56 protein-coding genes (2 of these 56 cut by a window edge) are annotated in these 57671 nt (G+C 36.2%); 50 read left to right on the top strand and 6 right to left on the bottom strand.

Going from position 1 to position 57671, the window contains the following annotated elements:
• The 24 genes from AC4BB7_RS11315 to AC4BB7_RS11200 all read left to right on the top strand — a co-directional run.
• Window positions 1-145, top strand: the 3' end of a protein-coding gene (locus AC4BB7_RS11315; RefSeq protein ID WP_490483083.1) for a lysylphosphatidylglycerol synthase transmembrane domain-containing protein. Its footprint begins 902 nt before the window's first position; only the last 145 of its 1047 coding nucleotides appear in the window; its start codon lies beyond the left edge, outside the window; its stop codon occupies window positions 143-145.
• A 77-nt stretch (window positions 146-222) separates the two neighbouring features.
• Window positions 223-384: a hypothetical protein gene (locus AC4BB7_RS11310; RefSeq protein WP_490483082.1), complete on the top strand. Its 162-nt coding sequence runs from the start codon at window positions 223-225 to the stop codon at window positions 382-384.
• Window positions 385-943: 559 nt separating this feature from the next.
• On the top strand, window positions 944-2386 hold the full coding sequence (locus tag AC4BB7_RS11305; protein ID WP_086313603.1) for an amino acid permease: 1443 nt from the start codon (window positions 944-946) through the stop codon (window positions 2384-2386).
• Window positions 2387-2777: 391 nt separating this feature from the next.
• Complete coding sequence (locus tag AC4BB7_RS11300) at window positions 2778-4292, top strand: hypothetical protein (RefSeq protein ID WP_490483081.1); 1515 nt, start codon at window positions 2778-2780, stop codon at window positions 4290-4292.
• A 288-nt stretch (window positions 4293-4580) separates the two neighbouring features.
• Window positions 4581-5306: a YcjF family protein gene (locus AC4BB7_RS11295; RefSeq protein WP_490483080.1), complete on the top strand. Its 726-nt coding sequence runs from the start codon at window positions 4581-4583 to the stop codon at window positions 5304-5306.
• A 133-nt stretch (window positions 5307-5439) separates the two neighbouring features.
• Window positions 5440-5859 (top strand): VOC family protein, encoded by a 420-nt coding sequence (locus AC4BB7_RS11290; protein ID WP_490483079.1) that lies wholly within the window; start codon window positions 5440-5442, stop codon window positions 5857-5859.
• A gap of 229 nt (window positions 5860-6088) precedes the next feature.
• Window positions 6089-6229 carry a hypothetical protein gene (locus tag AC4BB7_RS11285; RefSeq protein WP_490483078.1) on the top strand — a complete coding sequence of 47 codons (141 nt, stop codon included), beginning with the start codon at window positions 6089-6091 and terminating at the stop codon, window positions 6227-6229.
• A gap of 528 nt (window positions 6230-6757) precedes the next feature.
• Window positions 6758-7054, top strand: coding sequence for a hypothetical protein (locus AC4BB7_RS11280; protein ID WP_490483077.1), 297 nt, complete (start codon window positions 6758-6760; stop codon window positions 7052-7054).
• A gap of 212 nt (window positions 7055-7266) precedes the next feature.
• Window positions 7267-7866: a hypothetical protein gene (locus AC4BB7_RS11275; RefSeq protein ID WP_086313597.1), complete on the top strand. Its 600-nt coding sequence runs from the start codon at window positions 7267-7269 to the stop codon at window positions 7864-7866.
• Between the two features lie 540 nt (window positions 7867-8406).
• Entirely contained in the window at window positions 8407-8952 is a 546-nt protein-coding gene (locus tag AC4BB7_RS11270) for a hypothetical protein (RefSeq protein ID WP_490485143.1), read from the top strand.
• Window positions 8953-8968: 16 nt separating this feature from the next.
• Entirely contained in the window at window positions 8969-10270 is a 1302-nt protein-coding gene (locus AC4BB7_RS11265) for a hypothetical protein (RefSeq protein WP_490483076.1), read from the top strand.
• Window positions 10271-10284: 14 nt separating this feature from the next.
• Window positions 10285-10536: a hypothetical protein gene (locus AC4BB7_RS11260; protein WP_490483075.1), complete on the top strand. Its 252-nt coding sequence runs from the start codon at window positions 10285-10287 to the stop codon at window positions 10534-10536.
• An 86-nt stretch (window positions 10537-10622) separates the two neighbouring features.
• On the top strand, window positions 10623-10880 hold the full coding sequence (locus tag AC4BB7_RS11255) for a hypothetical protein (RefSeq protein WP_490483074.1): 258 nt from the start codon (window positions 10623-10625) through the stop codon (window positions 10878-10880).
• 420 nt (window positions 10881-11300) lie between these two features.
• On the top strand, window positions 11301-14069 hold the full coding sequence (locus tag AC4BB7_RS11250) for a helicase C-terminal domain-containing protein (RefSeq protein WP_490483073.1): 2769 nt from the start codon (window positions 11301-11303) through the stop codon (window positions 14067-14069).
• Between the two features lie 76 nt (window positions 14070-14145).
• Window positions 14146-14652, top strand: a complete 507-nt coding sequence (locus tag AC4BB7_RS11245; protein WP_490483072.1) for a cell wall elongation regulator TseB-like domain-containing protein — start codon at window positions 14146-14148, stop codon at window positions 14650-14652.
• 120 nt (window positions 14653-14772) lie between these two features.
• Complete coding sequence (locus AC4BB7_RS11240) at window positions 14773-15963, top strand: pyridoxal phosphate-dependent aminotransferase (protein WP_086313591.1); 1191 nt, start codon at window positions 14773-14775, stop codon at window positions 15961-15963.
• 49 nt (window positions 15964-16012) lie between these two features.
• Window positions 16013-17311, top strand: a complete 1299-nt coding sequence (gene asnS / locus AC4BB7_RS11235) for an asparagine--tRNA ligase (protein WP_034682849.1) — start codon at window positions 16013-16015, stop codon at window positions 17309-17311.
• Window positions 17312-17493: 182 nt separating this feature from the next.
• On the top strand, window positions 17494-18393 hold the full coding sequence (locus tag AC4BB7_RS11230) for a hypothetical protein (RefSeq protein WP_490483071.1): 900 nt from the start codon (window positions 17494-17496) through the stop codon (window positions 18391-18393).
• A 245-nt stretch (window positions 18394-18638) separates the two neighbouring features.
• Complete coding sequence (murC, locus tag AC4BB7_RS11225; RefSeq protein WP_490483070.1) at window positions 18639-19976, top strand: UDP-N-acetylmuramate--L-alanine ligase; 1338 nt, start codon at window positions 18639-18641, stop codon at window positions 19974-19976.
• A gap of 124 nt (window positions 19977-20100) precedes the next feature.
• Window positions 20101-20583, top strand: a complete 483-nt coding sequence (locus AC4BB7_RS11220; protein WP_086313588.1) for a MaoC family dehydratase — start codon at window positions 20101-20103, stop codon at window positions 20581-20583.
• Entirely contained in the window at window positions 20576-21259 is a 684-nt protein-coding gene (locus AC4BB7_RS11215; protein WP_490483069.1) for a Bax inhibitor-1/YccA family protein, read from the top strand. Before AC4BB7_RS11220 ends, AC4BB7_RS11215 begins: the two co-directional genes overlap by 8 nt.
• Before the next feature lie 238 nt (window positions 21260-21497).
• Complete coding sequence (argJ, locus tag AC4BB7_RS11210) at window positions 21498-22655, top strand: bifunctional glutamate N-acetyltransferase/amino-acid acetyltransferase ArgJ (RefSeq protein ID WP_490483068.1); 1158 nt, start codon at window positions 21498-21500, stop codon at window positions 22653-22655.
• A 144-nt stretch (window positions 22656-22799) separates the two neighbouring features.
• Entirely contained in the window at window positions 22800-25151 is a 2352-nt protein-coding gene (locus tag AC4BB7_RS11205; RefSeq protein WP_490483067.1) for an ATP-dependent DNA helicase, read from the top strand.
• A 174-nt stretch (window positions 25152-25325) separates the two neighbouring features.
• The gene (locus tag AC4BB7_RS11200) at window positions 25326-26291 is read left to right on the top strand and encodes an asparaginase (protein ID WP_490483066.1); all 966 of its coding nucleotides are present in this window, start codon (window positions 25326-25328) and stop codon (window positions 26289-26291) included.
• A gap of 62 nt (window positions 26292-26353) precedes the next feature.
• On the opposite strand, the gene AC4BB7_RS11195 is transcribed toward AC4BB7_RS11200, so the two are convergent.
• Window positions 26354-26848 (bottom strand): YajQ family cyclic di-GMP-binding protein, encoded by a 495-nt coding sequence (locus tag AC4BB7_RS11195; protein ID WP_086313583.1) that lies wholly within the window; start codon window positions 26846-26848, stop codon window positions 26354-26356.
• 274 nt (window positions 26849-27122) lie between these two features.
• Here AC4BB7_RS11195 and AC4BB7_RS11190 point away from each other — a divergent pair, with 274 nt between their 5' ends.
• From AC4BB7_RS11190 to scrK, 11 genes are all read left to right on the top strand, one after another.
• The gene (locus AC4BB7_RS11190; RefSeq protein ID WP_490483065.1) at window positions 27123-28052 is read left to right on the top strand and encodes a YitT family protein; all 930 of its coding nucleotides are present in this window, start codon (window positions 27123-27125) and stop codon (window positions 28050-28052) included.
• 226 nt (window positions 28053-28278) lie between these two features.
• The gene (locus AC4BB7_RS11185) at window positions 28279-29892 is read left to right on the top strand and encodes an alpha-glucoside-specific PTS transporter subunit IIBC (protein ID WP_490483064.1); all 1614 of its coding nucleotides are present in this window, start codon (window positions 28279-28281) and stop codon (window positions 29890-29892) included.
• Window positions 29893-29912: 20 nt separating this feature from the next.
• Window positions 29913-31244, top strand: a complete 1332-nt coding sequence (locus tag AC4BB7_RS11180; protein ID WP_490483063.1) for a 6-phospho-alpha-glucosidase — start codon at window positions 29913-29915, stop codon at window positions 31242-31244.
• Between the two features lie 102 nt (window positions 31245-31346).
• Window positions 31347-32120, top strand: coding sequence for a MurR/RpiR family transcriptional regulator (locus AC4BB7_RS11175; protein ID WP_490483062.1), 774 nt, complete (start codon window positions 31347-31349; stop codon window positions 32118-32120).
• Window positions 32120-32569, top strand: a complete 450-nt coding sequence (locus tag AC4BB7_RS11170; protein ID WP_490483061.1) for a hypothetical protein — start codon at window positions 32120-32122, stop codon at window positions 32567-32569. The genes AC4BB7_RS11175 and AC4BB7_RS11170 overlap by 1 nt, the downstream gene beginning before the upstream one ends.
• Window positions 32570-32783: 214 nt before the next feature.
• Window positions 32784-33650 carry a class II fructose-bisphosphate aldolase gene (locus AC4BB7_RS11165; protein WP_010764576.1) on the top strand — a complete coding sequence of 289 codons (867 nt, stop codon included), beginning with the start codon at window positions 32784-32786 and terminating at the stop codon, window positions 33648-33650.
• A 246-nt stretch (window positions 33651-33896) separates the two neighbouring features.
• Complete coding sequence (gene murA / locus AC4BB7_RS11160) at window positions 33897-35177, top strand: UDP-N-acetylglucosamine 1-carboxyvinyltransferase (RefSeq protein ID WP_086313577.1); 1281 nt, start codon at window positions 33897-33899, stop codon at window positions 35175-35177.
• Window positions 35174-36466, top strand: coding sequence for a transcription termination factor Rho (rho, locus tag AC4BB7_RS11155; RefSeq protein ID WP_490483060.1), 1293 nt, complete (start codon window positions 35174-35176; stop codon window positions 36464-36466). The genes murA and rho overlap by 4 nt, the downstream gene beginning before the upstream one ends.
• Before the next feature lie 98 nt (window positions 36467-36564).
• On the top strand, window positions 36565-36834 hold the full coding sequence (locus AC4BB7_RS11150; RefSeq protein WP_025870994.1) for a type B 50S ribosomal protein L31: 270 nt from the start codon (window positions 36565-36567) through the stop codon (window positions 36832-36834).
• Between the two features lie 250 nt (window positions 36835-37084).
• On the top strand, window positions 37085-38125 hold the full coding sequence (locus AC4BB7_RS11145; protein ID WP_490485142.1) for an aldose epimerase family protein: 1041 nt from the start codon (window positions 37085-37087) through the stop codon (window positions 38123-38125).
• Between the two features lie 53 nt (window positions 38126-38178).
• Entirely contained in the window at window positions 38179-39054 is an 876-nt protein-coding gene (gene scrK / locus AC4BB7_RS11140; RefSeq protein WP_490483059.1) for a fructokinase ScrK, read from the top strand.
• 173 nt (window positions 39055-39227) lie between these two features.
• Here the strand turns inward: scrK and AC4BB7_RS11135 are convergent, their stop codons facing one another.
• Window positions 39228-39671: a VOC family protein gene (locus AC4BB7_RS11135; protein WP_490483058.1), complete on the bottom strand. Its 444-nt coding sequence runs from the start codon at window positions 39669-39671 to the stop codon at window positions 39228-39230.
• Window positions 39672-39755: 84 nt separating this feature from the next.
• Here AC4BB7_RS11135 and AC4BB7_RS11130 point away from each other — a divergent pair, with 84 nt between their 5' ends.
• The 3 genes from AC4BB7_RS11130 to AC4BB7_RS11120 all read left to right on the top strand — a co-directional run bounded on the left by AC4BB7_RS11130 (window position 39756) and on the right by AC4BB7_RS11120 (window position 41757).
• On the top strand, window positions 39756-40697 hold the full coding sequence (locus AC4BB7_RS11130; RefSeq protein ID WP_490483057.1) for a helix-turn-helix transcriptional regulator: 942 nt from the start codon (window positions 39756-39758) through the stop codon (window positions 40695-40697).
• Between the two features lie 111 nt (window positions 40698-40808).
• Window positions 40809-41411, top strand: coding sequence for an alpha/beta hydrolase (locus AC4BB7_RS11125; protein WP_490483056.1), 603 nt, complete (start codon window positions 40809-40811; stop codon window positions 41409-41411).
• A gap of 94 nt (window positions 41412-41505) precedes the next feature.
• Window positions 41506-41757: a CsbD family protein gene (locus AC4BB7_RS11120; RefSeq protein ID WP_490483055.1), complete on the top strand. Its 252-nt coding sequence runs from the start codon at window positions 41506-41508 to the stop codon at window positions 41755-41757.
• 44 nt (window positions 41758-41801) lie between these two features.
• Here the strand turns inward: AC4BB7_RS11120 and spxB are convergent, their stop codons facing one another.
• A complete protein-coding gene (spxB, locus tag AC4BB7_RS11115; protein WP_490483054.1) occupies window positions 41802-43529 on the bottom strand; it encodes a pyruvate oxidase in 1728 nt (575 codons plus the stop codon).
• Between the two features lie 159 nt (window positions 43530-43688).
• Here spxB and AC4BB7_RS11110 point away from each other — a divergent pair, with 159 nt between their 5' ends.
• Window positions 43689-44507 (top strand): ZIP family metal transporter, encoded by an 819-nt coding sequence (locus AC4BB7_RS11110; RefSeq protein ID WP_086314313.1) that lies wholly within the window; start codon window positions 43689-43691, stop codon window positions 44505-44507.
• Window positions 44508-44554: 47 nt separating this feature from the next.
• On the opposite strand, the gene AC4BB7_RS11105 is transcribed toward AC4BB7_RS11110, so the two are convergent.
• A complete protein-coding gene (locus AC4BB7_RS11105) occupies window positions 44555-45013 on the bottom strand; it encodes an S-ribosylhomocysteine lyase (RefSeq protein ID WP_010771832.1) in 459 nt (152 codons plus the stop codon).
• A gap of 92 nt (window positions 45014-45105) precedes the next feature.
• Window positions 45106-46752 carry an alpha-keto acid decarboxylase family protein gene (locus AC4BB7_RS11100; RefSeq protein WP_086313556.1) on the bottom strand — a complete coding sequence of 549 codons (1647 nt, stop codon included), beginning with the start codon at window positions 46750-46752 and terminating at the stop codon, window positions 45106-45108.
• A gap of 247 nt (window positions 46753-46999) precedes the next feature.
• On the opposite strand from AC4BB7_RS11100, the gene AC4BB7_RS11095 reads away from it, so the two are divergent.
• From AC4BB7_RS11095 to AC4BB7_RS11065, 7 genes are all read left to right on the top strand, one after another.
• Window positions 47000-48055, top strand: coding sequence for an aspartate-semialdehyde dehydrogenase (locus tag AC4BB7_RS11095; protein WP_490483053.1), 1056 nt, complete (start codon window positions 47000-47002; stop codon window positions 48053-48055).
• A gap of 133 nt (window positions 48056-48188) precedes the next feature.
• Window positions 48189-49061: a 4-hydroxy-tetrahydrodipicolinate synthase gene (gene dapA / locus AC4BB7_RS11090; protein WP_490483052.1), complete on the top strand. Its 873-nt coding sequence runs from the start codon at window positions 48189-48191 to the stop codon at window positions 49059-49061.
• A gap of 31 nt (window positions 49062-49092) precedes the next feature.
• Window positions 49093-50781: a ribonuclease J gene (locus AC4BB7_RS11085; RefSeq protein WP_086313553.1), complete on the top strand. Its 1689-nt coding sequence runs from the start codon at window positions 49093-49095 to the stop codon at window positions 50779-50781.
• A 360-nt stretch (window positions 50782-51141) separates the two neighbouring features.
• Complete coding sequence (locus AC4BB7_RS11080; RefSeq protein WP_086313552.1) at window positions 51142-52323, top strand: AI-2E family transporter; 1182 nt, start codon at window positions 51142-51144, stop codon at window positions 52321-52323.
• Window positions 52324-52518: 195 nt separating this feature from the next.
• Window positions 52519-53082: an alkaline shock response membrane anchor protein AmaP gene (gene amaP / locus AC4BB7_RS11075; RefSeq protein WP_490483051.1), complete on the top strand. Its 564-nt coding sequence runs from the start codon at window positions 52519-52521 to the stop codon at window positions 53080-53082.
• A gap of 12 nt (window positions 53083-53094) precedes the next feature.
• Window positions 53095-53328 (top strand): DUF2273 domain-containing protein, encoded by a 234-nt coding sequence (locus tag AC4BB7_RS11070; protein WP_086313550.1) that lies wholly within the window; start codon window positions 53095-53097, stop codon window positions 53326-53328.
• A gap of 25 nt (window positions 53329-53353) precedes the next feature.
• Entirely contained in the window at window positions 53354-53776 is a 423-nt protein-coding gene (locus AC4BB7_RS11065; protein ID WP_086313549.1) for an Asp23/Gls24 family envelope stress response protein, read from the top strand.
• 112 nt (window positions 53777-53888) lie between these two features.
• On the opposite strand, the gene AC4BB7_RS11060 is transcribed toward AC4BB7_RS11065, so the two are convergent.
• Window positions 53889-54350 (bottom strand): methylated-DNA--[protein]-cysteine S-methyltransferase, encoded by a 462-nt coding sequence (locus tag AC4BB7_RS11060; protein ID WP_490483050.1) that lies wholly within the window; start codon window positions 54348-54350, stop codon window positions 53889-53891.
• Between the two features lie 92 nt (window positions 54351-54442).
• Here AC4BB7_RS11060 and AC4BB7_RS11055 point away from each other — a divergent pair, with 92 nt between their 5' ends.
• The 4 genes in view from AC4BB7_RS11055 to AC4BB7_RS11040 are tightly spaced (at most 34 nt apart) and all read left to right on the top strand, a layout consistent with a single transcriptional unit that may run on beyond the window.
• Window positions 54443-55822, top strand: coding sequence for a bifunctional metallophosphatase/5'-nucleotidase (locus AC4BB7_RS11055; RefSeq protein WP_490483049.1), 1380 nt, complete (start codon window positions 54443-54445; stop codon window positions 55820-55822).
• 34 nt (window positions 55823-55856) lie between these two features.
• Window positions 55857-56516 (top strand): YutD family protein, encoded by a 660-nt coding sequence (locus tag AC4BB7_RS11050; protein WP_490483048.1) that lies wholly within the window; start codon window positions 55857-55859, stop codon window positions 56514-56516.
• A 6-nt stretch (window positions 56517-56522) separates the two neighbouring features.
• Entirely contained in the window at window positions 56523-57293 is a 771-nt protein-coding gene (locus AC4BB7_RS11045; RefSeq protein WP_490483047.1) for a TIGR01457 family HAD-type hydrolase, read from the top strand.
• A 1-nt stretch (window position 57294) separates the two neighbouring features.
• Window positions 57295-57671, top strand: the 5' portion of a protein-coding gene (locus tag AC4BB7_RS11040; RefSeq protein ID WP_490483046.1) for a TIGR01906 family membrane protein. Its footprint extends 280 nt past the window's final position; 377 of the gene's 657 nt are visible here — the first part of the coding sequence; its start codon is at window positions 57295-57297; its stop codon lies off the right edge, out of view.

Raw genomic sequence — 57671 nt, 5'->3', positions numbered from 1 at the left:
ATCATCTTTATTGTTGTACCGCTTTGGCAGCTTTGTTTTACCATTTTTGATTGGGTTTGTTTATGTTTTGATTCAAAAAAGACGAGAGATAAAATTAGAACTCCATGCGGTTAGAGAAGAGAAAAAAGAAGTAACGGATGAATAAAAGGAAGAAGCATTCACTTTTTCTATAATGAAGCAGATTCGAACGAAACAGATAAAGTTTCGTTCGGATTTTTTTATTTGAATAATGGAAAGTATCTAAAAGTTGAATTATCTGAAGATATTAGATCTACTTTGACTAAACAATTAGTGGATGCAGGCGTTGGGATCAAAGAGTTAAAAGTTCACGTGGATTCACTAGAAGAAAACTTCTTACGTTGGACAAAAGATGGAGGATTATAGTATTAGTGTATTGATAAAGAATGAATGGGAAAAGCTAATCAAGAAGAAATCCTCTTGGATCATGTGGCTTATATTAGTTGTCATGACCGCAATTACATTTATTGGTAAGATTAACTGCTGAGTCCCAAAGTGGTGAAGTTATGATGAAAGCAAATGATTTATTTGCAAGTTTGACTGAAATGACTTCATTGCTAAATTTATTTGTTGTGGGACAATCAAATTTTTGTTGATTCATCCAATTATCTAGTAATGCAGTTCTTATTTAAGAAGCGGGATGTTTCGTTGAGCTAGATTTCATTGGCAGATTTTAAGATAAAATGAGAGAAAGATAAAAAGGATAAAAAAAGAGATAAAGGCTGAAACTTTGTAAAATCAAAGTTTCGGTCTTTATTTCTATATGAGAAAACATTGTTTATTAGAGAAAATGTATGTTTTCTTTTTTTATCTAATAAATTGCTGATAAAATCAATATTTATGCATGTGAAAGCTTGTTTAAACGCTTAAAAATGATTATGATTAAAAAGATATTTTATACTTAATTATGATTAGGAGTGTTTTGATGGAACAAAAGCAATTGCGATGGTTTACCGTTGGTCTGATCGCTTTCAACATGGTTTGGGGCTTAGGTAATGTCGTGAATAACTATGCACAACAAGGAATTTCTGTTGTGACATCATGGATTTTAATTTTGGTCTTATATTTTATTCCCTATGCGTTGATTGTGGGACAACTTGGCTCAACTTTCAAAGATAGTAGCGGTGGAGTTAGTTCGTGGGTTCAAAATACAAGTACAAAACGTTTAGCTTATTATGCGGCTTGGACGTATTGGGTTGTACATATCCCTTATTTAGCTCAAAAACCCCAATTAGTGTTGATCGCTTTTGGTTGGGCGATTCAGGGAAATGGTGATATTGTTAATAATTTTTCAGTCGTTGGGATTACATTAATTTCTTTAGCTATTTTCTTAATATTTTTACTATTATCGACAAAAGGTCTAATGACTTTAAAAGTCATTGGTGGAATGGCTGGAACAGCAATTTTTGTAATGTCTATGCTATTTATCCTATTAGCAGTTGGTGCACCAATGATGAATTCAACTGTTGAATTTGCTACACCTCATATGGATAAAATCAGTACGTATATTCCTAAATTCGATTTTAGTTATTTTACGACGGTCTCCATGCTCGTGTTTGCAGTTGGTGGAGCGGAGAAAATTTCACCTTATGTAAACTCAATGAGAAATCCAGCTAAAGAATTTCCAAAGGGAATGATTTTCTTAGCAGCAATGGTTGGGGTATCAGCTGTTTTAGGTTCATTTGCGATGGGTATGTTGTTTGCAAGTAACAATATTCCAGAAGATTTAATGGCAAATGGTGCTTATACGGCCTTCCAACTGTTAGGTGAGTATTATGGTGTCGGTAACTTACTGATGATCATCTATGCGATCACAAACGGTATCGGACAAATTTCAGCATTGGCCTTCTCGATCGATGCGCCACTACAAATTCTTTTAGCTGATGCAGATCCAGATTACGTACCGGCAGCGTTACGTAAGAGAAGTAAAAAGGGAACATTAATTAATGGCTATTTGTTAACAGGTGTTTTAGTCAGTATTATTATTGTCTTACCGATGTTTGGTATCGACAATATCAAAGAGTTAGTGAAATGGTTGACTAACTTAAATTCTGTTGTAATGCCAATGCGTTATCTATGGGTATTCTTTGCCTATATGATGTTGAATAAGGCGTATAAAAATTATACGTCTGAATACAAATTTATTAAAAATCCTAAAATCGCTTTTGCCTTCGGGTTATGGTGTTTCTTGTTTACAGCCTTTGCTTGTATTTTAGGTATGGTACCAAAAGTTGATTTTGCAGCAGATCCAAAAGCGTGGTTCTTCCAATTAGCTTCTAATATCATTACACCAGTTGTATTGATTTTATTAGGGATGATTCTACCAGCTTTGGCTCGTCGTGATAAAAAGAAAGCACAAATCAATTAGTAGAAAGAGAGAAAGAGACTCAGTGAGAGTATCTTTCTCTCTTTTTATTTGTATCTAAAAAGGATGTGATGAAGTTAAAAGTCATATGGTGATTTGCAGCATAGAGAAAAATAAAAATTTATATGAGAAACAATCGAACAGCCATATATTTTTACAGCTACATTATTACCACTGTTAAAATTAATGCGTACCTCTGAAGAGTTTGTTTTAATACTGGTTTTAACCATTGTTTTTCTTATTAAATAGTGATTTTCCTTCTAGTTTTTCTTTTAATTTCATATATTTGTAAAAAAATGAGAACAATTTTTCCTTTTTATCGGTATAATAGAAGGGAAGTCTGTTCTTTTTTCTAAAAAAATGATACGATTTATACAGGAAAAAAATTGAGGAAGTGAGAACGATTAGTAAGCGACAACGTCAATCAGAAAAAGAAGAAAGATCAACCTACCTTTGTAAAGAAGTTGATCCCGATTATCTTGGCCGTGAGATATATGCCGATAATGTAGATACCCCTTATTCATTTTATTTAGTTCGAAAGTTGAATCTAGCAAAAGATTATCAAAATTTAGCTGAAGGCGAAGCTTTTTTTGATGCAATCTGCGATAGTTGGGATGAAACAGAAGCGTTTGAAGAGTTAGTAGTCAAAAAAATCTATATGTATGTTGAGACTGAGATCATGTATTATACATTACTGATGGGAAGTTTTGAGCCAACTAGAAGAGAACTTCGGATGAATATAAGACAATGGTTTGAAGAAATCACTCTTGAGAAGAAGGATCGGTCTCTAGTATATAAAGGAAACACAGCATTAGACTCTGGAGAGATGCAGGGAATGATGAAGCAAATGCTTGAAACTTCAAACGAGATTTTCCGTCTACGCAAAATGATCACGGATTTGACAGATACGATCAATCAAGGGAAAATCGAGATGCATACAGCTAAACATGATCCAATCATCTCTAGAAGTATTCAAACGATTCATCTGAAAAGAGCGCAGCCTTTGGTGATTGAAGATGACAAGGCTGAAAAAATAGAAAACTCTGCTGCGAATGAGTCCGTAGATGTAGAAGTCGAACTTGTGGATGATACTGCTAAAGAAGTGGAAATTGCAGAACCAGTTGAGCAAGCCGAAGCTATCGAGGAAGTAGTAGGAGAAGAAGCAGAAAAAAAGTTGGAGAACGAATTGGTGGAAAAACCAATTCAAGAAGATTCCCAAATAGAAGAAAAACATACAGCTTCGTTAACCCAAGAACCAGAAAATAAGGAACAACCAAAGACGCAACACACGTCAATCAAATTGAAACGCAAACAAATGGAAAACGAAAAAGCTCAAGAAATAGTTGAACTTGATACAAAAGAAACTATGGTAAAATCAAAACCATTAGATCTTGGTTTGTTAGTGTTTAAGAAAAGAAATACAAAGAAAGCGACACCAAGTAACTGGCCGCGCTTTTCTAAGCTAATGAAAGCTAGTAAAACGATTGCAGCTCCAGCGAAAATTCCTAATTTCTCTAAGAGTGAGATGGAAAATTTGGAAGATGAAATTTACTTATGCTTCATGAATAAGCGAATGCGCTTAGGAACAAAGAAAAATGCAACTCAAAAAAAGAGCATTTTACGATCAGATTTGCTGGCCCAAATTAATCAAGCAGAGTACTTAAACTACTCTTGGGGGCAAGTGTTAAGACAACGAAAAGAAGATGTTCTGATTTGTGGTCGACTGAGCTGTGGCGGTTTAGTGTCTTCTTTAGATGGTTTTTTACAAGAAATGCGGGAAATTGCATATAGCCGTTCTTTATTCGGTAAAAAAGTCCGCTGTTCAGTGGATTTATTGCGTCGCTTGGAAGGATACATTTTAATGGATCAATATATGCAACATCTAAGCTTGATGCCAGTTGACAAATAATTTGTAAGATAGAAAATAGTGATATTTTTAGAATGAGGTTGGACAGAAATTACTTTTAGTCCTACCGTTTATTCGAACTGCTTGAGGTAGGGATGTGACTCTTAGAGTGATGTCCTTGCCTCATTTTTTTTATAGATATCAATATAAGTCGTATGTAAAAGGCTAAGTCAAAAGTGTTGTTGATTGGTGAAATACGATCTCTACTGTATGATTAGAATGAGGTGTTAAGAGAATCATTGGCAGTAGTTATGTAGCTTATATTGTTTAAATATAATGGAGGGAATAGAGATGAAGAAAATTTTTAAGAAAAAGTCTACAGAGAGCAAAAATTCACGTTTAAAAAAATCATTAGGGCATGAAAAGCAACAAGAGAAAAAAATTGCTCATTTGGAAAATAAAGCAGATGAGAAAGAGTTTGATTCTTTTTTCTCTGAGGTGATAAAAAAATTTCCTGAAAAAACATCATCAATTATCATCGCAAGTTATGGAAAATCAAAAGAGCAAGCTGAGAAAATTTTAACTAAAAGTAAAAGTCAATTTGATAGTATCTTCGATGAGTTTTTAAAAGGAGTGGACGCGGAAACCCGTAAAAAGTGTCATACAACGATTCATGCTGCTTCCTTAACAGCGGCGATTATAGGGTGCTCACCGATTCCTTTTTCCGATGCATTATTACTAGTTCCAGTTCAATTAACAATGATGGCTCGTCTACATAAAATATTTGGGCAATCATGGTCTGAGAGCATGGGGAAAAGCTTGGGTAAGGAAATTGTCGTTGTTGGTTTGGGTAAAAGTGCCGTTGGTAATATAATAAAATTTATTCCTGCAGTAGGAACTGTAGCGGGGGCTGCAATTAATGCGACTGTTGCAAGTACAATTACAGAAACACTAGGATGGGTGACTGTCAAAATGTTAAATGACGGCGAAGATATTTTTGAGCAAACGATGACATTTAAAGGTCAATTTCAAACATTGTTAAAAGCTGTACAAAATTCTAGTAAAAAAACAAAATAATACTTACTAGAAAATTAAGAATGGATGTAATGATAAAGCTAAACATCATCATAAGAAGCGGTCGTGGGTCTTAACCTCAAAAGAGAAAGAATGATGAATCAGAATTTCTAGATTTAAAAAGGAGCTTTTATTTATGAAACAATCGATCGTACACATTGCATTAGTTATCGAAGATTATGACCAAGCAATAGCGTTTTACACTCAAAAACTTCATTTCACTTTAATAGAAGACACATATCAGCCAGAACAAGACAAGAGATGGGTAGTAGTCTCTCCTCCCAATTCAAAAGGAACGACAATTTTATTAGCAAAAGCGTCGAAACCAATTCAGCGTGATTTTATTGGAAATCAAGCAGGCGGACGAGTATTTTTATTTTTAGGTACCGACGATTTTTATAGAGATTACAAGGACATGGTCGCAAATGGAATCGAATTTGTTAGAAAACCTAAAGAAGCTGACTATGGAATTGTGGCTGTTTTTAAAGATCTATATGGTAATTTATGGGATTTAGTACAGTTTAATGACCAACATCCAATGAGTGGGCGAATATAGAAGTTGAACTTATTTCCGAAGGTGTTACTTCTGTTTCCATCGCCTATTTGGATTCCTTGTGGCTAGGACATCACTCGGCAAGTGATGTCCTAGCCACTTTAATATTTTCCATTTTCATTCCCATGTTAATGGGAAAATTAGTGGGACAAAAACAAGTCGATCACGTCAAAAGGTAAGGTGATGTTAGTTTTTGTTCAATGTTTCACATAGTTTGAGAGGAACTTGTTAGTTGAACGTACTAGAGAAGGTCATAAAAGGGCAAGGAAAAAACGGCGTTATCGGTGATCGTCTTAAAGTATCGGAGAAAAAGATTCAACAAGCTGTTAGTTTAACAGGATACAAAATAATATTTGGGGTAAGAAATTCATGAAATGACTGGTATTTCTTCTTCAACACTCTATAGGTATCAGGAAAAAAATATAATGATCAGAGAGCGATTCTAATCGCATTTTACTAATTAATGTAGATAGTTATAGATTAAATGTTATAATAAATGATTGATCGAAAAGATGCTCTGATTTATTTAGCCTGAAATTAATAGTATAGAAATCCCAACTTAAATGGCAAAAAGGCTCGTTAACAGATACGGGCAACTAAAAGGTAAAAAAATATCGATGATTCCAGAAAGAATCAGGAAGGAGAGTAAATGAAAAAAATTTTTATTGTAAGCCAAGTTTTACTAGCGATTAATTTATTTATACTCATTATTCCAACGTCTATTTTGTTAGTTATTTTTTCTCTATTTCCCAATTTAAAGTCATTTGAAAATGGACTAGGGGCGTATCCGTTGCTTTTTATAGTATGTGGCATTACAGGATTGATAGTAACAATTCCTTTTTCATTCATTATGATTATATTATACATGTGGTATAAGTATAGAGTGAAAGCGTAGGTTAATTTGAAGAAAGTCTTGAAAAGGATCAATGAAATAATAGCTATCTTTTTAACAATAGCTGGTTACATTATTTACTTATTTTTGTATATAAATAATGAAGATGGAGGAATGATGGGGCTATTTCCGTGGCTCATTTTTGTAGCTGTCGGATATAAAAAGATGGTAAAAAAAGCACTTCTATCTACAGCAAATAAAAAAATTGATACGCTTCGCTTGGACTATGAAAATACAATAATTGATGAAGAAACTTACAGAGACTTGACGCAAAAAGTACGCTCACTTATTTATAAGGTATCTTAATTATAATTTTAATAAACTCTCAAAAAGGATAAAAATAAGGATTGATGAACTATATGGAAGAGTTTTTCACAGCAATTGCAGATTTTTTCAGTTCTATAGCATTTGCTCTGTCTAATAATAAGAAAAGATAATTATTCCAACAAGAAATAAATTCTGGAGAAAAAATCACGAAATAAGATAAAATAGAATGTCTATTAAAATATGGAGGATATATGAGAAAAGTAATTATGCTATGTTTTTGTGTCACGCTGTTAATGCTTACGTCTTGTTCTAATGTAGAAAATGAAACCAGAGAATCAGAAGCAAGAGAATTATTGGAAGATGGATTAACCTTTATGAGTGGAATACAAGAGGTTGGACGTGAGATTAAATATACTGTAAAAAAGAGAAGACATAAAATAAATGAGACAGCAGTCATTTATGAAAATACAAAACCTGTAATTGAAATTTCTGTGAAAAAAGCAAAAGGACAATTGTATCCCAATTCAGTAAATAAATATGATTCTATTGAGGTAGAGATGAATTATAAAAATATTGATTATCCTAAAGCATTTGAAATAAGTTTCTCTGGTGTGGAGCTATTTACAATGAAAGGACAAGCAATTAAACACGGGGCAAATGGAATGGAGTCTACTGAAGCAACTTTAGGAACTCAAGGTCATGCTACAGCGGCTCTTACTATTGGTGAACTTATTGAAATAGGAGATAGTGTGATTATACGGTATGATTATGATATAGAGGTTAATGGAGGTGGAGCAGGCCCGTTTGACTATATTGAATTTGAAGTACCTATTGAAGTTGTAAAGAAATAGAAACTAAAAATTTAAGCAAGAAGAAAATAGTGCCATTAAAATTTATAGATTGTTCTGGCTATAGCTTCAATATAACAGTATGTTTAAATAATAATTTTCCCAAAAAGAATGTAGAAAATGTGTCAAAACCATAAAATGGGTGAATATCTTTATAAAAATGGTGATGTATATAAAGATGTTTCTTCTTAGGATGAAGAGTACGCGGTTTGTGGCTTTGTTTCAGTCTTCTTACCAGAATTTACAGAAAAAATATTTTGTAAACCCTTTCTTTATACAGATGATAACTGAATCTGATAAAAGGATATAGTGCCGATAGTTGGAGATTTCATTAAATTATCATAGAACCAAATACATAAGGTACAGAAGAAAACCAATTTAGAATCATAGTATAGAAGAAAGTAAGATACATAGATAGCCATGAAAATAGTAGTAAAAAAAATATTGCTATATGTCTTCTATATTGTTACTCTTGAATAACGGAGTATTGAATTAGGTGGTGAAGCGGTGAAAAAGAAGTGGATTTTAGCAATATTATTAGGAATGATCGTAATTATTATTTTATTAGGAGGGAAAAAATATATGGATAAAAAAGCAGTAGAAAAAAGTTATCAAGATGGGATTGAACTTATCCAAAACTATGTAACAGATTATTTGGTTAAAAATTATGAAGGCATTGAAAAAATCGAGTGGCAAGGGATTGGTGTAGAATGGCGAAGTTCTCCTGTTTTTGGCGCTTCTATTTTGGGGAACTATGTAAATAGCAATGTTCACGTATATATTTCAAAAGATAGTTATTTTACAATGGAGTTTCGCCTATCTGATGAAACAGAATATGATGATGACTTAAAAAAATATGTTTTATATGAATACGATGGAATCTCTGTGTTGAATCCCAGTAATATTGATATTTCAGTTGCAACTGGAATACACAATGCTATTTATGCATATAGTGATGACCCTGATGTAAAAAATTTAAAGGTAAACGAAAAAGAAAAGCGAGCATTTGAAAGAATCAAAAAAGCTTCTCCAGGTAGCACCAATGCGGAGATTATTTATAATTTAGAAATTCATAAGTTGACTTATTAAGGACGGTGGAAAACAGATGAGTAACGAAATCACAACAGAGGTCTTGGCTAAAGCAATTGATACCACAAAAGAAACTGTTCAGACTGACACAAATAAAGTTAAATTGAATATTCAAGGAAAAAATGTAGACTACCAAATCCTAAACAAAGCAGCCAGCGATGAAGACAGCCAACTAAATGCAATGGCTATCGCCCCTATCGTCAATGGGAAACCTGACTATAACAATGTAGCTGTTGTGTACGCTGGAACCAATATGCATAATGATACTGGAGCCAACGGTTTTGGTACTGCAGGTGGTGCTTTGACAGGCGGCCTTTCAGGGGAATATGAAGGTGCACAAGCTTTTTTAAACGAAACACAAGATAAAATAGCCAAACAGAACGGGTCGATTACTGACGTTGCTGGTTTTAGTCAATCTGGTGGTTACATGATGAAAATGGCCGCAGAATATGGTAAAGAAATGGGCTTTCAAACAACAAGTTTTGATGACTGGGGACGAGATCAGTTTGGAACGCTCACAGATGATCAACTGAAATGGTTGAAAAGTAATCCCGAAATGTTGAAACGATATCAAAACGATTCTTGGGCGAATTTTTCTGGTCGTGATCATACGTATGGAACTGTGTCACGTATTGAAGGAATAGGATTCAATGAACATAATACCCTTGCTAAATACTTTGACGGGGATACGCTAAATTTAGATCGTTTAGCCAAGGATGGTATCTTTGCCCATGGTATGACAAAAGCGCAAGTAGAGCTGGCTGCCAAAAATTGGGCCAAAAAAAATGGTGATGGCAAATTTTGGACAGGTGACGATGAGGAAGCGAAAGCGCGTGTAAAAGAGTATTTAAAATTATATGGATCTTATCGGATAGCAGATCTTTCTGAACTCAAAAAATTGAGAAAAAAACTAAAATCTAGTGGCGGTGGCTTATCGAAGAATGAAGAAATCTATTTGGATAACAGTGAAGCTTTATTAGTTGTAACGACTGCCTCTCAGACGATGAAAGACGGACTAATTGATGTGATCACAATCTATCAAGATGCGATTACAGAAGCTAAAGAAGTTTGGGTAGAAGGGCTTCAGCATGCTCGTTCAATCGGAACAGAGTTAAATGAATCTGAAATTATTGATGCCTTGGCTTCAGTCGGAGCAACAGAAGCCAGTATTGTAACCGAACCTATAATTTTTTATAAAGAACAGATCACTAAAGCCATACAATTGGGTGAGAGTTTTGACAGTCTCGTTTCAGAAATTAAATCAGGGATTGATAAACTTGTTCAAAGTGATAAAAATTTAGCTAGTCAACTTTTCTAGAATGAGGTGTTCATATGGATCAACAAGAAGTATTAAAAACAGATTATCTAAAAAAAAAACGTCAGTTGGAAGAGAATGAAGAGGATATTCTTTTTCAAAGAGATCAAGGAATACGTGATGTAGAAGAAGTTGCAGATATGACACATTATTATTTAAAAGACTACGTTTTAGATCAAGGTTTTATTATACAAGCTGTACATAAGTTAGATAGGCTGAAAGAAGAAGTCTATGAAGCAGCACAACATGACCGAAAGAAAATTGAGTGATAAATAGAGGAGTTAGATGAGACTTATTATCATGCTGTTCGTACATTATATGATCAGGAATTAGAGAAGAAAGAGAGTGATTTTTAATGTTAGATGATGTAACCAAAGACCTTAAAAAGAAGGCGCAGAAAGACTCAATCGCGTCAGCAATTGGTCATTCCATGAAACAGAAAAAACAAACAAATCAACAAAAAGCGAAACAAAATGGAGAAGTGAAGCTATCTTCAGTTAAAACAAATATGGCAAGTGTTTCCGAAAGCATGGGGAATTCGATCAAAGGACAATTCGGGAAAAAAGTAAAAGAGTCTTTCAAAAAACAATGTGAAAATTTAGATAAATTTTAATAACACACTTTTCCGATAAAACTACTTAATAAAACGAAGCAAACAGAAACCTTGATTTATTAGGGTTTCTATTTTGATTTAGAAGCTTTTTTTGAATTATATGTATCTCTAGAATAGATGCTGGAAAAGGAACTGTTAGAAGTTGTTTCTTAGGACAAAAACAAAATCAAGAAAATAGTACAACTTAAATGGAGATAGAAATAACTTTAAAGTGTTATATGATAGTCGACTCAAAGAGGAGTCTTTGTCTAATATGTTTTTATGGAGTAGAAAAGATAGTCAATTCTCTAAAAGAAACAGAACCAAAGCATGCAAAAAAACAACTAAAAAGTCCTTATTCTACAACCTTTTAAACTAACACTAAAAAAAACTTCCGTTTTGTAGTATAATTTTCAAGGATAGAGGAAAGGCGGGAAGCCCATGAGGAAAAAACAGACATATGCAGTAGTTGATCTAGAAACAACTGGGACCGATCCAATGGTTGACCGGATTATTCAATTCGGCTGTGTATTGATCCAAGATGGAGAAATCATTTCCCGTTTTGCGACAGACATCAATCCAAATCAGGCCATTTCTAAACAGATTCAACAACTTACTGGCATCAGCAATGCCCGTGTTCAAAAAGCACCTTATTTTGAAGATGTCGCATTAACGATTTACAACTTGCTGGCTGATACTGTATTTGTTGCTCATAATATCTATTTTGATTATTCTTTTTTAACACAGGAATTGATCCGTTGTGGTACGCCAAAACTAAAAATTCCCGGAATAGATACAGTTGAGCTGGCTCAGATTTTTTTACCGACAGAAAAAAGTTTCCGTTTAGGTGACTTGTCTGAAAGCTTAGGCTTGATCCATGATAATCCTCACCAAGCAGATAGCGATGCCCAAGTAACGGCAGAACTTTTACTTTTGATCGAAGCCAAAATGCGTCGCTTGCCGCTGATCACAATGGAAGCAATTGACCGCTTGAGTCAACAAACAGGTATGGATACTAGCTCTTATATTCATCATATCTATGAAGAAATGAAACAAACTATTCAACCTTTAGCAAAAGAACAACATGTAGTTTCTGGAATTGCATTAAGAAGAAAAGAAGTGCCACTATTTGAAGAAAAATTATACGGAAAGCCTATTTTTCCGCAAAAGAAAAAGGCCAAAGAAAAAGTTTTTTCAAATGTAATCGGCTATCGCTCAGAACAAAGCCGCATGATGAACTTAGTATATGATCATTTTACAAAGGATGAAACTAAAAATTTATTTATTGAAGCAGCTACTGGAACAGGAAAAACATTAGGCTATTTATTCCCGCTAAGTTATTTAGCAACACCAGAAAATCCAGTTATTATTAGTACTGTTTCGATTGTTTTACAAAATCAATTGACTGAAAAAGATATTCCGTTAGCCAATCAAATTTGCCCTAAACCGATCAAAGCAGTGATTATCAAAAGCCATCGTCATTATATCGATTTGCAGCGGTTTAAAGCCACACTGAAGAACCCTGTACAGCAAAAACAATATGCTTTGTATCAGATGGGGGTTTTAGTTTGGCTGGTAGACACTGAGACTGGCGATCTTGATGAATTACAACTGACAAATTTTAATCATGTTTTTTGGCGTGATGTCGCACATCGCGGGATTGATTTTTTATCTGATCAGGATTCGCTGTACCAAGAGGATTTTGTGCGTTTTCTTTATAAAAAAGTTCGACAAAGTAATGTACTGATCGTTAATCATGCATTTTTGGCACAAGAAACCCTTAGAGAAATCCCGCTGTTACCTAAAAGTTCGTATTTGATCATTGATGAAGCACACCATTTACCAGATATTGCTGGGAAAATTGCGAATCGTCAGTTTAACTATGTTTCATTTAAAAAACAGGCAAATCTTTATCTGGAAGAAGACCAGTTGTTTGATCAAGTCAATCAAATTTTTAAATCAGAAACACAAGAACAGCGACTATTACGTATTTACTCTAAAGCGTTAAATGATTTAGTAGAAGAATTTAGTGATTTATTCTATGAACTAAACCAGCTGTTTCAAAATGAAAAGCAACCCAGTTTAGAGGCCGTTTTGTTAACGAAACCATTGTTCGATCATTTGTCTTTAAATGGAGAAACGTCAATTCAAAAAATCGAAGTTCTTTTAACTGAAATGCAGGAAATTCAAACTAGATTGCAGCAGTCGATTGTTGAACAACTAGAAAAGTATACAGCGTCTGAGCGGATTATATTTGTCAGTCTATTGCAATTTTTTGAACGCATCGTATTTTTGTATGAATGTTTTGATATTTATGTCAATGAATGGCATCCGCGCTGGATCAAAGAATACAGCTCGACACCTCAAGGCTATGGGTTACTTGCAATCAATGATTTAGAAGCAAGTATTTTGCCTGAAACAACTTGGTATGATCGGTATCAACGGATTTTATACACGGGTGGAACGTTAAAATTTGGCAATGATAAGAAGTATTTGCCAAATAAATTGGGTTTGACAGATGTTTTGTTTAAAACATTGCCTGATCCTTATGATTATGAGCAAAATGCTCGCTTGTATATTCCTTCAGAAGCTATTACGATCAGCCAAGCCAATCCTGCAGAATTTTCCGCATATATTGCCTCTGTGATCCAAGAATTATCACAAGAGCAAGATCGTTCTGTACTGGTACTATTTACATCACATGAGATTTTATCTAGCGTTTATTATCGTTTGCATCCTCATTTTTTAAATGCGGGGAGAGATCTTTTAGCACAAGGAATCAGTGGTAGCCGAGAAAAAATCTTGAAACGTTTTGCTCATTCAAAAAATAGTGTGTTATTGGGCGCTGACAGTTTTTGGGAAGGCGTCGATTTGCCTGGAGAAGCATTATCACTGTTGATTGTGACACGATTACCATTTGAAAATCCTAAACGACCTTTCGTCAAAGCACGTTATGACTACCTTGAAGAAAAAGGAATCAATCCTTTTACTCATGAGGCTTTACCAAAAGCAGCACTACGGTTGCGTCAAGCTTTAGGACGTTTGATTCGCTCTGATGGTGACAAAGGAGCATTAGTTGTTTTGGACAGACGTTTGGTGACGGCAAAATACGGTAAGCGCATGTTAAAAGCATTGCCAAAAGATTTAACAGTAAAAGAAGAAACATTAGAGGAAATAACGTCAGAGCTAAAAGAATTTTTAAATAAATAAATTTATCTGCTATCTATTAAATCAAACTGATTTTCTGCTATAATGGTAGCCAGTAAGTTTGGAAAGGGCGAGGCGATTGCAAGAACAAGAAGATCAACGTGAATCAAGGAAAACCAAGATCCTAATAAGTGTCATTGCGTTTTTATTAGTGATTATTGTGATGATAACTATTTTTTATATTCGTTCAACACATCCACGAACACAGGCGAAAAGAGAAGCAACAGAAATTGCGAAAGAATATGCACATTTGGAAACCGTCGATAATTTTTACTGGTTTACTAGAAAAGAAACCTATTTTAGTGTGACAGGTAAAGACGATAAAGGAGAATCACTGGCCGTAATCATTCCTAAATCAGGAGAAAAAGTCACTGTCCTAAATCAAAAAGACGGCGTAGAAGAAGGACATATCCGCCAGATCATTGAAACAGATTATAAAGAAAAAGATATCCAAAAAATCAGTTTAGGACTGTATAATGATAAACCTACGTGGGAAGTCATTACAAAAAATGATGATGGATCATTAAATTACTATTTATTATCATTTGAAAAAGCTGAAGAGATCATGGTCATTAAAAATGTCTGACGAGACAGTTTATAGAAGCGATTGGATGAAGAGTGGCAAAGCAACACTCAATTCGGATTTGACTTTATAGATCGAATTGGTTCATCCTTCTTGTTGATAAAAAATGAATGGAGCGATACTATGGAAATATCGAATCGAGCACAAAAATTAGAACCCTCTGTTACGCTAGCTGCTGCCGCTAAAGCCAATGCGTTAAAAGCTTCCGGCAAAGATGTTTTAAGTTTAACAGTTGGTGAACCGGATTTTACTACACCTAAAAATATACAGAAAGCGGCAATTCAAGCGATCGAAAGTGGAAAAGCTAGCTATTATACGCCATCAGCAGGTATCAAAGAGTTACGTGAAGCTGTAGTAAAACATATCAAAACATATTATCAACTGGATTATCAAGCAAATAATGTGATCGTGACAGATGGCGCCAAATTTGCGTTATATCTCCTTTTTCAAGCGGTATTAAATCCAAATGACGAAGTGATCATTCCAGTCCCTTACTGGGTAAGCTATGGGGAACAAGTTAAGTTAGCTGAAGGTGTACCTGTTTTTATCTCATGTGCTCAGGAAAAAGAATTTAAAGTGACTGTAGAACAATTAGAAGAAGCTAGAACGGATAAGACGAAATTATTGATTTTAAATTCTCCTTCCAATCCTACAGGAATGATTTATTCTGAAGCTGAATTGCGTAAAATTGGTGAATGGGCGGTACTAAATGATGTCTTGATCGTATCAGATGATATTTATGGTAGACTTGTTTATAATGGTGCTACCTTTACACCGATTGCGACAGTGTCTGAAGCAATCAAAAAACAAACGATCATTATCAACGGAGTTTCTAAAAGCTATGCCATGACAGGCTGGCGTATCGGTTATGCGGTGGGGGATGAAACGATCATTTCGGCAATGAATGATATCGCATCACAATCAACAAGTAATCCAACAGCTGTTAGCCAATATGCGGCAATCGAAGCTTTAGTTGGCGAGCAAGACACGGTTGAAACCATGAGAAAAGCTTTTGAAGCACGATTAAATGAGATTTATCCGTTGTTTGCAGCGTTACCTGGATTCAAATTGGAAAAACCTCACGGTGCATTTTACCTATTTCCAAATATCAAAGAAACATTAACGATGTGCGGCTATACGGATGTCACTAAATGGGTGGATGATTTATTAGCAGAAGCACAAGTTGCACTTGTAACAGGTGCAGGGTTTGGCGCTCCAGAAAATGTTAGGATCAGTTATGCAACGGATTTAGATACATTAAAAGAAGCAGTTAAACGAATTGCAGCATTCATCGAAAAAAAATCAACGAAGTAAATTACTTAATTCGGGATAGGTAAAAGAATAAATGAATGGAGAGACGATTGTGGAACAAATTCAAATTATTGATTCAAAAAATCATGTAGGGGAAACAGTAAAAATAGGAGCTTGGATCGCTAACAAACGTTCAAGTGGAAAAATTGCGTTTTTACAATTACGTGATGGAACAGCTTATTTTCAAGGGATTGTAGTAAAAAGTGAAGTCCCAGAGGAAGTCTTTCAATTAGCGAAAAGCTTAACACAAGAAACATCAGTTTGGATTACTGGTGAAATCAGAGAAGACAGCCGCTCAAAATTTGGTTATGAAATTGGTGTTACAGGGATTGAAGTAATTGGTGAAAGTCATGAGTACCCGATTACACCTAAAGAGCATGGCACAGACTTTTTAATGGATCATCGTCATTTATGGTTGCGTTCTTCACGTCAGCATGCAATCATGCAAATTCGTAATGAAATTATTCGTGCAACCTATGAATTTTTCAATAACAATAATTTTGTTAAAATCGATCCACCTATTTTAACTGCCAGTACAGCAGAAGGTACAACTGATCTATTTGAAACAAATTATTTTGATCAAAAAGCCTATTTATCTCAAAGTGGACAATTATACATGGAGGCAGCAGCCTTAGCGTTTGGTAAAGTGTTCTCATTTGGACCAACATTTAGAGCGGAAAAATCAAAAACGCGTCGTCACTTGATCGAGTTCTGGATGATTGAACCAGAAATGGCCTTCATGCATCAAGAAGAAAGTTTAGAAGTCCAAGAACAATACGTAGCGTTCTTAGTTCAAAGTGTATTGGACAATTGTGATCACGCATTAGACGTGTTAGAACGTGATAGAGAAGTCTTGAAAAAATATACGCAATTACCATTCCCGCGTATTTCATATGATGAAGCAGTTGAATTATTGAAGAAAAATGGATTTGATGATATTGAATGGGGCGATGATTTTGGTTCCCCGCATGAAACATTTATCGCCAACTCATTTGACCGACCAGTTTTCATTTTGAACTATCCAAAAGCGATCAAAGCTTTCTATATGAAACCACATCCAACTCGTGATGATGTTGTGATTTGTGCGGATATGATCGCACCAGAAGGCTACGGCGAAATCATCGGCGGTTCTGAAAGAGCTATTGACCATGATTACTTATTGGAACAAATTCGTAACCACAATCTAGATGAAAAAGAATATTCTTGGTATTTAGATTTACGTCGTTACGGTTCCGTTCCACACTCAGGCTTTGGACTAGGATTAGAGCGTACCGTTACATGGTTGGCAGGCATTGAACATGTTCGTGAAGCAAGTCCATTCCCACGTTTGTTGAACCGTATTTACCCATAGAAATAAACATTCAGTTAGTCGTTGAACGAAGCATTATGCTTTGTTTCAGCGACTACTTTTTATGGAAATTAAAAGGTTCAAATAAAATTACAATAATAAAAAAGAAAAAGTAAGGTAAATTGTTTAGAATTCCGCTTTTTTATGGTAGAATTGACAGAAAGTAGAATAAAGGAATGACTCGAATGGAAAACCCAACTCAAATCAAAAGAAAACATTTTCGTTTTCCAGCTTATGACGATGAATTAGGCGTGAAATTAGTTTCTGAAAATAAACGAACATTGTTTCAAGAAGAACCAATGCTCTCTAAAACACCAACACAATCTCAACAAAGTACACCAGTAATAGATCCGATAAACGTCCAACCAATGTTGCACAAACAACCAACACAAACAAATAATCAACATGTTTCTCATAGTCAGGAACAAGTTGCAGAATTGGCACGTCACAAATCCAATCTGCCGAATTATATGATGACTCATAATAAAACAACGTCACCAAAGCAAAAAAATAATCTATTTGGTAATATGCCAAAAAGAAATTCTTACGGTTTTGGTTCTCAACAATCTTCTAATAAAAACAAAGCAGCTTTTTCAAAGGATTTTACTTATGATACTCGTTCTTATTTTGTACCAAAGTATATTCCAGCGTCTGTCATTCCAGAAGAAAAAGCACCAGCTTTGACTGAGCAAGAATTGGCAGAAGCAATGAAAAAAGATCAAAATTCGTACTTGCTTTTTGACGATGAACCAGCGGCATTTCAAGTGAAGGGGAATGAAGATCCGACTGTTCAAAAATTTAACATTCCAAAAGACTCACCTGAAATTCCTGTAACAAGACGTCAATACCAACAAATCAAACCTGATATGGAACGATTTGGAAAAGAAGAAGATATTAGTCACACGTTGCCGCGTTCTAGAAAAGAGCTGAAGACGGCGAAAGAAAATGCTAAAAGCCAAACTGCATACGGTCAAAAAGTAGCAGAAGCAGAACATGAGAAAAAAAAGGGTATTTTAGATAAGTCCTTGAGTGGTATTATTAAAGATTCAAGTATGGAATTAGAGAATAGTAAGTATTTTAAGTGAAAAAGATCTGAGACAAAGCCAAATAGGTTTTGTCTCAGCTTTTTACTGTGATTCTTTATAATCGGCTAGACAGAACTTGACCCAGTAAAAATGCTGCTAGAAGCCTTTTTATTGTTGTAAAATAAACGATTAGGCGTTTTTTTTAGTTGATTATTTCACAATTATATACGATAATGGATTGCGTACGATTGAAAACTGTTTAAAAAAGCTACGTTTTATATAGACTTTAAGAGAAGAGGATTAAGATGAGCAATCAAGAAAATAAATTACATCATTTTGTTGGGATCAAAGGATCTGGAATGAGTTCATTGGCACTCGTATTGTTTGAAAAAGGCTATCAAGTGCAAGGATCCGATGTAGATGAATATTTCTTCACACAACGTGATTTGGAAAAAGCTGGTATTACTATTTTACCGTTTAATGCTGATAATATTACAAAAGATATGACTGTTATTGCAGGAAATGCATTTCCTGACACTCATGAAGAATTGGTACGTGCAAAAGAATTAGGAGCCGAAATTATTCGTTATCACGATTTTATTGGCCGTTTTATTCAACCTTATACAAGTGTTGCTGTAACGGGTTCTCATGGGAAAACAAGCACAACTGGGTTACTTTCCCATGTGTTGACAGGGATTGCACCAACAAGTTATTTGATCGGTGATGGAACGGGTCATGGTGATCCAAATGCTGAATTTTTTGCTTTTGAAGCGTGCGAGTATCGCCGTCATTTTCTAGCATATTCACCAGATTACGCAATCATGACGAATATTGATTTTGATCATCCTGATTATTTTAAGAGTATTGAAGATGTATTCTCGGCTTTTCAGACTATGGCTGAACAAGTAAAAAAAGGGATTTTTGCTTATGGTGATGATAAATATTTACGTCAATTAAAAACGGATGTCCCAGTTTATTATTATGGATTAGCACAGGATGATGATATTCAAGCTAAGAACATTGAGCGGACAACACAAGGATCTTCTTTTGATGTTTATCACCATGACACATTTGTTGGGCACTTTGTCTTACCTGCTTTTGGGCAACATAATATCATGAATACATTAGGTGTGATTGCTGTAGCTTATTTTGAAAAGTTAGATATGAAAAAAGTGGCTGAGGAAATGCTGACATTTGAAGGTGTCAAACGTCGTTTTACAGAGAAAAAAGTTTCTGACATGATCATTGTTGATGATTATGCACATCATCCAACTGAAATTATTGCAACGATCGATGGTGCTCGTCAAAAGTATCCTGATAAAGAAATCATTGCCGTTTTTCAACCGCACACATTCACTCGTACGATTGCATTGATGGATGAATTTGCTGAGGCGTTGGATTTAGCCGATGCTGTTTATCTTTGTGATATTTTTGGATCTGCTAGAGAACAACAGGGCGATGTGAAAATCGAGGATTTAGGAAATAAAATTCAAAAAGGCGGCCAAGTTATAAAAGAAGATAATGTGTCTCCGCTTTTAGACCATGAAAATGCTGTGATGGTCTTCATGGGAGCTGGAGATGTTCAAAAATTTGAACAGGCTTATGAAACGCTATTAAGCAACACAACTAGAAGTGTTCTATAAAAATAAACTTGAAGAAGAAGTTTCAGCAAACGTATTTTACGATTTGTTGAAGCCTCTTCTTTTTAACTTGCCTTTTGTCGTCATTTTGGTACAATTATCTTATCATTAGTGGAGGTGTACTAATTTGAATATCGGAAAACCGAGAAAATTAGGCAAAACCATCGAAGATATTGAGGAAGGCGATTCGCTGTCTTTAACCGAATCGATCGAAGATAAAGACTTGCTTCTTTATTTGGGCTTAACCAACGATGCCAATCCCTTATATATCCAACATGATTATGCCCAAAAAACAGAATATGGCAAACCAATCGTTCCATCGATTATGTTGATGGGAATCATTACCAGTGCAATTTCAAAACATTTACCTGGTCCTGGCTCTCATGTGGTCAATTTTTCAGTGAACTTCGTAGAACCAGTTTTTCATTATGAGACACTGACATTTCAATTTGAAGTGATCAAGGTAGATAAGATGAAAGATGTTGTGACGATTTCGATTGAAGCGGTCAATGAAGAAGAAGATCGAGTACTTGATGCGGTCGTAATGGTTCAGCCACCTCAAGTGACATTAGCGGATTTAGAGGAGAAAGAAGGAAATATAGATGAATAATGGAGCAGTAGCCAATGTTGGCTTGAATAAATTCTATTCAAAAATTTACGCATTTTTAGCGATGGGAATCGGGATCAGTGCGGTAGTATCTTATTTAGTTTTAAATGTATTTTTTATGGAAATCGTGATGTTTTTAGCCAAATATCCCTTTGCTTTTTATGGTATTTGGATCGCTGAATTGCTTTTAGTGCTCTTTTTAGGTGTTAAAGCTATAAAGAATCCAACTTTAGCAATCAGTGGTTTCATCCTTTACTCTGTGTTAAATGGTATTACATTAGCAGTTACTTTAGCGATGTATACAGAAGGCACGATTGTAACGGCCTTTGTTAGTGCAGCTGCTACATTTGGCGGTATGTCGTTGATCGGTATTTTTACTAAACGAGATCTTTCAGCAATGGGACACGCAGCATACAGCGCTTTGATCGGTTTGATCATCGCCATTTTCCTAAATGCTTTTGTTTTAAAGAGTGAACCCGTTGACTATTTGATTTCAATTTTGATGGTCATTATCTTTGCTGGAATCACAGCATACGATAACCAAAAAATTCGTACTTTATATACGCAAACTGGTGGACAACCAGGAACGGGTATCGCTGTATTCATGGCGTTACAATTATATCTTGACTTCATCAATTTATTCATAGCATTCTTGCGTATCTTTGGTAAAAATAATTAATAAAGTGATAACTATGAAGCATCCAGATAAATCTGGATGCTTTTTTTGTATAAAAATGATCTGGGAATACAATTTTATGCGAAAACGAGTGTTTATTTTGCATAAAAAACCTTTATATTGGTATTTTTTGATATAAAATCCATTGACTATTACCGCTCTTTGATTTATACTTTTATAAAATTGAGAAACAAAGTTCTATATTGAATATAAGTTGATCATGTACGGGAAGGTGTTATTGATGGGGAATTTTGAAAACGTACCAAAGGGATTTAGGTTTTATGGAACGCATGTTGGAATCAAGAAAAAAAGAAAAGATTTTGGGTTGATCGTGGCTGATGATGTTTGTCACGCTGCAGCAGTTTTTACAAAGAATACATTTTGTGGCGAATGTATACCTATCGGGAAAGACCATGTGAAAAATGCTGAATTACAAGCAGTTGTAGTGACGAGTGGTATCGCCAATGTTGCAACTGGGATAATAGGGAGAGAAAATGAATACAAAATTTTAGACTGCTTATCAGATAAGCTAATGATTAAAAAAGAGAATATTCTGCCTTCCTCTACAGGGATGATTGGACCTCAATTACCAATCGATGTTATTGAGGACTTTTTAGAAACAGAATCGATCGACCTCAAAGAAGACTATGAAGATTTCGCCCATGCTATTTTGACCACAGATCAACGAATCAAAGTTCGTAGCTTAAAAATTGGTGCTGCAACTATTTTAGGCATTGTCAAAGGCTCAGGAATGATTGAACCCAATATGGCAACGATGTTAGCCTATATTGTAACAGATGCAAAAATTGAGAAAGAAGAGATTCATTCTATGTTGAAAGTAGCTGTTGACCAATCTTTCAACACGATCAGCATCGATACAGATACAAGCACTAGTGACACTGTAGCGCTTTTAGCCAGTGGCCATTATGAAATCAAAACGAGCGAATTACAAAAGGCGTTGAATCAAATTTGTAAGGAATTAGCTTTAGATGTGGTAAAAGACGCTGAGGGTGCTACGAAGACAATGTTTGTCACAGTGAAAAATGCTGAAACCAAGGAGCAGGCAAAAAATGCTGGGAAATCAATCATCAACTCTCCTTTAGTGAAAACTGCATTATTTGGTAACGATCCTAACTGGGGTCGAATTGCAATGGCCCTTGGTAAAACCGACGGCTTGATGTTTGACCAGAATAAAGTTGAAATTTTTTATGGAACATACCCGATTTTTTCAAATAACAAGGAAAAAACACAAAATATCGATCAAATCACAGAGTACATCGAACAAAATGAAGATATCTATTTAACGGTAGATTTACATCAAGGAGTAGAAAATTTTGAAGTGATTGGCTGTGATTTAAGTTATGAATATGTCAAAATAAATAGTGATTATTCCACTTGATATATGTTGTGAATTGGTGATCTTTTAACTAAATGAAACAAGGAGTTTTCATAAGGAGAGGACAAAGTAGTTGTATTTTGTTCTCTCCTCTTTCATTTTGCGAATGTATGTTCTATAATAAAAGCAGGATAGGTGGAGTTGAACATGCAGAATACGCAAAGAATCGCAGTCCGCAGATTAGTGGAGTTTATTTTACGCAGAGGCAGTATCGATGCTCGGCATACAAGTGAACACACCGCATTAGAAGGTGCTAAGATTCACCGGAAGCTTCAAAAGAAAGCTGGTGAAAATTATCAAAAAGAAGTTAAATTAGCCATTAACATAGAATTGAATCATCAAGCATACATAATTGAAGGTCGAGCGGACGGTATTTTTATTGATGATAAAAAACGGACAGTGATTGACGAGATCAAAACATCGGAACCAGCATTTTCTGATTTGTTAGAAGAACAAATAGACATGTATTGGTATCAAGTGATGTGTTATGGACATATTTATTGTCAGCAAGAGGACTTGGAGTCAATTACATTACAGTTGACCTATTATCAAACAACAACGGACGATATTACTCGCCAAGAAAAAGAATTTAGCAAAGAAGAACTAGAAGAATTCTTTGATGACTTGACCAAAAAATACGAACAATGGTTGATCTTTAGGGCAAATTGGCGTAAAATTCGGAATCAGTCTTTACAGAATTTATCTTTTCCTTATGGAGACTACCGAGCAGGACAAAGAGAATTAGCAGTAGCAGTCTATAAAACAATTTTAAGTGATAAAAAGCTTTTTGTTGAAGCACCGACTGGAACAGGTAAGACCATTTCAACCTTATTTCCAACCTTAAAGGCAATCGGTGAAGAACAAGCCGAAAGAGTTTTTTATTTAACTGCTAAAACGATTACGCGCCAAGTGGCAGAAGATGCAGTAGAAGCAATGAAACAAAAGGATATGAAATTAAAAAGTGTGACGCTAACAGCTAAAGATAAGATTTGTTTTTTGAGTGAGCGGAATTGTACGCCAGAAGCTTGTCCTTTTGCGAATGGTTATTATGATCGTTTGAATGAAGGACTCTGGGATTTATTAAATAATGAACATCAATTTACCCGTGAAGTTATTGAATTTTACGCACGAAAGCATACGTTATGTCCATTTGAATTATCGTTAGATGTTAGTCTGTGGTGCGATTTAGTGATCTGTGATTACAATTATTTATTTGATCCAGTTGTCTATTTAAGACGTTTTTTTGAGGACCAGACTGAAGTCAAAGAGAATATTTTTTTGGTAGATGAAGTGCATAACTTAGTCAATCGTTCACGGGAAATGTATTCAGCGGAGCTATCTAAAAATAAGCTATCCGCATTGAAACAAACACTTGATAAAAAACAGACCAAACTGGTTCGGGCACTTAGCAAAATCGAAAAAGAATTTGATAAAATCAAACAGATCTGTGAGGAAGAAGGAAAAGAATTTCTACATCAACATGGACCAATTGATTCTCTAGTTAAAGCGGCTTATTCATTAGCTGAAAAAATCAAAGAGTGGCTTCCGGAAAATCAAGATCATATTGAGCTGAATCAAGTCTTATCTGTTTATTTTGAATTGTTGAATTATACTAAAATCAGCGAAGGATATGATGATCATTATTGTACGTATGTAAATTGTCAGAATCATGACATCATCGTGAAACAATTTTGTATTGATCCAAACTATTTATTACAACAAAAACTAGATAAAGGGAAAGCCAGCATTTTATTTTCGGCAAGTCTAACACCGCTAGATTACTATCAAGAGATTTTAGGTGGTGGGGAAGACAGTTTGCGTTATCGAATCCCAAGTCCTTTTCCAAAAGAAAATCAGTTATTAGTGATTGAAAAGTACATTCAGACTACATACAAAGAACGCGCGGATAATCATGAAAAGATTGTAGATAGTCTGACGAATATGATCCAGCAAAAAACGGGAAATTACTTCGTGTTCTTTCCATCGTATTCCTATATGGATAGCATTTATGAATTATTCCAGCAAAAAAATCCTCAGGTCAAAACCAAAATTCAGGCAAGTATGATGAATGAAGCAGAACGGGAAGCATATTTAGCTGATTTTGAGTTGGATCCAACAGAAACTTTAGTTGGTTTTTGTGTTTTAGGAGGAATTTTTTCAGAAGGGATTGATTTAAAAGGAAGCCGCTTGATCGGTACGGCAATCGTGGGAGTTGGGCTGCCGCAAATCAATCATGAACAAGAGCTGATCAAAGGGTATTATGATCAGGAAAAAAATCAAGGCTTTCAATTTGCGTACCAGATACCTGGGATGAATAAAGTTTTGCAAGCGGCAGGTCGAGTTATCAGAGATACTGATGATAAAGGAGTCGTATTACTTTTGGATCAGCGGTTTTCAACACCGCCTGTTCAACGTCTCTTTCCACCTCATTGGAATCAGGTCCAAACATCTTTTTCTCATGAGCGGACAAAACAGCTGATGCAAGATTTCTGGCAATGACTTAAACAACTGATGATAGGAAAAAATGTCACTTGCTGTTATACTAAAACAAGTATTAGTATAGCAACAAGTGGACAATTAATTTGAGAAACTATAAAAAGCCGAAGCAGCAATTATCGGCTCTTTTTTGAGCGAAGAGTTATCTAAATAAATGAAATGATAGGGAGACTAAAAATGAAAACAATCTTAGTATTACATACAGGCGGCACAATATCGATGTCAAAAGAAGCAGATGGTAATGTGACAACGAATCATACGAATCCATTACTTAACCAAGAAGAGTTGTTAGCTGGAAAAGTCAATTTAGTTGTAGAGCCGATTTTTAATATTCCGTCTCCTCACATGACTTTAGAAAGAATGCTGGAGCTGAAACAACGCATCCAAAAAGCATATACTGAAAAAATCGATGGTGTGGTGATCACTCATGGAACAGATACATTAGAAGAAACGGCTTATTTTTTAGATATTACATTGGAACATAAAATTCCTGTTGTATTAACAGGAGCTATGCGTTCAAGTAATGAAATTGGGACAGATGGCTTATACAATTTCATCAGTGCAGTTTGGACAGCCAGTTCAGATGAATCATATGGGAGAGGTGTGCTTGTTGTGATGAATGATGAAATTCATACAGCGCGCTATGTGACAAAAACTCATACGACAAATGTTGCGACATTTCGGACACCGACATTTGGTCCTATCGGTATGGTTTCTAAAGAACGTACTTTTTTCGCTAGTGAAGTGCGCCCGCAAGAAGTTTGTGATATTCAAAATGTCAGTGGAGAAGTCTACGTGATCAAAGCTTATGCTGGCATGGATGGAAGTTTGTTTGATCTAGTAGATAATGATCAAACAGATGGTATTGTGATAGAGGCTTTAGGTGCAGGTAATCTTCCGCCTGAAACATTGCCTGCGCTAAAAAGGCTTTTAGCTAGAAAAATCCCGATTGTTTTAGTTTCCCGCTGCTCCAATGGAATCGCCGAAGATATTTATGATTACGAGGGTGGCGGCGTTAACTTAAAGAAAATGGGAATCATTTTTTCTAGAGGACTTAATGGACCTAAAGCGCGAATTAGATTGATCGTTGGTCTGAATAGTGGAAAAAACGCTCAGTTATTGTCTGATTTTTTGAGTGAATAAACGAAAGTAAAAAGCATAATGAGCTAGGAAAAGAGTTTCTTTCGGCCCATTATGCTTTTGTATTAACGGAAATTTGTAAATTGCAACTCTACAGGTAAGTCTAAATTTCTAAGCAAAGCAATTACTTTTTGCAAGTCATCTCGACTTTTGCCAGTGACTCTGATTTGATCTTCTTGAATCTGTGATTTGACTTTAATACCAGAATTTTTGATTGCAACATTGATCTTTTTAGCATTGTCTTTGTCGATTCCGCTAATCAAATCACCGTATTGACGTGAAGCTCCTCCAAGAGCTTTTTCACTTGTTGAAAAGTGAATATTTTTGATAGGTACTGCGCGTTTGACTAACTTACTGAACAAGACGTCTTTTACTTGCTCGATTTTATAATCATCTTCTGCGACCACAACTAATTTATTGTTTTCTAACTTTATATCTGCGATCGATCCTTTAAAGTCAAAACGATTTTTGATTTCTTTCATTGCGATTTGGATCGAGTTTTTGACTTCTTCCATATTCATTTCTGATGTTACATCAAAACTTGCTTCTTTTGCCGCCATTTGCGTATCTCCTCTCATTATTTCTTACTTTTATAGTACCATTAAATGGGGAAGAAACAAGTATAAAAAGCATTTTTGACAAGAGAGGTAAGTCAAGAGCTATAGGCGGACTAAAGGAGACGTTCGCAAGAATAAAATAATCCTCATTTTCATCTTTTTTTCTTTTCTTTTATTGAGCAACCTGTTATTCTAATGCGTGGGATCTTATGTTAGAAATTAAAGCATAAGTCTGGAAAGAATAGCTATAGCTTTTCAGAAGATTGGGAGGTTTTGGATGAGTAAGTGGGTTATTTCATATAAAAAAAGTGAGACATTGAAAAAGTTTGCTGTGATTTTTGTTACCGGAATTTTAGTAGCAATCAGCTTGAACTTTTTTTTGATTCCTGCAAAAGTTTTTTCTGCTGGAATGAATGGAGTTGCGCAAATTATCGCAACGTTATTGCATACACATCTAGGGATCACGATAGATACGGGTCTTTTTATTTTGTTACTAAATATTCCGATTTTTGTTTTAGGTTTTATGAAGCTTGGGAAAGAATCAACGATTTACAGCTTTTTAAATGTAGCTTGGGTTTCCTTAACGACGATTTTGATTCCGATCGAAGTCATTACAACCAATCCTTTGATGAATGCAATCGCTGGTGGTGTATTGATTGGAATCGGTGCGGGATTGTCACTTAAAATGGGATTTACTACTGGTGGAATGGATGTTATTTCATTGGTGTTATCGAAAACAACTGGTAAAACGGTTGGCAATTATATGTTTATGTTAAATGGTATCATTGTGGCAATCGCAGGATTTGTGTTTGATTGGGAAAGTGCGCTATATACGATTATTTCAATTTACTGTATGACCCAAGTGGTTGATACGATTCATACAAGCCATCAAAAGATAACGGCGATGATCGTAACAGTTCAACCAGAAATTGTGACACAAGCAATTTCAAAACAGATGATTCGAGGAATGACGTTGCTTCCGTCAATGGGAGGTTATTCTGGTGTTGAAGGACGAATGATCATGATGGTGATCACACGCTATGAATTGTATGATTTGGAGCAAATCGTTTATGCCGTAGATGAGAATGCCTTTATGAATATTATCCCTACACACTCTGTATTGGGCCGATTTGCCAATGAAGATGAACAACGGATTTTTAAAAGTACAGGAAGTTTTCCTGAATTGAAAAAGCATAAGAGAAAGTAAACGTATATCAAGTTTCATAAGATGTCTAGTATTTGTCAGACGTTTTATGAAACTTTTTTTGTTGTGTGATCATTTTTGTTTTTTTTTGGTAATTTTCCCACTGGTTGACACTTTTTCTCTTGTTACTAACTAGCTTCCCAAAAGGTTTGATAAGGATTGAAAGCGCATTCTCGGGGTGGTATAAATAACGTGTAAAACAAATACACAGAAGGAGGGTGTTTCACTAGTGATGGAAAAAGTGCAGCGGTTTGGAGGAGCAATGTTCACTCCGGTATTATTATTTTCTTTTTCGGGTATTATGGTAGCGCTGGCGATCATTTTCAAAAATCCGATGATCGTCGGAAGTATTGCAAATGAAGGAACCGTTTGGTATGGGATTTGGTCTGTTTTAGAAAGTGGGGCTTGGACGGTATTCAATCAAATGGAATTATTATTTGTTATTGGTTTACCGATTGGTTTGGCTAAAAAAGCCAATGCTCGAGCAGCAATGGAAGCATTTGTCATTTATCTGACGTGTAATTATTTTATTAGCAGCATGTTGGACTATTTTGGTTCATTCTTTGGTGTTGATTTTACCCAAGAAGTCGGCGGAGATAGCGGCATGAAAATGATCGCTGGTATCAAAACATTGGATACTGGAATTATTGGAGCGATTTTTATTTCGGCAATCGTAGTTTGGTTGCATAATCGTTACTTTGATACCAAATTGCCAGATTTCTTAGGGATTTTTCAAGGTTCTTCATTGATTGCGATTTTAGGATTTTTCGCAATGTTGCCGATTGCTTTTCTAATTTGTCTCATTTGGCCGAAAATTCAAATGGGAATCGGATCGATGCAGACTTTCTTGGCAAGTGCGGGAACTTTTGGCGTTTGGTTATATACTTTTTTAGAAAGAATTTTGATTCCTACAGGACTACATCATTTCATTTATACGCCGTTTGTCTTTGGTCCAGCTGTTGTTGAAAATGGTATTACCAAATACTGGATGGCTCACTTGAATGAATATGCGCAAACCACAACACCACTCAAACAATTATTCCCACAAGGCGGTTTTGCGTTACACGGTAATTCGAAAATCTTTGCCTCACCAGGAATTGCAGCAGCCTTTTACTTCACAGCAAAACCTGATAAGCGGAAAAAAGTATTAGCGATTTTGATCCCTGTGACCTTAACAGCTGTGTTGGCTGGTATAACGGAACCATTAGAATTTACCTTCCTATTTGTAGCACCACCGTTATTTGTTTTACATGCTGTGTTAGCTGCAACAATGGCTGCAACGATGTTTTTCTTCGGCGTAGTTGGAGATATGGGAGGCGGGTTTATCGATTTATTAGCGAAGAACTGGATTCCGTTGTTTGCTAATCATAAAGGGATGATTTTTACCCAATTGCTGATAGGTCTATCATTTACCTTGATTTATTTTATCGTTTTTCGGGCATTGATTTTGAAATTTAATTTTGCTACGCCTGGAAGAGAAGAAGAGCAAGAAGTTAAATTATATAGTAAAAAAGAGTATAAAGAAGCGAAAAAAGCAGGAACTTTGGGTGATGTTGCTATTGCTGGTGCGAATCAGTATACAGAACAAGCTGCTATTTATTTAGAAGCTTTTGGCGGTAGTGATAACATTGAAAAAGTGAATAATTGCGCCACTCGCTTGAGGATTACTGTGAAGGATGAAGGCATAGTTTTACCTGATAGTGTCTTTAAAGAAGGTGGAGCTCATGGTGTAGTTAGAAGCGGTACAGCATTTCAAGTGATCGTCGGTTTAGATGTTCCTCAGGTGAGGGAGCAATTTGAAAACTTATTAGCGTTAGGAAATGAAACACAACCAAACGAATAGAAGACAAGGAGCTGGAAGAAATGAAGAAATTTTCAATCGTAATTGCAGGGGGAGGAAGTACGTTTACCCCAGGAATCGTTTTGATGTTATTAGATAATCTAGAAAAATTACCAATTAGACAAATCAAATTTTATGATAATAATCTGCAGAGGCAAAAACAAATTGCGGATGCTTGTGAAATCATCATTAAAGAACAAGCACCAGAAATTGAATTTCTCGCAACAACAGATCCAAAAACTGCTTTTACAGATGTTGACTTTGTGATGGCTCACATTCGTGTCGGGCTTTATGCAATGCGAGAAAAAGATGAGAAAATCCCTTTAAAATATGGTGTTATCGGTCAAGAAACTTGTGGACCTGGCGGAATAGCTTATGGGATGCGCTCGATTGGCGGCGTGTTGGAATTGATCGATTATATGGAAAAATACTCACCCGAAGCTTGGATGCTAAACTATTCTAATCCAGCTGCAATCGTAGCTGAAGCAACTCGAAAGTTACGACCTGAAAGTAAAATCATCAACATTTGTGACATGCCAGTTGGGATTGAAGAAAGAATGGCGAAATCAATCGGTTTAACTTCAAGAAAAGAGATGGTTGTTCGCTATTATGGGTTGAATCACTTTGGTTGGTGGACTGATATTCGAGATAAAGAGGGCAATGATCTAATGCCGAAAATCAAAGAACATGTAAAAGAGTATGGCTATTCATTGAAAGAAGAAGTAGAAGAATCTCAACATACCGATGCCAGTTGGATGCATACTTTTGCTAAGGCTAAAGAAGTCTATGCCGTTGACCCGACTACATTGCCAAATACGTATTTAAAATATTATTTCTATCCCCAAGACGAAGTAGCACATGCCAATCCAGAATACACAAGGGCTAATGAAGTAATGGCTGGCCGTGAAAAACATGTTTTTGGTGAATGCAATCGCATTACCCAAGCTGGGACCGCTGAAGGAACAACCTTAGAAGTGGATGAGCATGCATCTTATATTGTAGATCTAGCCAGAGCTATCGCCTATAATACGCACGAAAGAATGTTGTTGATCGTTGAAAATCAAGGAGCCATAGTCAATTTTGATGAAACGGCAATGGTGGAAGTTCCTTGTATTGTTGGCAGTAACGGACCAGAACCCATTGTTCAAGGGAAAATCCCTCGTTTCCAAAAAGGACTGATGGAACAACAAGTTGCTGTTGAAAAATTGGTAGTTGAAGCGTGGACAGAAGGTTCATACCAAAAATTATGGCAAGCACTAATGTTGTCAAGAATTGTTCCAAATGCTCGGATCGCACAAGAAATTCTAGATGATTTAGTAGAAGCCAATAAAGAGTTTTGGCCTAAGCTGTCATAGGCATGATTCAGTGTCGTTTTCCTTAGAAAATTCCCTTAGTATCGTTTTGATTTTTCATCCTTTATACTAAGGGAGTAAAACTAAGGAAAAGAGGGATCGAATATGAATTTAGAAACATTGATGCACAAACACCAAAAACAATTAAGTGAAATGGACTGGGCTATTCTGGGCTACATTTTAGAAAATGAACAAGAGAGTATGCGTCTAAGTATCGTTGAGTTGGGTGAAAAAGTCCACAGCTCAAAATCCTCTATTTTACGTTTAACTAAAAAGTTGGGTTTTTCTGGTTATTCAGAATTTAAGTACTTTATGCGACAATCTAAGCAAAACAACATTGGAACAACAGGAACAGATTTAATCTCTCTACAAACAAAAGATATTGAAAACACAGTCAAATTGGCACAACAAACAGATTTTACGTCATTGAGTAAAGCGCTCCAACAAGCCAATACTGTTTACTGCTATGCGACTGGCTACTCACAAAGAAAAGTAATCGAAGAGTTTTCTAAAATGCTGATGGTTTGCGACAAACGCTCCATTATAATTCCAGTAAAAACAGAATTGGATATCAGCATGTCAATGATCACAAAAGAAGATATCGTTTTATTTGTATCTTTAAGTGGAGAAACGGATGATGTCAAAGAAAATATCCTATCTTTAAATGCTCGAAAAATTCCTATTGCAGCAATTACAGCTTTTTCACATAATTTTTTTGCAGAACATGCTCAATATGCATACTTTTATTACTCAACACCATTTACAGTTTCTGGAAAAGAGCATATAGCACAATCACTAGTAGGATTAAGTGTATTGATGGACTTGATTTATCGAAAATATGTTACTTATTTAAATAAAGAATTTGAGGAGGGCATTTAATGACACTATTTTTGCATCCAGTTAAAATGAAGCGAATATTGTTTGGTTATTGGTTGGCTGTTCCGTTGCTGTTTGGTTGCTATAGTTTGATTTTAGCAACAGTTAAACAGATTTCACTTATTACTATTTTTACGAGTATTCCGAGTTTGGCGTTAACAAGCATTGTCGTTTTGTTAATGATTTTTCAGCTCTTTGGCTTATACATCGTTGGTGATTCGTGCGAATATCGAAATTCTTTGTTAGGTTTCTATTTGAAATTCAATATGGTTCAGCAATTATTGACATTGAATATTCCTGGATTTCTATTTTGTTTATTTTTTTATCGTAGTTTATTAGTTGGGAAGGAAAAAGCTGAGTTGTCAAAGCAAATGAAATGGACAGCGTTTAGCTTAATGGGATTTATCAGCATCATAACTATTTTGGTTGTTTTGATTCGTTTATCATTATAATGTTTAGTAGAGTGAAGCCAGTATCTAGTACTGTTTCGCTCTTTTTTTGGACAAAAAGCAGCAAGTGTCTACAGTTTTGTGAAAGTCTGGACAAAAGTTTTCTGAAAAAGGCAATTTTAGTAGAAAAGTACTAAAAAGTCTGCTAAAATATAACTGTTGGTTAAGGATAGCCTTAACAAATAAAGTTTTTTTAAAACTTAGGAGGAATTTTATTATGCCATTAGTATCAGGAACTGAATTTCTTAAAGCAGCACGCAAAGGCGGCTACGGTGTCGGAGGATTCAACACAAACAACCTAGAATGGACAAAAGCGATTCTTGAAGCTGCAGAAGCTAAAAAAGCGCCAGTTTTGATCCAAACTTCTATGGGTGCGGCTAAATACATGGGCGGATACCAAGTATGTTACGATTTAGTTAAAGACTTGATCGATTCAATGGGCATTACTGTACCAGTTGCTCTTCACTTAGATCACGGTGAATATGAAGATGCATTAGAATGTATCGAAATTGGTTATACTTCAGTTATGTTTGACGGATCTCACTTACCATTTGAAGAAAACATCGAAAAAGCAAAAGATGTTGTTGCCAAAGCACACGCTAAAGGCGTTTCTGTAGAATGTGAAGTTGGTTCAATCGGCGGCGAAGAAGACGGAATCATCGGTTCTGGCGAGTTAGCTGACGTACAAGAATGTGTACAAATGGTTGCTACAGGTATTGATTACCTAGCATGCGGAATCGGTAACATCCACGGTTCATACCCAGAAAACTGGACTGGTTTAGCATTTGACCACTTACAAGAAATTGCTGACGCTGTTGGTGACATTCCATTAGTATTACACGGTGGTTCAGGTATTCCTTTAGAGCAAGTTCAAAAAGCAATCTCTATGGGTGTTTCTAAAATCAACGTTAATACTGAGTGTCAAGAAGTATTTGCAGCAGCAACTCGTAAATACATTGAAGAAGGTAAAGATCTTGAAGGTAAAGGTTTTGACCCTCGTAAATTATTAGCACCAGGAACAAAAGCTGTTACTGAATTAGTTGAACAACGTATCGAATGGTTCGGTTCTGCTAACAAAGCATAATTGATTTTTATATCAAGTAAAAACTGAGATTACAGATTTGCTGTAGTCTCAGTTTTTTTATTTTTAAAAAGAGCCATTGTATAAAAATTTTGTTTAAAACTGAGCAAAAATCAACTAAATGACGAAAAATAGCGAAAGGGAATGGCTGTTGGCTTTTTTATTGCTCTTTAATGTGTTAGAATAGTTTGGGTATATTATAAAAAAAAATAAAACTATTTGTTTTACATAGATAGGTGAGAATAATAAATGAAAAAAATCGTAATCAATGGTAATCGTCCATTAACAGGAGAAGTATCGATCAGCGGGGCTAAAAATAGTGCAGTTGCACTGATTCCAGCAGCTATTTTAGCGGATTCACCAGTAACTTTAGATGGTGTCCCTGATATTCAAGATGTCCATTCATTAATTGAAATTTTGGAAATCATGGGTGCTAAAACAACCTTTACTGACAATACACTAGTCATAGATCCAACAGAAATTGTTTCTGTTCCAATGCCTAAAGGCAAAATCAATAGCTTGCGCGCATCCTACTATTTTATGGGTTCATTATTAGGGAAGTTTGGAGAAGGTGTCGTTGGACTCCCTGGGGGCTGTTATTTAGGTCCTCGTCCTATCGATCTTCATATCAAAGGTTTTGAAGCGCTTGGTGCTAAAGTAACCAATGAACATGGTGCAATGTATTTAAGAACTGAAGATGGTCTTCACGGAACGAGAATATTTATGGATATGGTTTCGATTGGGGCGACGATCAATGTGATGTTAGCCGCTGTTAAAGCAGAGGGTAAAACGATTATTGAAAATGCTGCTCGTGAACCAGAAATCATCGATGTTGCCACGCTATTAAATAATATGGGCGCAAATATTCGTGGTGCAGGAACGGATATTATTAGAATCGAAGGCGTTGAAAAATTACATGGTTGCCGTCATTCAATCATTCCTGATCGAATCGAAGCAGGGACATATCTGGCTTTAGCTGCTGCGATGGGTGAAGGAGTGAAAGTTCGTAATGTGATTTATGAACACCTAGAAAGCTTCATTGCCAAATTACAAGAGATGGGCGTGAAAATGACGATCGAAGAAGATATGATCGAAGTTCATCCTTCTCATGATTTAAAAATGACCACTGTTAAAACATATCCATACCCAGGCTTTGCGACTGATTTGCAACAACCGATTACACCTTTGATGTTAAAAGCCAAAGGGACAGGTGAGGTTATTGACAGTATCTACGCACAACGGACTAAACATATTCCAGAATTAGTGCGAATGGGTGCAGACGCTTCGATTGAAGGCAATATGATCGTAATCAATGGACCTACGCAGTTACATGGTGCCGAAGTTGTAGCATCAGACCTTCGAGCAGGTGCTTGTTTAGTGATAGCAGGGTTGATGGCAACAGGTACCACAACAATTTATAACGTAGAATACATTTTACGTGGTTATGATCACATTATTGAAAAATTAACGGCACTTGGTGCTGATATCCAAATGATTGAGACCGAAGAAGAAATCGAGGTGGCTAAATGAGTGACTATTTAACAATGGCGGAGCTTGAAAATAGTACATTAAAGGATATTTATTCTTATGCTAAAGAGTTCAAGATCCCTTATTATAGTCAAATGAATAAAAAAGAGTTATCTTTAGCTGTTATCAGAGCACAAGCAGAGAAACAAGGATTTTTCTTCATGGAAGGAATTTTAGATATTGTTTCTCAAGACGGTTATGGTTTTTTACGTCCAATCAATTATGGACCTAGCGCTGAAGATATTTATATCTCTTCTTCACAAATCCGTCGATTTGGCTTAAGAAACGGCGATAAAGTTGCTGGAAAAGCGCGCCCTCCTAAAGAGTCAGAACGTTATTACGGTTTGATGCATGTTGAAAGTGTCAACGGGAAAGATCCGGAAGAAGCAAAAGAACGTCCTCATTTTCCAGCATTAACACCGCTTTACCCCGAAAAACAAATCAAATTAGAAACAACTCCTGGTAGAATGTCAACACGCATGATCGATATCTTTTCTCCTGTTGGTTTTGGTCAACGAGGCTTAATCGTTGCACCTCCTAAAGCAGGGAAGACAAGTGTATTAAAAGAAATTGCTAACGGAATCTCAGAAAACTATCCAGATGTGGAATTGATTTTGCTCTTGATCGATGAACGACCAGAAGAAGTTACCGATTTAGAACGAAGTGTTAAAGGCGATGTCGTTTCTTCAACATTCGATCAACAGCCGCAAAATCATACACGTGTTTCTGAATTAGTCTTAGAACGCGCGATGCGTTTAGTTGAAGATAAGCGCGATGTCGTTATTTTAATGGACAGTATTACACGTTTAGCTCGTGCTTATAACCTAGTGATTCCAGCAAGTGGACGGACATTGAGTGGTGGGATCGATCCTGCAGCATTTTATAAGCCAAAACGTTTCTTTGGTGCTGCTCGAAATATTGAAGAGGGCGGCAGTTTGACGATTCTTGCCACGGCTTTAGTAGATACAGGTAGTCGAATGGACGATGTTATCTTTGAAGAATTCAAAGGAACTGGGAATATGGAACTACACTTATCTCGTGATTTGGCAGATCGTCGTATTTTCCCTGCGATCGATATCAAGAAATCAGGTACTCGTAAAGAAGACTTATTAATGTCAAGCGAACAGCTAGAAGAAACATGGAAGCTGCGTAATCATATGACAGGGGATTCTTTAGAGTATACAGAACAATTCGTTAAATTTTTACGTAAAACGAAAAACAATCAGAAATTCTTTGAAGAATTCCACGATGTCTCTTTTGGCAAACAAGCGAAAAAAAATATTAAAAGATAATTGCATCGATAAACGAATCATGCTATTATAGTACTGTTGTATACCGACAAATAAACTCTGATACAGCAAATGGATCAGGGCAAAGGAGCGAAAAGACTATGAAACAAGATATCCATCCAGAATATCACCCAGTTATTTTTATGGACTCAACAACTGGTTTTAAATTCTTGTCAGGTTCTACTAAGCACTCTGACGAAACAGTTGAATGGGAAGACGGAAACACTTATCCTGTGATTCGTGTCGAAGTTACATCTGACTCTCATCCATTTTACACTGGACGTCAAAAATTTACACAAGCAGACGGACGTGTGGACCGTTTCAACAAAAAGTATGGTATCAAAGATGCCAACGCCAACCCAGAAGCTTAATTCAAACAGCAATGGTTATAATAAGACCCAGCTCATTTATGAGTTGGGTCTTATTTTTGTATGTTCTGAAAGCCGTTTGCATCGTAGGGAATTTCGGAGAGACTTGTTTACTTTAAGTGCAACTTGACAAAAAAGTTGTAACTATAAACAAAAGTGGTTTAAAATGAAATTTGGAGAAAAAAATGCTAAGAAAGATGATAGAATAGCTTTAGTTACCTCAGTTGAACAATCGATTTCAAATGGAAGAGAGATGAAAGTATTGAAAATCAGTAAACAAAAATTTGGAGAATCCGCTATTTTGTATTCGCTTACTAACGATAATGGTTTAACGATGAATGTCACAAATTTAGGTGCTAGAATTGTTGATTTGATCGTACCTGTTAAAGGCGAAGAGCGGAATATTGTTTTAGGTTTTGATTCTGCAGAAGAATATCTAGCTAAAGATATGTATTTTGGCGCAACGATTGGACGTGTTGCTGGTAGAATTAAACAAGGTTTATTTTCAATAGACGGCAAGAATCATCAATTGCCAGTTGCTTCTGAAAATGGACATACGTTGCATGGCGGGGCAAAAAGTTTTGAAGCAAAGATCTGGGAAGCAGAGATAGAAGAAAAAAGTGGTCAAGTTTCTGTAGCGTTTTCTTATGTGAGCCCTGATGGGGAAAATGGTTTTCCAGGAGAATTAAAAGCACGTGTCATCTATTCGTTAACAAATACAAATGAATGGATCATCGATTACCAAGCGGAAACAGATCAACCAACACTATACAATCCAACGAATCATGTTTATTTTAATTTGACAGGAGATGTAACTCAATCAGTTGGAAAACATGAGTTGTTTGTTGATGCTGACCGATTTGCTGTAGTTGATAATGACACAACAGTTACTGGTGAATTACGCTCAGTTGTGGAGACACCTTTTGATTTTAGCCAACCTAAGAGTGTGAATCAAGTATTTGAGGCAAGTTATGAGCAAAATAAATTGGTAAATGGATTGGATCATCCATTTATTTTGAACCAAGTTGGTTTTGATACACCTCAAGCAATCATTGTAGCACCAGAAAAAGATCTTTCAGTAGAGATGTACACGGATCGTCCAGCAGTGGTGATTTTTACAGCGCAGTTTGGTGAGGAAGGCCCAGAAGTACGGGGGAAAAAAATGGTTAATCATGGCGCTCTTACATTGGAAACACAAGTCAGTCCTGGAGCTGTTGAATTTGAAGGGTTTGGTGATATTGTTTTATATCCAGAGACGCCATATCATAGTCGAACAATCTACAAAATTAAATAACCAATCATAGAACTCATGGATTGATGGAGAAAATAAGCTGAGGAGTGACAACGATGACAGAAAAATTTTTAGGCAGTATTGAAGCAGGCGGGACAAAATTTGTATGTGGTGTTGGAAATGACAAGCTGGAAATTATTGAAAGAGTTAGTTTTCCGACGACAACACCTGAAGAAACAATGGCGTTAGTCATCGATTTTTTTAAGAAGTATAATCTAAAAGCAATTGGAATTGGCTCGTTTGGACCAATTGATATTCAGAAAGACTCAGGGACATACGGATACATCACCTCTACACCAAAATTGGCTTGGCAGAATTTTGATTTTGTAGGAACGATGAAAAAGGAATTTGACCTTCCAATCGCTTTTACAACAGATGTCAATGCTGCGGCATATGGAGAATATGTTGCTGGCAGTGGGAAAGATTTATCTAGTTGTGTTTATTATACGATTGGCACAGGTGTCGGTGCAGGAGCTATCCAAGATGGACATTTTATCGAAGGATTTAGTCATCCAGAAATGGGGCATATGATCGTGAAACGTCACCAGGATGACCAATTTGAAGGAAGTTGTCCGTTTCATAGTGATTGTTTAGAAGGAATGGCGGCAGGTCCTGCAATTGAAAAAAGAGCTGGGAAAAAGGGACAGGAATTAACAGAAGAAGATCCTTTTTGGCCGGTTGAAGCATATTATATTGCGCAAGCAGCATATAACACGACATTAATGCTTTCGCCAGATGTCATTATTTTGGGTGGTGGTGTGATGAAACAGCGCCATATGCTAGCAAAAGTCCATCATGAATTTAATAAACTGATCAATGGTTATGTACAAACACCACCATTAGAGCAGTATATTGTGACACCTGAATTAGAAGATGACCCAGGAACAATTGGTTGTCTGGCATTAGCTAAAAAAGAACTAAAATATTCTTAAAAATAGGAGGTCGAGATAAAAGCTTATTTCCGAAGGAGTTACTTTTTTCTCGCCGTTTATTCGTATTTAATGCCCGAAACAAAACTGATTTTTAGTTTTGTCCCGGGCTCTATTTAGTTTCAGATACGTATAGCTAATTAAACTTGTTTATAATTAGAAAATAAAGTCAAGATCTATTTTAAACGCGGATCATACATCAACTGAATTTGTACACCAAAAGGATCTTCAATAATTCCATAAGCGCCGCTAAACACATTTTGCTCCAACGGGACAATAATTCTCACACGATCGTCTGACGTTAGATTAGAATAGAACGTTTGGATTTCAGCTAGATCGGCACTCTGAATACATAAAGAGAAGTTATTCCCTATACTGAATGTTTGACTAGGGTCCATTGAATCTTCTGCAATCATTAGTTTAGTCTTACCAATTTGTAAAACAGAATGGGAGATAAACTGTTTATTGTCTTCAGTTAATTGAAAACTGTTATCTCTTTTGGCCATATCCTCATACGTCACCACGAGTAATTCTTCAGCACCTAGATGCTTCTTATAAAAAGCTAGAGCTTCCCCAGCACGTCCACTCATTGATAAAAATATAGCAATTTCTAAAGTCATACAAATTCCTCTTTTCTTTTATTCTTTTAACAAGTTTAGTATACTGCTTAAAGGTGTCGAAACATGATACTTTTAGGAGGGCTTATGAAAAAAGCAGAACGCATTAACGATATGATTCTTTTTTTAGCAGATAAAAGTAGCTTTAATTTAAAAGAATTGATGGAACGATACAACATCTCAAAAAGCACAGCGTTGCGGGATATACAGTCCCTTGAAGAGATTGGTTTGCCACTTTATTCGGAACTTGGAAGATATGGAAAATATCAATTATTGGATACACGGATAGTCGCTCCTAGTTTATTTACAGAAGGTGAAATTTATGCACTTTATTTTGCTTTGTTGACGCTTAAAGGCTATCGATCTACGCCATTCAACATGGAAAGTAGTACCCTAGAATTAAAATACAATCACGTATTACCCGAGAAGCTGCAGCAACAACTTTCAATCATGAGGAAGATCATTACACTTGAAGAAGTCAACCATAGCAATGTTAGTCTGCATTTAAAAGAAATCGTTCAGGGAATTCTTCTGGAAAAAGTCTTTATTATTGGCTACATGAAAAATCAAGAAAAATTATCGATCAAAGCTCAATTTGTACAACTTTCATCTAAATTTGGGCAATGGTATGCTAGAATTTGGAATGTTGAAACTAAAAAAATCCGAGTGATTCGTTGTGATAAAATCAAAGCTTTAGAAGAAGAAAACGATGAAGAATCTCTGTCTCTGGAACTGTTACTGCAAAAAACAGAAACATTTTATCAAGGTGAGGATTTACTTTTGTTTTCTATCAAAGTGACCGAAAAAGGCAAAGATCTATTTTTTAAAGAAAACTATCCATCAATGAAGATTGAAGCAAGTGAAAACGATTATGTTATTACGGGGAGCTATCATTTTAATGAAGAAGAATTTATTGCCAATTACTTACTTCGTTTTGGACAAGCGATTTTGAAGATAGAACCGATTCAGCTAAAAGAATCTGTTTCGAAAAAAGCGTATGAACTTGCTGATTTTTGGGATCGATTATAAAATCTTGAGCAGATGACAAATAAAAGAAGAAATGTTAGAATGAAACAAACTTACTAAAAGTAAGTTGTTGAGTGATTCATTATCTTAAAAAGTGAAAGGTTGTGCTGAAATATGCATTACATATTTGAAAAAGGGAAGCCGCAGGGCAAAAAATTACTATTACTTCATGGTACTGGAGGAGACGAAACATCATTGCTCGACATCGCTCGTTTCTTGGACGAAGAGGCTACGTTACTTTCGTTTCGCGGAACAATTCAAGAATCTGGGATGAATCGCTTTTTTAAGCGAAATGGGTTGAATCAATTTGATCTAGTTAGTCTAGAAGAAGAAAGTGACCGCCTGCTCCAATCGATTACATCGGTTAGCGAAGAAAAGGGCATACCGTTAGAAGAGTGGGTCGTTGTTGGGTATTCGAATGGTGCTAATATTGCGGCACACATGTTATTGGAACGTAAGATCGCTATCAAGCATGCTATTTTGTTTCATCCAATGTCTTTAGGTGTCGATACCCAAAATTTCCCGCTTTCTGATAAGGGACTATGGTTGTCTGCGAGTGAAAATGATCCTATTGTTTCAAAGGAAGCTTCAAATCAGCTGATTCAACAATTAGAAAATCGTCAAGCGGCAGTTACAATTACAAAAACTCATTCAGGTCATCAAATCACGATGGACGAAATCAATCAGGCCAAACAATGGTTGAGTGATGCTGAATAAGCATCTTATAAAAAACAATGCGAATCGTTTGTAGCAAGTTAAAAAGGATGCTATGCTAGTTATGTACTATAAATTAACTAGGAGGGATTTTCACATGGCAGATTTAAATGGACGCATAAATGATGCAAAAGACAAAGTTGAAGGAACAGCTAAAGAAGTTCAAGGTAAAGTAACAGATGATAAAGGCAAAGAACTTGAAGGCAAAGCACAATCAGCTTTTGGCGATGTAAAAGATAAAGCTCGTGATGCCGGTGATGATATCAAAGAAGGCGCTGAAAAATTAGGCGACAAAATCAAAGAAGGCTTTGAAGATATCAAAGAAAAATTCCATAAACATGATAAATAAAATATGAAAACAGCAGATGCGTAAAAATCGCACCTGCTGTTTTTTTAGTTTTTCAGTAACTCTTTCAGTACAGGCATATCATGAACTTCATATTTTTCTTTAAATTCATGGATTTCGTTTTCACTGAATTTTTCAGGGTCTAAAACCAATTCCTCAACAGGCAAAGGACGTGTATTTCTAATTTTCACATCGATCACTACAGGACGTTCACTATGTTTAGCTGCTTCAAAAGCGGGTTTTAATTGACTATATTCTGTAATTGTAAAACCTTTGGCACCAAGAGCTTCACCAACTTTTCCGAAATCAGCTCCTTGTAAAAAGACACCGAATTTCTTTTGCTCACTGTCTTCTTGTTCTGCTTCAATGAAGCCAAAAGAGTCGTTTGAAAAAACAACATTGATGATCGGTAATTTGCATTTCACTTGGGTAATGATATCTTGCATGACCATAGCAAAAGCACCGTCGCCACTTAAGGTAAAGACTTGCCGATCAGGATAACTTAGCTGAGCTGCAATACCACCGGGAACAGCATTGCCCATGGTAGCAAACCAACCAGAAGTCGTGAATTTTTGTTTGCCGTTCATGTCCAACAGACGAATCGCATGAATGGTTGTATTCCCAACATCTGTGACAAAAATTGCTTCCTCATCAGCGATTCGACGGATTTCTTTAAAAACAGGCTCGACACGAAGTGGTTTATCTGACTTATCATCGAAACTTCTTAACCAAGCAACCCAGTTTTCTTTGTTTTTTTGATTGGCTTTTAGCCAGCGATCTCCTGGGCGTGATTCACCTAGTTCAACCATTCGTTTTAATGCTTCCCCGGCATCACCTAAAATCGCAATATCTGTTTTATGTCGTCGCCCTAATTTTGTTGAATCAATGTCGATTTGGATAAATTTAGCATCAGGGTTAAAGAAATAAGCAGCAAAAGGGAAATCACTACCGGCAAATACAATCAAATCTGTTTCAGCTAATGCTTCGTTTGCAGGTTTAGTCGCCACACGAGCAGCAAAACCGAGGAAGTTTTCATACACATCTGGAACAATGCCTTTACCTAAGACAGCCGAAATGATCGGCATTGAAAAGTGTTCAGAAAAAGCGCTGATTTCTGGCCAAGCACCACGAGTTCCTTGTCCAATATAAAGAACGGGCTTTTCAGCAGCTTCGATCAAAGAAACAGCCTTTTTTAAGTCATTATAGTGTGGCATAACTAAAGCTGTTCGATGATTTTTTGCGGTTGAAACCTCTTGAACAGGAATTTCTTTGGTACCAAAATCAACAGGAATCGTTACAACGGCAACGCCATTATGCTTATATGCGGCTTTAATGGCTTCATCCACAACATGAGGCAAACTTTCTGGGGTCATAACAGTTCGATTATACACGCTGACATCTGCAAACATAGGGTTTTCATTTAATTCTTGGAAGGAATTGTAATTCATAGAGCTTGAAGCGACTTGACCTAAAAGCGCTAAAACAGGGACATGATCCATCTGCGCATCGTATAACCCGTTGATCAAATGAGTAGCACCAGGTCCTGCAGAACCAAAAGCCACCCCAATTTTTCCAGTCAATTTAGCATCTGCGGCGGCAGCTAATGCCCCAACTTCTTCATGGCGGACTTGAATGTAATGGATCCTATCTTTTTCTTGGTATAAGGCATCCATTGTGGAGTTGAAGGAACCTCCTGGGATTCCGTAGATATGATCGATGTCCCAACTTTCTAAGACTTTGATCATTGCAACAGCAGCATTGATTGTTTCGGACATTTTGCTCACTCCATTTCTTTGTTTATGTCTATCTAAAGTATACTCTTTCTAGATTTTTGTACCAAATGAAAGCATTTTTCATTTTTAGCGTGGTCATAAAATCGGTGATATGATAAAGTTAAGTTAAGAAAAAAAAACGGGAAAGATGGGGTGTTCATAATAATTGATTGGCTGTTATCTTTAGAGGCTTGGCAACAAGCATTAGTGGGGACAGGATTCACATATTTTATGACAGCTTTGGGCGCGGGCTTGGTCTTCTTTTTTAAGGAAATCAAAAAAGATATTTTGAATATGATGTTAGGCTTTGCTGCTGGTGTGATGATTGCTGCAAGTTTTTGGTCATTGTTAGATCCAGCGATCAAGCAGGCAGAAGAAAATGGTAGTATTGCTTGGCTTGTGGTTAGTTTTGGATTTGGCTTGGGTGGATTATTTTTGTATATCGCAGATAAAACGTTACCGCATATGCATTTTGGTCCGAATCATGAAAAAGAGGGGCTGCCTAGTCATTTAAAGCGGACGATTTTATTAGTATTTTCGATTACGTTGCATAATATTCCAGAGGGATTGGCTGTAGGTGTGGCATTTGGGGCAGCTAATTCGGCAGATGATCCTAAAAAAGCGGTGTTAGCAGCAATTTCAGTGGCATTGGGAATCGGTATTCAAAACTTTCCAGAAGGTGCGGCGGTTTCGATACCGTTGAGACAAGAAAATTTGAGTCGTAAGAAAGCGTTTATTTATGGTCAAGCTTCGGGAATTGTGGAACCAATTGCAGGAATCATTGGCGCGGTTTTAGTAACGAAAGTAACGTTATTATTGCCGTATGCGTTAGCATTTGCAGCTGGAGCAATGATTTATGTAGTCGTTGAAGAATTGATTCCAGAAGCGCAACAAACAGTGACGAGTAAGCGTCATTTTGCGGTATTCGGTGTGATGCTAGGTTTTATTATTATGATGATTTTAGATGTAGCTTTAGGATAAAGAAAAAGGTCAAACCTGAATGATACGGGGTTGACCTTTTTAATATTTTATAAAACGCGCTCAAAAGGATCTAAACTGATTCCTTTTTCTAAAACAATCTTCGCATATTCTTGTGCAGAAAATAAAGAATGGTCTTTATAGTTTCCACACTCTTTAGCAGAAACAGCAGGAACGAAATCTGTCTCAGCGATAAAGTTCAATACTTTAACCAAAGCATCGCGAATTTCTTTTGGAGAATGTTCATTCCACATAATCATGTAAAAACCAGTTCGACAACCCATTGGAGAGATATCGATGATGCCTTCTAAGTGATCGCGCAAATTCACTGCTAATAAATGTTCCAATGTATGAACTGCTGCTGTTGGTAATTCGTCTTCATTTGGTTGTAAAAAACGTAGATCGTATTTTTCGATCAGGGCCTCACCATTTTTTTCAGTACCCGCTAAACGAACATAAGGGGCTTTAACTGTATTATGATCTAATTCAAAACTTTCAACACGTGCCATATTATTCACTCCTTCAAATTAAGTAAATGTCGCTTTTAACTATAACAAAATAGTATAGAAAGTCAATAGATTCCGTCTTATCAACGGTTGTTCTAAGAATTTTGTTTTGCAAAAATTTTCGCTAGTTTTTTCAATAACTCAGGTGCATCTTCTTGGTCCATTACAACTTCGATCCATTGTAATCGTTTTGTATCTTTTCTAGCTGTCTTCATGACTTCATCTAACTCGATTGTTGTAGTGACTTTGTAGGTTGCAACGGTTTGGTCATTTCCACCAAATACTAAGGGTAAGTTTTGATAATCCCACATCGGAATATCATTGTATTGTTCTGTTGCGCCATGGATTTCTCGTTCTACTGTATAACCATTATTGTTGATAACAAAAACAATTGGGGTCAGTTTTTCTCTTAAAGCAGTCCCTAATTCCTGCACAGTCAGTTGCAAGGATCCATCTCCAATAAACAAAAGATGCCGACTCGCTTGATTGGCAAGTTGACTCCCTAATGCAGAAGGGAATGTGTAGCCAATCGAGCCCCATAAAGGCTGGCCGATAAAATGCATATTTCTTTTTAACGCAACATTTGTTAAGCCAAAGAAAGAGGTGCCTTGTTCGCCAATGACAGTATCGCCTGGAATAAGGAATGTTTCTACCATTTCCCAAAATTGTTTTTGTGATAGTTTCTCATCTTTGATTGCTTGACTTGAGATTCGAGTTACTGGTTGTATTTCATCTTCATACCTACAAAAAGAAAGAGTTGTCAAAGCCGAAACAAAACGATCTAATTGTACTGCTTCAAATGTTTCGCCATAAAACAAAACTTCAGTGCTGCCAATCGAAATAATTTGTTGATCTGTAAAGCCAAAACTAAAGCCAGACGTAGCAGAATCTGTCAACTTAGCACCTAATAGTAAAACCAAATCTGCTGTATCAACACGATTTTTTAGTGGTTCTTCCGTTGTGGAACCTGAGTAAGTGCCTAAATAATGTGGGTCTTCTTCATTAAATGCGCTTTTTCCAAGCGGTAAAGTTGTGATTGGCAGATTAAATTTTTGGATAAATTCATCCAATTGATGTTCAATATGGTAACTTAAAATCTCATGACCAGCAATCACAACTGGATTTTTTGCTTGAGATAATGCTTTTTCGACTTTATCTAAAATAGCTGTTTCAACATCCGTTAGTTTTTCCACTGATTGACTCAACGGGCTTAGAGGAGGAGTCACTTTGAAATCTGCAACATCAATCGGTAAATTAATATAAACAGGACGTTTTTCAATCATAGCAATAGTGAGTACACGATCGATTTCAGTTAAAGCATTTTCTGCTGTTAGATGAGCAATAGCCGCTGTTACTTCTTTATGCATTTTTTCAAAGTGTAGAAAGTTGCCGTCGCCTAATGTGTGGTGGACAAGTTTCTTATCATTCTGAACGGTCGTTGTTGGTGAACCCACAATTTCAACAACAGGCACATTTTCTGCAAAGCTTCCTGCTAAACCATTGATAGCACTTAATTCGCCAACCCCAAACGTTGTGACAAACGCTGAAATCCCTTTTGTTCTAGCATAGCCATCTGCCATATAAGCTGCATTCAACTCATTCGCATTGCCGATCCATTCAAGATCTTGTCTTGCGGTTATGTGGTCTAAAAATTGTAGGTTATAATCACCAGGAACGCCGAATATTTCATCGATACCCAATTCTTTTAAACGGTCTAATAAATAATCCGCTACAGTATACATCTAATCATCCTCTCAAAAATGTGGTGCTAAAACAGTATAAATCTGCAAAAATAATTAGTCGACTATGTTGCACGAATCATAAGAACGTCATTAAAAAATGATTTGAACGGTTAGTATTCCGAATTTTCTTTTTCTTTTTTGACAAAATTAAAGCAAAATCATTTTACTTCCTATGTAGTAAAAGTCAATATTATGGTAAAATAGAAAAAGCAACTTTCTTCAGGAATTTGAGAGGAGATCAATAAGTATGAAAAAAATGTACAATGTTGCCGTGGTAGGCGCAACTGGTGCTGTGGGTACCAAAATGATCCAAATGTTGGAAGAATCATCATTACCGATGAATCAGGTAAAACTTTTAGCTTCAAAACGTTCTGCGGGAAAAGAAGTAACGTTTAAGGGGCAAACCCTTGTAATCGAAGAGTTAGTACCTGAATCATTTACAGACGTGGATATTGCATTATTTAGTGCAGGAGGCAATATCTCAAAACAATTTGCACCAGAAGCAGTGAAACGCGGAGCTGTCGTTGTTGATAATACAAGTCACTACAGAATGGATCCAGAAGTACCTTTAGTAGTGCCAGAAGTCAATCCGAAAGCGTTAAAACGTCATAAAGGAATCATTGCCAATCCGAATTGTTCGACGATTCAAATGATGGTAGCACTTGAACCTATCAGACAGGCATATGGTTTAGACCGTTTGATTGTTTCAACTTATCAGGCAGTTAGTGGAGCAGGGATCAATGCAATGGAGGAGCTAAAATCACAAGCATTAGCGTATATCAATGGTACGCCTGCGGATCAATTAGAAGCGGCTATTTTACCAGCTGGTGGCGATAAAAAACACTATCCAATCGCATTCAACGCATTACCTCAGATCGATGTCTTTGCGGACGCTGATTATACTTATGAGGAATGGAAGATGATCAACGAAACGAAGAAAATCATGGAAGATGACAGCATCAAAGTGGTTGCAACCTGTGTTCGGATTCCTGTTTTATCTGGTCATTCTGAATCGATTTATATCGAAGTTAAAGAAGAAGGTTCTGATGTGAGCAAAATCAAAGAATTGATTGCTAATGCGCCAGGTGTTGTTTTACAAGACGATCCAAGTAAGCAACTTTACCCGCAAGCTTTAACAAGTATTGATCGTAAAGAAACATTTGTTGGAAGAATTCGTCAAGATATTGATATTGAGAAAGGCTACCATATGTGGGTTGTTTCGGATAATCTATTAAAAGGTGCTGCCTGGAATTCAGTTCAAATTGCGGAAACATTACATGAGATGGATTTGGTAAGAGTTTAAATGTTTGTTTAGCTTTGTAGGCTAGTAGACTCTATGAAAAAGATAAAATCTGCTTGTGGTAAAAAAACCATAAGCAACTTTTTCTACGAGTCTAAACGAGCCTACTACGCTTTTAAATTAGGAGGTAGTAAGTATGAATTTAAAAAATGCAACAATCATTACAGCAATGGTTACACCTTTTGACGAAAGTGGGGCAATTGATTTTGCTAAGCTGCCCCAATTAGTGAATCACTTGCTTGATCACCATACAGAAGGTATTATTTTAGCAGGAACAACAGGGGAATCACCAACGTTAACACATGATGAAGAAATCGATTTGTTTAATGAAGTAATTCGTTTGGTTGATGGTCGAGTTCCAATCATTTGTGGTGTGGGAACCAATGATACACGGGATTCTGTTGAATTTGTGCAAGAAATATCTGCAATTAGAGGTATTGATGCTGGTTTGGCTGTCGTTCCGTATTATAATAAACCAAACCAAGAAGGATTATATCAACATTTTAAAGCAATTGCTGAGGCGAGTGATTTGCCCATCATTTTATATAACGTTCCAGGGAGAACGGTGGCAAGTCTTGATGTAGCAACGACTTTGCGCTTAGCAGAATTGGATAATATCATTGCAGTCAAAGAATGTTTCGGTTTAGATGCATTGACCGAGTTGATAGAAAAGGCGCCAAAAGACTTTTTAGTGTATACTGGGGAAGACTCCTTAGCTTTTTCAAACAAAGCTTTGGGCGGACAAGGTGTAATGTCAGTTGCCAGCCATGTTTTTGGAACGGAAATGTATGACATGTTTCAAGCGTTGGATCAAGGAGAAATTAAAAAAGCTGCAAGCATCCAGCGTCAGTTATTACCTAAGATGAATGCATTGTTCTCAGTGCCATCTCCGGCTCCCGTAAAAGCTGTATTGAATCAAATGGGTATTTCCGTTGGTGATTTACGTTTACCTCTTGTACCATGTACTTCTGAAGAAAAGGCGAAAATTTTAAGCATACTGGATCTTTGATTCAGTATGAGAATATAGAGAGGTGAAATGAGTGAGTACAATAAAAATCGTTCCATTAGGCGGCGTTCGTGAAAATGGTAAAAATATGTACATCGCAGAAGTGGAAGATGAAATTTTTGTACTGGATTGTGGATTAAAATATCCAGAAAATGAGCTATTAGGAATTGATGTGGTCATTCCCGATTTTACGTATTTGGTGGAAAATATCGATCGTGTCGCAGGGATTTTCTTAACACATGGTCATGCCGATGCAATCGGAGCGTTACCATATCTTTTATCTAAAGTTCATGTACCAGTATTCGGAACGGAATTAACCGTTGAGTTAGCAAAATTAAACGTAGGAGATCATGCAGATTCTAAAGATTTTAATGATTTCCATGTGGTTGATGCCCATACAGAAATTGATTTTGCACATGCAACAATCAGCTTCTTCCGAACAACACACACGATTCCAGATTCTATTGGAATCAATTTAAAAACTAAAGAAGGTAACATCGTCTACACAGGAGATTTCAAGTTTGACCAAAGTGCGATTCCAATGTATCAAACAGATTTTGGTCGTTTAGCTGAAATCGGCAATGAAGGAGTTTTAGCGTTGCTGAGTGACTCTTCTAATGCAGAAAACCCAACTCAAATCGTTTCTGAACTTCAGATTGCAGATGAAGTTTTTGATACAATCCGTTATTGGGAAGGCCGCATTATCGTAGCTTGTGTGGCGAGTAATTTACAACGTGTACAGCAAGTTTTAGATGCTGCCCACAAATCCGACCGTAAAATTGTTTTAACTGGGCAGGATTTCCAACGAATCATCAACACTGCCATCAAATTGGACAAATTAAAATTACCTAGTGAAGATTTAATCATCAGTGTGAAAGATATGAAAAAATATCAATCTGATCAATTAGTGATTTTAGAGACAGGAACGATGGGGGAACCAATCAAGTCATTACAAAAAATGGCTAATGGTACACATCGTGTCATTAAAATCAAAGAAGGGGATTTAGTTTATATCACCACAACGCCAACGACTGCGATGGAAACGGCTGTTGCTAAGACAGAAGACATTGTATACCGTGCAGGTGGTGTAGTGAAACAAATCTCTGATAATCTGCGTGTTTCAGGTCATGCAAGTCCAAATGATTTACAGTTGATGCTAAATTTAATGAAACCAAAATATTTTGTTCCGATCCAAGGTGAATATCGTCAATTGGCAGCCCATGCAGATTTAGCCCATGAATTAGGCATTCCATACAAAAATATTTTCATTACTGGTCGAGGGGATATCCTTGAATACAGTAAACAAAAAATGAATGTTGCTGGCAGTACAACTGCTGATAACATCATGATTGATGGAATTGGTGTGGGAGATATCGGAAATATCGTGCTTCGTGATCGTAGAATATTATCTGAAGATGGTATTTTTGTAGCAGTTGTCACAATCAATCGTCGCGAAAAAAGAATTGTTTCACCTGCTAAAATCACATCAAGAGGTTTTGTCTATGTGAAAACAAGCAAAGACTTGATGAAAGAAAGTAGCAGTATCGTAACCGAGATTGTTGAAAAGCATCTTGAGAGCAGCGATTTTGAATGGAGCAAGTTAAAGCAAGATATTCGTGAGCAACTGAGTCGCTACTTATTTGAACAAACCAAACGTCGTCCAGTGATTCTTCCTGTTATTATGGAAGCAACGCAACGTAAAGGACGCAAATCAGCAAATTAACCAATAAAATCACTCAGTTAGTTATTTAACGACTGAGTGATTTTCTATTTGAAAAGCAGAATAATGAAGGGACAATTTTTTTACAGATTCCATTTTTTTCGTTACAATAAAGAAGTAAAGCTATCTTGCCTAGTGGGATTTGTCTCTTGAAAAAAAGATAAAATATGTTAGTGATAAAAAGCATCACTATCCTATTTTTCAACGCCCCTTAACAAGCCCATTACACTTTTAAATTGTCTAGTTCTATGGGCTAGGCTCTATGAAAAAAGATAAAATCTGTTAGTGACAAAAAGCATCACTATCCTATTTTTCAACGCCCCTTATCAAGCCCATTACACTTTTATTTTAAGGAGGGATCAAATGGAAAAGAAACAAGAAACTCGTTGGATCAAATTTCTTGGTGGAAAAAATCTATTATTCACACTTGTTGCTTTATTGTTGTTAGGTGCAGTGATTTTTATTTTTCATCAGGTTGGTTTTATTTTTGGTCCGATCGGTGTTGTGTTCAAAACAATTATTGGACCAACAATTTTAGCGTTGATTTTGTATTATTTATTCAATCCAGTCGTCAACTGGTTAGAAAAACATAAAGTGAAACGAGTGTATGGTGTTTCGGCTATTTTTATTATTTTGATTGCATTGATCGTTATCGGTATTATTTTAGTTGTTCCGATTCTGCAAAAACAGGTGGACGGATTAGTCAAAAGTTTTCCACAATATATGGACGATCTAAATAAAATGGTCACAGATTTTTTCCATAATTCTGCATTAGAAAAACCTTTAGCCAATGCTTTAGATGGTATTCAAAGATGGTTTGATAACGTTTCAGATGGCATAGGAAGTTATTTTAGTAAAGCTGTGGAGGGAGCTTCGACGGTCTTTTCTACCTTGACTGGTTTTGCACTTGTGATGGTAACGGCTCCAATCATTACTTTTTTCTTATTGAAAGATGATCGTAAGTTTTTCTCTTTTATTTTGAACATTATACCCCCACGTTTTAGAAACGATGCGAAAGAAATTGGGGCAACAATGAGTAGCCAAGTTGGTGCCTATTTAAAAGGGCAAATTTTGGTGTCGATCGCTATTGGTATCTTAACATTCATTGGTTTTTGGCTTGTTAAAGTACCTTACTCAGGAACGTTATCGATTATTGTTGGGATTACTGCCGTGATTCCTTATATAGGACCTGTCATAGCATTCATTCCAGCTGCAATTGTCGCATTGATGGTGTCATTTGGTATGTTTATTAAAATGAGCCTAGTTTGGATGCTTGTCCAAATGTTGAATGGACATTTGATTGCACCTCAAGTGATGGGAAAACGACTAGTCGTGCATCCATTGACGATTGTGATCGTATTATTGGTGATGGGGGATTTACTAGGGATGTTCGGCTTGATTTTTGGAATTCCTATTTATGCTATTGCCAAGGTGCTAGTTACCTATATTTTCCGTAAATTTAAACAACGTTACAATCAATTTTATGGAGATAGTGGAGAATATGAAGACACTGAATTTTCTAAAGAAGAATATTTAGATGAATAATTAAAAAAGACGATTGAACTTGTGCATCCAGCAAATGATTTGCTGAATCTTATAAATTCAATCGTTTTTTTTATATAATCTGAGCAAAATAAAATGTCTGGAGAAAAAAAGAAATTCGTATCTTTTGTAATACTTTTTTTTAGGCGTTACAATTTAATCAGAAACGAAAGGACTAATCTCAAAGGAGGGAAGTATATGAAACGTTTGCTGAAAATTATTTTTTTATTTATCATACTCATACTGTTTATCGGAACACTGGGCTCACTTAGTCAGTTGGTCGATATTCCTTGGCTGTCTTACCAAGTAGATGGGCTTCTTTACAATTATCCTTGGTTATTCAGTTTTTTTGAATGGACTTTACTTATCTTAGGAGGTCTTTTACTGCTTAGTTTGGTGGCAGTACTTTCAGTTTCTGGACGAAGAAAACGTCTAGTCATAAAGGACGGTAAGAATCGGATCGAAGTACCTAAAAGCACTGTAGAACAAATTGTGAAAGATGCTTACAGCACCATCATCCATCCAGATAAAACGAAAATGACAGTTAGAATCATGGGTAAAGAAAAAGTAGCCATTAAATTGAAAGTTGATGTTCGAAGCAAAGAGCGTTATCAACCTTTAGGAGAAGAAATCAAAGAAGCGGTACAAGGAGCATTAGATACAGCCCTGGAATCAATTGATAGCCGCGTAACGGTTCAATTAAGAGAAAAAGAACCGACAGAATCTACAGCTTTTGGTAAAAAACAATCACGAGTGATATAGGAGGGAAACGTCATGGATCAAGAGAAAAAAGAACACTGGCTCAAGCAGCTTAGACCGTATCGTTTTCGGATTATTTGGACAACCTTGTTTTTCCTATTAGCTCTCTTGTTATTACTGATTGGCTTTGGAAAAACATTGGTCTTACTAATTTTCGCAGCCGTTGGTTTTATTATCGGAAAAATGCGGGATGAAGATTTAGATATCTATTCCTTGATAGATTCAGTTAGATCTATGATAGGAATTTAAAATTATATTGAAGGAGTGAATGCAAATGGCAGAGGCAGTAGAGAACAATACAAGTGGATTAAAAGCAAAATTGACGTTCGGTGATGTTGTGATCAAAAAAATCGTAGGTGTGGTTATTTCTGATATTGATGGGATCTTAGGATTGAGCGGCAATCTTTTTACCGATTTTGCTGACCGATTTAGAGATAACGAAGATGTGACAAAAGGCATTGGAGTGGAAGTCGGAACAAAACAAGTAGCGGTAGATGTATCCGTGATTTGCAAATACGATGTTAATATTTCAACTGTCTTTGATCAAACTGTTGAACTAGTAAAAGAAGCGATTGCTCATATGACTGGTTTAGAGCTGATTGAATTTAATATGAGTGTGGATGATGTTATGACAAAAGAGCAATACCTAGAAAAATATCGAGGCAAAGAGAGCAATGACAATGAGGGTAGCAACTAATCTTTTTTAAGAGATAGCCGTTTTATTTATACAGAAAAAAATAACGAGAAACAGAACGAAGAAAGTTTTGTTTCTCGTTATTTTTGATGCTTCGAATAGTTTAAAACGGAACCTAATCCAGTGATCCATTTTCCACTTGTAACAAGAACTTTTTGATGCTGAGCCCGTCATGTTCAGAACTACCTAAATAGCCTGTTAATTGCCCATTTTTGCCAATCACTCGATGACAAGGAACAATGATCGGAAGCGGATTTTTGCTGTTTGCCTGACCGATTGCTCGAACTGCTTTTGGTGAACCAATAGCTTGAGCGATTTCTAGGTAACTGCAGGTTTTTCCATAAGGGATTTGAGAAAGAGCGGCCCAAACTTTTCTTTGAAATTCAGTGCCGCTTTGGATGGATAACGGGACAGTAAAATGCGTTCGTTCACCAGAAAAATAGTCTATCAGTTCTTTTGCGGCTTGTTCTGTAAAAGAATTTGTTTGATGGTTTTTGAGCTCAAAAAATGAGACTAAGGTCAAGCCTTTATGATCGGCATCTAGCCATATCGTTCCAAAAGGTGCAGTGATTTTCATTTTGATCTCCTTTAATTTTATGGTTACTTTATTATACTTCATCTAGAAGTATGGTACTATACTTTTATATACTGAAATTTGGAGGCCTGTTTATGGAAGAAATCGTCATCTTTCACACGAATGATTTGCATTCACATTTAGAAAATTGGCCCAAAATCAGGCGGTATCTGATCAGTCATAAAGAAGAATATGAGAAATTAGGTAAAACCGTAATAACTGTCGACTTGGGAGATTTTGCTGATCGTTGGCATCCATTGACAGAAGCAACCGATGGTCAAGCCAATATTGAACTGATGAATGCTATCGATTATGATGCAGCAACCATCGGTAATAATGAAGGTGTCGGTAATTCTAAAGAGCAATTGAATCATTTATATGATCATCGAAATTTTGATGTTATATTAGGTAATTTATTTGATTTAAACTCTGGTCAGGCGCCTGATTGGGCGAGTTCCTATAAGATTATAGAAACAAAAGATAAAGCTAAGATCGGTTTGATTGCTTTAACCGCCCCATTTCCGTTAACCTATAATCCAAATGGGTGGGATATACGTTCGACCAAAGAGATATTGCCATCATTGCTTAGAGAAATTCAAGCAAAATGTGATGTTATAGTCTTAATGAGTCATTTGGGCATTGACGAAGATATTAAAATAGCAAACGAATTTCCTGAAATCAATGTATTATTAGGTTCTCATACGCATCATCTGTTTAAAGAAGGAGAAAAAATCAATGATACACAACTGTCTGCTGCTGGGAAATTTGGTCATTATCTTGGAGAAGTTCATTTAACAATCGATAATGGAAAAATTATTCATAGTGAAGCAAAGGCAGTATCAATGGCTGAACAGGAAATGTTAGCTGAAGATCAAAGAGAAAGTGACGATTACTTAGCTTTAGGCCATCAGTTGTTGAAGGCAAAAAAAATCGCGAAGATCGATCACCCTCTTTTAATCGAGCTGACGGCTGATCATCCTTTGATCGTGACAGCATTAAAATCTTTAAAAGAAAAAGGCCAGACAGATGCAGCGATTTTAAATAATGGGTTGTTTTTATCAGATCTACCAAGAGGAATCATTGATGCAGATCAGCTTCACGAAACATTACCTCACCCGATGCATTTGATTCGTGTGACCTTATCTGGAGCAGAACTGATTCGTATGCTTAAGGAAATGGAAAAAAATCGACACTATTTACGAAAGTTTCCAATTACAGGAATGGGGTTTCGTGGTAAAGTCTTTGGTGAATTGTATTATGACGGAATCACGTATGATAAAGAAAAAAAACAAGTTCTATGGAAAAATCAACCCATCGATTTTAAGCAGAACTATACGTTTACTACAGTCGATCACTTTATGTTCATTCCTTTTTTTCCAACGATCGAACTTGCAGGTGACGTTGAATTTTTATTTCCGGAATTTATTAGAACAGTTTTAGGTGACTACTTGAACATGCACTACCCAATCCAATAAAAACAAGGTATAATAAAGTCTAGGCGGTGAAAAAATGACAGAAAAAGTAAAAAAAACATCCAAATCAGCTAAACCATTTATACAAAAAGAAGAGACAACAGCGACGTTAACAGAAGAAATCACTGCTGTCCTTGAAGAGATAAAAGAAGAACCTGTCAAAGAAAAGAAAAAAGGTGAAGTCGTAACACTTGTTGATGATAAACATGTGACGATCGGTACGCGCGAGTATCTTTTAGTAAAAAATCATCGGGAAGCTTTTGATGCAGAGAGATTAGGAGAACGTTTTAGCGATGTTCTTTCAAGATATGATTATATTGTTGGTGACTGGGGTTATGATCAGCTTCGATTGAAAGGCTTTTTCAACGAATCAAATCGCAAAGCTGCACCTGAACAGAGAATCGATACGCTAGAGGATTATTTGTATGAGTATTGTAACTTTGGCTGTGCGTATTTTGTGATCGAGCGAGTTGGTGGGAAACGTGAGAAACAACAAACACGCCGCAAAAAACCAAACAAAAAACCAACGAATTACAACCAAGCGCATACAGATGAAAAACGTGTGCCTGTAACAAATAAAACAAAACCTGTGATTAAAAATCGCAAAGAAAATGAACCGAAAAAACCAGTTGTTGGAAAACAAAATAATGGTGCTGGCCAAGGCCGCTCATTTACTATTCGTCAACGTGAGGAGTAATGATTTGTGAAAAAGCATTATCAAGGATATTTGATTGATTTAGATGGTACGATTTATTTAGGCAAAGAAGTCATTCCAGCAGGGAAAAGGTTTGTTGAACGTCTTCAGGAGTTGAATTTGCCTTTTCTTTTCGTGACGAACAATACAACAAAAACACCAGAGGCTGTTTCAGATCGATTAGCACAAGAATTCGATATTCATGTATCAGCTAAAACTGTTTATACAGCAAGTCTTGCAACAATCGATTATATGAAAGAACAAGAAAAAGGCAATCGGGTCTATGTGATCGGAGAATCCGGGCTGGTTGATTTGATTTTGTCTGCTGGTTTTCAATGGGAGGAAGAATCACCAGATTATGTCGTTGTTGGTTTAGATACAGATATCAGCTATGAAAAATTTGCAACAGCTTCACTTTGTATCAGAAATGGCGCAACTTTTATTGGGACAAATCCTGATAAAAGCATTCCGACAGAACGTGGGCTGCTACCTGGTGCAGGCTCATTTATTTCTTTAGTCCAAACAGCGACGCAGACAGAGCCGATCATGATTGGGAAACCAAATGCAGTTATTATGAATGAAGCGCTAAAAGTGATGGATCTGAGCAAAGAAGATGTAATCATGGTTGGAGATAACTACGAAACGGATATTCAGTCTGGTCTTCAAAATGGTATTGATAGTTTACTGGTTTTATCTGGTTTTACAGCAAAGTCAGCAGTTGCAGATTTGCCTGAACAGCCGACTTATATTGTTGATTCACTAGATGACTGGACTTTTTGATATGAAGAGTGTGGAAAACAAAGAAAAAAATTGGATTTGGCGAGAACGACTAGGAATTGTATGCTTGATTTTGACTATCTTATCGCTGAGTATTACAATCACTATTAATTTTCGCCCGCTTTATATCGTTGATATTGATTCTTTGAAGATTTTGAACTATGTTGACATGGATAAATCCACATTACTAAAAAACTTTGGTGAGTTGATGAATTATTTAAATAACCCATTTCGTCACACACTGCAATTATCCGATTTTCCTGTATCAACAAGCGGGGCATTTCATTTTTATGAAGTAAAGCGTCTATTTTTACTATGTTATGGTGTGCTGATCGTGACGGTGGTTCCAAGCACTCTGTTTGTTTTCCATCTGTTCAAATC

The organism is Enterococcus sp. AAFC-DPL-5182, from assembly GCF_058216605.1.
The sequence above is the reverse complement of the archived record's forward strand: the minus strand, read 5'-3'. Positions and strand labels throughout refer to the sequence as shown.

What these genes read in the sequence shown, in the direction of transcription:
- AC4BB7_RS11305 (WP_086313603.1), top strand. Translation starts at nt 944, where the DNA reads ATGGAACAAAAGCAATTGCGATGGTTTACCGTTGGTCTGATCGCTTTC.
- AC4BB7_RS11295 (WP_490483080.1), top strand. Translation starts at nt 4,581, where the DNA reads ATGAAGAAAATTTTTAAGAAAAAGTCTACAGAGAGCAAAAATTCACGT.
- AC4BB7_RS11290 (WP_490483079.1), top strand. Translation starts at nt 5,440, where the DNA reads ATGAAACAATCGATCGTACACATTGCATTAGTTATCGAAGATTATGAC.
- AC4BB7_RS11275 (WP_086313597.1), top strand. Translation starts at nt 7,267, where the DNA reads ATGAGAAAAGTAATTATGCTATGTTTTTGTGTCACGCTGTTAATGCTT.
- AC4BB7_RS11270 (WP_490485143.1), top strand. Translation starts at nt 8,407, where the DNA reads ATGATCGTAATTATTATTTTATTAGGAGGGAAAAAATATATGGATAAA.
- AC4BB7_RS11265 (WP_490483076.1), top strand. Translation starts at nt 8,969, where the DNA reads ATGAGTAACGAAATCACAACAGAGGTCTTGGCTAAAGCAATTGATACC.
- AC4BB7_RS11260 (WP_490483075.1), top strand. Translation starts at nt 10,285, where the DNA reads ATGGATCAACAAGAAGTATTAAAAACAGATTATCTAAAAAAAAAACGT.
- AC4BB7_RS11255 (WP_490483074.1), top strand. Translation starts at nt 10,623, where the DNA reads ATGTTAGATGATGTAACCAAAGACCTTAAAAAGAAGGCGCAGAAAGAC.
- AC4BB7_RS11250 (WP_490483073.1), top strand. Translation starts at nt 11,301, where the DNA reads ATGAGGAAAAAACAGACATATGCAGTAGTTGATCTAGAAACAACTGGG.
- AC4BB7_RS11240 (WP_086313591.1), top strand. Translation starts at nt 14,773, where the DNA reads ATGGAAATATCGAATCGAGCACAAAAATTAGAACCCTCTGTTACGCTA.
- AC4BB7_RS11230 (WP_490483071.1), top strand. Translation starts at nt 17,494, where the DNA reads ATGGAAAACCCAACTCAAATCAAAAGAAAACATTTTCGTTTTCCAGCT.
- murC (WP_490483070.1), top strand. Translation starts at nt 18,639, where the DNA reads ATGAGCAATCAAGAAAATAAATTACATCATTTTGTTGGGATCAAAGGA.
- AC4BB7_RS11215 (WP_490483069.1), top strand. Translation starts at nt 20,576, where the DNA reads ATGAATAATGGAGCAGTAGCCAATGTTGGCTTGAATAAATTCTATTCA.
- argJ (WP_490483068.1), top strand. Translation starts at nt 21,498, where the DNA reads ATGGGGAATTTTGAAAACGTACCAAAGGGATTTAGGTTTTATGGAACG.
- AC4BB7_RS11205 (WP_490483067.1), top strand. Translation starts at nt 22,800, where the DNA reads ATGCAGAATACGCAAAGAATCGCAGTCCGCAGATTAGTGGAGTTTATT.
- AC4BB7_RS11200 (WP_490483066.1), top strand. Translation starts at nt 25,326, where the DNA reads ATGAAAACAATCTTAGTATTACATACAGGCGGCACAATATCGATGTCA.
- AC4BB7_RS11195 (WP_086313583.1), bottom strand. Translation starts at nt 26,848, where the DNA reads ATGGCGGCAAAAGAAGCAAGTTTTGATGTAACATCAGAAATGAATATG.
- AC4BB7_RS11190 (WP_490483065.1), top strand. Translation starts at nt 27,123, where the DNA reads ATGAGTAAGTGGGTTATTTCATATAAAAAAAGTGAGACATTGAAAAAG.
- AC4BB7_RS11180 (WP_490483063.1), top strand. Translation starts at nt 29,913, where the DNA reads ATGAAGAAATTTTCAATCGTAATTGCAGGGGGAGGAAGTACGTTTACC.
- AC4BB7_RS11175 (WP_490483062.1), top strand. Translation starts at nt 31,347, where the DNA reads ATGAATTTAGAAACATTGATGCACAAACACCAAAAACAATTAAGTGAA.
- AC4BB7_RS11170 (WP_490483061.1), top strand. Translation starts at nt 32,120, where the DNA reads ATGACACTATTTTTGCATCCAGTTAAAATGAAGCGAATATTGTTTGGT.
- AC4BB7_RS11165 (WP_010764576.1), top strand. Translation starts at nt 32,784, where the DNA reads ATGCCATTAGTATCAGGAACTGAATTTCTTAAAGCAGCACGCAAAGGC.
- murA (WP_086313577.1), top strand. Translation starts at nt 33,897, where the DNA reads ATGAAAAAAATCGTAATCAATGGTAATCGTCCATTAACAGGAGAAGTA.
- rho (WP_490483060.1), top strand. Translation starts at nt 35,174, where the DNA reads ATGAGTGACTATTTAACAATGGCGGAGCTTGAAAATAGTACATTAAAG.
- AC4BB7_RS11150 (WP_025870994.1), top strand. Translation starts at nt 36,565, where the DNA reads ATGAAACAAGATATCCATCCAGAATATCACCCAGTTATTTTTATGGAC.
- AC4BB7_RS11145 (WP_490485142.1), top strand. Translation starts at nt 37,085, where the DNA reads ATGAAAGTATTGAAAATCAGTAAACAAAAATTTGGAGAATCCGCTATT.
- scrK (WP_490483059.1), top strand. Translation starts at nt 38,179, where the DNA reads ATGACAGAAAAATTTTTAGGCAGTATTGAAGCAGGCGGGACAAAATTT.
- AC4BB7_RS11135 (WP_490483058.1), bottom strand. Translation starts at nt 39,671, where the DNA reads ATGACTTTAGAAATTGCTATATTTTTATCAATGAGTGGACGTGCTGGG.
- AC4BB7_RS11130 (WP_490483057.1), top strand. Translation starts at nt 39,756, where the DNA reads ATGAAAAAAGCAGAACGCATTAACGATATGATTCTTTTTTTAGCAGAT.
- AC4BB7_RS11125 (WP_490483056.1), top strand. Translation starts at nt 40,809, where the DNA reads ATGCATTACATATTTGAAAAAGGGAAGCCGCAGGGCAAAAAATTACTA.
- AC4BB7_RS11120 (WP_490483055.1), top strand. Translation starts at nt 41,506, where the DNA reads ATGGCAGATTTAAATGGACGCATAAATGATGCAAAAGACAAAGTTGAA.
- spxB (WP_490483054.1), bottom strand. Translation starts at nt 43,529, where the DNA reads ATGTCCGAAACAATCAATGCTGCTGTTGCAATGATCAAAGTCTTAGAA.
- AC4BB7_RS11105 (WP_010771832.1), bottom strand. Translation starts at nt 45,013, where the DNA reads ATGGCACGTGTTGAAAGTTTTGAATTAGATCATAATACAGTTAAAGCC.
- AC4BB7_RS11100 (WP_086313556.1), bottom strand. Translation starts at nt 46,752, where the DNA reads ATGTATACTGTAGCGGATTATTTATTAGACCGTTTAAAAGAATTGGGT.
- AC4BB7_RS11095 (WP_490483053.1), top strand. Translation starts at nt 47,000, where the DNA reads ATGAAAAAAATGTACAATGTTGCCGTGGTAGGCGCAACTGGTGCTGTG.
- dapA (WP_490483052.1), top strand. Translation starts at nt 48,189, where the DNA reads ATGAATTTAAAAAATGCAACAATCATTACAGCAATGGTTACACCTTTT.
- AC4BB7_RS11080 (WP_086313552.1), top strand. Translation starts at nt 51,142, where the DNA reads ATGGAAAAGAAACAAGAAACTCGTTGGATCAAATTTCTTGGTGGAAAA.
- amaP (WP_490483051.1), top strand. Translation starts at nt 52,519, where the DNA reads ATGAAACGTTTGCTGAAAATTATTTTTTTATTTATCATACTCATACTG.
- AC4BB7_RS11070 (WP_086313550.1), top strand. Translation starts at nt 53,095, where the DNA reads ATGGATCAAGAGAAAAAAGAACACTGGCTCAAGCAGCTTAGACCGTAT.
- AC4BB7_RS11065 (WP_086313549.1), top strand. Translation starts at nt 53,354, where the DNA reads ATGGCAGAGGCAGTAGAGAACAATACAAGTGGATTAAAAGCAAAATTG.
- AC4BB7_RS11060 (WP_490483050.1), bottom strand. Translation starts at nt 54,350, where the DNA reads ATGAAAATCACTGCACCTTTTGGAACGATATGGCTAGATGCCGATCAT.
- AC4BB7_RS11055 (WP_490483049.1), top strand. Translation starts at nt 54,443, where the DNA reads ATGGAAGAAATCGTCATCTTTCACACGAATGATTTGCATTCACATTTA.
- AC4BB7_RS11050 (WP_490483048.1), top strand. Translation starts at nt 55,857, where the DNA reads ATGACAGAAAAAGTAAAAAAAACATCCAAATCAGCTAAACCATTTATA.